We start from the raw sequence: 56,763 nt of genomic DNA on the forward strand, positions 1-56,763 counted from the left end.
CACGGATCAGGCTGAAGAGCCTGTACCCGCAACTTTAAGTGTTATGGGGTACTAGACGACATGGATTTTGACTATTGGGACTCGAAATTGGACGACGGACGAATCGAGGCTTTTGAACAAGCCTTGGGGGGTGTGCGCCTATTGGCCAACAAATACAGACTTGAAACCGGGTACTATCCCAAGTTTTTGGAGATTTCCCAAGCTGACTATGAAAGTGACGTGGCAAGCAACGGCAGGTTCTCGGCGGAGGTAGATTTTCTAATTCAACGGATTGAGATCGTGCCGTTACCTATGGAAACAGGGGCTCGGTACCGCCGGGGTTCAGATCACGCCGAAATTCTCAAGGTAACTCCTGACGGGACAATGATGTGGATCGAACTGAAGGAGTCCCGCCACAGGTTGGTGTCTAAACAACCACGAAAACGATGGTATGTCTTGCGCAATCGCTCTCGTGGGGAGGCGCTGCTAGGAGACGAAATGAGTTTCAATTCCTTCGGTGTGGCTCGTTTTGTCCTCCCCACGGTGAGCTTCAATCATTTGCGACTGAATTTCACTCTGCCCTTGCAGAATCCGTCATACGGTCCCGAATGGTTCGAGGGAGCAGACCTCGTGAGAATCGACATGACATATCTCGGCGTCGTTTCCAAATCGCTTCGATTGGAAAACTTCGTTATGAATCGCATATCTGGTCCGTAGGAAATTCCGGAGTTGGTTCCTATGAATCCTTCGGGAATTGTGGCCCCCATGGCCGTGGACTCAGACATTCACCCCTTGGTTGGAAACCGCCGGAATCACGGCGAGGAGGCGGGATGAATATGGTGGTGCACCTCATTCGCAAGGATCTTCGACATCTCCGCTTCTACCTGGCCGGATGGCTCGCTCTGGTGATCCTGCGCGCGGCCGTGATCGGTTATGGGCCGCTTGATCCCAGCATCTGGAACTTCAGTTCTTTCAACTATTACGAGATCTTGGCCTGGTTTCCCCAGATCTGTTTGCTGGCAATCATGATCGCGCGCCTGGTGCAGGGCGATTCCCTGGTCGGTAGCACCGCTTTCTGGTTGGACCGGCCGATTACCGGTGGACAGCTTTTGTTGGGCAAAATATCGTTTCTCGGCCTCGCCGTGATTCTTCCGCTCTTCGTGGTCGAACTCCTCCTCCTCGGCTTCCACGGAGTGACCCTGCCGGACGTCTTTCGCTCGATTCCGCAGATTCTGGCCGTTGAACTCTTTCTGATTTCGGTTCTGTTGATGCTTGCCGCCGTAACGCGGAAGTTGGTTCACGTGGCGCTAGTGGGGCTGCTTGGTCCGATCGTTTGGATGTTGTACTACAACTTTTCGCGCAATCTCTTCTTCGAACACGTTGACCTCAGTGACGCTTTCGGCATCTCGCTGGCGACATCACGGGAAATCGCATTCATGCTGAGCCATCTTGCCGTTGCTGGATTCGTGGTCGGCCATCAGTATCTGACTCGACGGACGGCGAGGAGCGCCACCTTGGCCTGTTCCGGATTCCTGGCCGTAGGTCTGTTCACAGTGATCTGGAGTTGGGATTTCGTGGCGTCGGCCCAACGATTGGACCGGAGGGTCGTCGATCCGGAAATGTTGACGATCCGGATCCAGGAGGAAAGCCTGCGTTTCTTTCGACGCGTTCGGTCCCAACCATTGAAACGAAGTATGGTTCTGAACGGAAACATTGCGCTGGAGGGCTTGCCGACGGGTATTTTGGCGGTTCCCGAGCTGGTCATCTCACAGGTTTCATTCGGGTCGGCGGAAGAGGCGTTTTCCAGCAGACACGGGCACCCATACGCATACGAAGGTGACGGTTTCTGGTGGCGATTCAATCATCCGCCCAGATTGCATGAAGAGAGGGCCAATATCCTCTCGGCTGCTTTGGGCGGTGTTGACTTTCTGGACGGCGGAAGAAGGCCGATTCTCGAATACCTGCCTGAGTTGTTCTCTATCGACGAGGAGTCCTACGATTCCTACGGTGCGACTCAGGCCGATCTAACGGTCAAGGTCGGCTTTCTGGTTCAAAGGAACGATATCGCGACCTTCCCGTTGGAGCATGGCGCCCGCTACGACAGGGGGTCGGACCACGTCGAGATCCTCGGTGTGACCACGAACAAGAACAGCCTGAGAATCGAACTGAAAGAGTCGCGTCACCGGCTGATCCAGGACCGGATGAAGAGTCGGTGGTACCTGCTCCGTAACCGGGATAAGCGGCAGGCGGTTCTGAGCGAAGGATCGATCGCCTACGCCATTCTGACCCCTCCTCTGGCGCCACTTTCCTTCCCCATGCTGGGAATCAGCCATTCGAGTCTGTATTTTCAGTTGCCTTCCACCGATCCTTCCGTGGACCCGGACTGGTTTGACGACGCCGAGCTCGTCCGGATCGAGACCAGGAACCTGGGCCGGTTCTCCAAGACGATCCGAATGGAGAGCCTCGTCCTGAAAGCCATCCCCGGTCCCTGACCGGATCGATTGTTGATTCCGGGGTATCCGGCTGCTATCAATCTCGCAAGGAGGGAGCGCCGATGAGACCCGGATCAAGCCAGCAGAATCCCAAGAACCAGTTGGACCGGCGCCGTTTTATCCAGGCCGGCGCCGTCTCCGCCGTGACCGCCGCCGCTTCCTGCGCCGGACCCGGCGGCGAGTCCGCGGGCCGTGAGACGGCAATCGAGCTGGAGAACCGCAAGCCGGGCACCCGGGAATGGCAATTGACCCGGGTCTGGGTCGACCGCGGAAAGTACCGCAGCGCCCGCATCGAGGGGTACTGTTCCCACCAGTCCATCGAGGCCGGCGACACCCTCTCCCTATTCGTCAGCACCGAACCCGCCAGCCCCTTCCGCGTGGACTTCTACCGGTTGGGCTACTACGGCGGCCACGGCGGACGCCTGATGAGTTCGGCGGGGCCGCTGGAGGGCACGCCCCAACCCCTCCCCGAGGTCGGTCCCAACCGCTTGCGCGAGTGCCGGTGGGAACCGAGCCTCGAGTTCACGATTCCCGAGGACTGGACCAGCGGAGTCTACCTGGGCAAGCTCACCACGCTCCCGGCGGGAAATGCGCCCTACTGGCAGAGCTACGTGATTTTCATCGTGCGGGACCGGCGGCCGGCGCACCTCCTCTTCCAGTGCTCGGACAACACCTGGCAGGCCTACAACCGCTGGCCCGACGACTACTCCCTCTACACCCACCCCGAGGGAGCCCATCATCCCGGCGTGGCGGGCAGCTTCGACCGGCCCTACGCCAAGTTTTCCATGTTCGCGGACTTCCCCCTGTCGGTAGGCACGGGGGAGTTCCTGCTATGGGAGTATCCCCTCTGCTACTGGCTGGAACGGGAGGGGCTGGACGTCACCTATTGCAGCAACGCTGACGTGCTGGACTCCTCGTTCGTGACCCGTTGCCGGGCCTTCGTCAGCGTCGGACACGACGAGTACTGGGATATTCGCCAGTACCGGGCCATCGAGTCAGCCATCGGAGAAGGGGTCAACGTCCTCTGGCTCAGCGCCAACGACGTCTACATGGTGAGTCCCTTCACGCCTTCCTCGACCGGCGTCCCCAACCGGATCATCACCCGGCTCCACAGCTACGGCCCGTTGCGTCCCGAAGAGATCGAGAGATACTCGGAGATCCTGGGCCCCTTCGAGGGGGCCGGCCCGGACGAGCGGAACATCATCGGAGCCCGCACCGTGGTGCCCTTCAACGGATCGGGCGACTGGATCTGCACGGCTCCCGATCACTGGATCTTCGAAGGGACCGGGATGGCGAAGGGGGACTTCATTCCCGGTCTGGTGGGCTGGGAATTTCACGGCGACCCCGACCTGGAGCGCGAGGGCCTGGAAGTCGTGGGCCAGGGGACCGTCTGGACCCATGGGGTGACTCCCGGCGAGTGGGCCGCAACCATCTTCCCCGGTCCCAAGGGGAACTTCGTCTTCAACGCCTCCACCATCTTCTGGGCCCAGGGTCTGGACTCTCCGCCCGGGCACACTGTGCCCTGGACCCACTTCACCCGGCCCCTCGGGCCCGACCCGAGGGTTCAGCGCATCACCCGCAACCTCATCGACAGAGCCGCCGCTCCCAATCGGGCCTGAGGGAACGACCCATCGCCATGAGCCTGACGTTGCTGGTGCTGGCTGCGGGGATGGGAAGCCGCTACGGGGGCCTCAAGCAGATCGACCCGGTGGGACCCGGCGGGGAGACGCTGTTGGACTATTCCGTCTACGACGCCGTCCGCGCCGGCTTCGATCGCGTGGTCTTCATCGTGCGCGGGGATATGGAGTCCGATTTCCGGTCTGCGGTGGGGAGCAAGATCGAGCAGCAGGTTCCGGTGGAATACTGCCGCCAGGAGTTGGAAATGGTTCCCGGGTGGTTCTCCATTCCGCCCGGGCGCCGCAAGCCCTGGGGCACAGGCCATGCCGTATGGGCGGCCCGGGACGCCATCGACGGGAACTTCGCCGCCGTCAACGCCGACGACTTCTACGGCGCCGGCTCCTACCGGGAACTGGCGGGCCACCTCCGGCAGGCGGCGGACGGCCGCCAGGGAGACTACGGCATGGTGGGGTTCCGCCTGCGCGAGACGCTCTCGGATCACGGCACGGTGGCCCGGGGGGTCTGCCGCAGCCGTCAGGGCCTTTTGAAGCAGGTCGTCGAGCTGACCCGTATCGCCAGGACCGGTGACGGAGCCGTTCATTCCGATCCGCAGGGACGGGCCCGGAACCTCTCCGGAGACGAGCTGGTCTCCATGAACATGTGGGGTTTCACTCCCGGCATCTTCGACCATCTTGAACGGGCCTTCGCCCGCTTCCTGCGAGAGCGGGGCGGGGAAGACGGGGCCGAGTTCATGATTCCCACCCTGGTCAACGACCTTGTCGCCGCTGGCCAGGCGAGGGTCCGCGTGCTCCGATCCGCCGATGCATGGTTCGGGGTCACCTACCGCGAGGACCGGGACCGGGTCACGAGTCAGATTCGGGAACTGGTGCGCCGTGGATCCTATCCGACTCCCCTTTGGCAATAATTTGTCTATTGATAGATAATTGCGAGTCAGATTTTATTATTTATAGTAAAACCGAGTGCTATTTTGGGGACGCGGCGGATGGCGATGCAGCGCCAGAACCGGTGCGTCGCTTGACACGGATTCGGCTTCAGGGGTACCTTCCTGTGATCAATCTACACCGGTGGTGATTCCATGCATCTACCTGAAAGCCCTCAACTTCCGGGGCCCAATTCCATTTCCCGGCGGCAACTTCTGGCCCGGTCCGGACTCGGTTTCGGCAGCATCGCCCTGGCCGGTCTCCTGGATTCCGAAAACCTCCTGGGAACTCCGGCGCTCGACAAGCCCGGGCGGCCCTACATGGACCTCAAGCCGCGGAAAGGTCACTTTCCGGGTCCGGCCAAGGCGGTGATTCAACTGGTCCAGAACGGCGGACCCAGCCAGATGGATCTCTTCGACCCCAAGCCTGAGCTCACCAGGAGAGCCGGCCAGCCCCATCCCGACGGCGTCGAGATCCACCAGCCCAACAACCTGAACATCCTCATGCCCTGCCCCTACGAGTTCAAAAAACACGGGCAGTCGGGCATGGAAATCGCGGAAGTGCTGCCCCAACTGAGCGGCGTGGCCGACGAACTCTGCATGGTCCGGTCCATGTACTCGGTGCACAACAACCATCCCGAGGGGCTCAACAACCTCCTCACCTCCCAGATCTTTCCGGGGCGTCCGGTGATGGGCTCCTGGATCAGCTACGCCCTGGGGACCGAAAACCAGAACCTTCCCGCCTACGTGGTGCTCCGGGCTCCGGAGGGGTACAGCGTCAGCGGAAAGATCCTCTGGTCCAGCGGCTGGCTGCCGGCCCTCTACCAGGGGGTCGAGTTCAGCTCCATCGGAACCCCCGTGCATCACCTTCAGCAGGAGGTGCCCCTGCCGCCGGGCGTGCAGCGGCAGAGCCTCGACCTGTTGGCCCGTCTCAACCAACGGCATCTCGTCCATCACCCGGAAACGTCGGAGTTGGAAGCCCGGATCCAGAACTACGAGCTGGCGGCGAGGATGCAGTTGGCGGCGGCCGACATTTTGGATCTCTCCCGGGAGTCGGAGGCCACCCGAAAGATGTACGGCCTGGACAACCCTCTGACCGCCCCCTACGCGACCCGCTGTCTCATGGCTCGGCGCCTGGTGGAATCGGGAGTCCGGTTCGTGCAGGTCTTCTCCGGCAAGGGCCAGCCCTGGGACAGCCACGACAACCTCAAGACCAATCTGGCCAAGATCTGCGCCAAGACGGACCAGCCGACGGCCGCACTGATCAAGGACCTCAAGAGCCGGGGCCTGCTCGAGAGCACCGTCATCATGTGGGCCGGCGAGTTCGGCCGGCTCCCCACGACGCAGAACTCCGACGGGCGGGACCACAACCGCAATGCCTTCACCATCCTGTTCGCCGGTGGGGGATTCAAGCCCGGTCTGACCTACGGCGCCACCGACGAGTTCGCTTACAAGGCGGTGGAGAACCGGGTGAGTTGCCCCGACATGCAGGCCACGCTCTATCGGCTGCTGGGGATCGACCACTCTCGCCTGACCTACCGCCACGGCGGCCGGGAGGAGACGCCCACCAACCTGGCCATCACTGGCGCCAAGGTGGTGGACGACCTCATCGAGCACCCCCTTCCCGGAGCCTGACCTCCATGAGATCCGGACCGGTCTTGCAAGGGGCGTTGCCGCTGCTTTTCTGCGGCGTTCTGGCCGCCGCTCCCGGGCCCACCTTCGAAAAGGACGTGCTCCCCATCTTCACGGCCCACTGCTTCGCCTGCCATGGGGGCACCTCCATGATCGGCCTGGACCTGCGCACGGCCCAGTCGGTCATGAAGGGATCTCACAACGGTCCGGTGTTGGTGCCGGGCGACTCTGCCGAAAGCCTGCTCTACCAAAAAATTTCTGCCCGGGAGATGCCGCCCAAGGCCTTCACCCTGGACCTGTCCGACGCTCAGATCGAAACCATCAAAGGCTGGATCGAGGCGGGTGCGCCTCATGAGAAGGTCCAACCTCTTCTGGCCGCGGATCAGGTGGAGCGGTTCAACCACCAGGCGCTGCCCATCTTCGAAGCCAAGTGCCTCGCCTGCCACGGTCAGGAACCCCCACCCGGAGGTCTGGATCTGAGGACGCTGGAGGCCACCCTCAAGGGGAGTGAAAACGGCCCCGTCGTCGTGGAGGGAGCGTCCGAGCTGAGCATACTGATCCGCATGGTCTCCGCCGGGAGCATGCCCCCGCCCGGAGTCGGATCTCCCCTCACCGAAGAGGAGATCGACGGTCTTCGGGCCTGGATCGATTCCTCCCGCTTCGGACCCGATCTCATCACCGAAGAGCGGGAGACCTTCAGTTTGGCGGAGGCGCCTCCCATCACCGGGGAAGATCGGAATTTCTGGGCTTACCGCAAGCCTGTGGCCGCTCCGGTGCCTCGAGTCAAGGACCGGAAGCAGGTCCGAACTCCCATCGACGCCTTCGTCCTGGCCAGGCTGGAAGCCAAGGGTCTGGGAATTTCCCCCGAGGAGTCGCGGCCGACACTGATGCGCCGCGCTTATTTCGATCTCATCGGTCTGCCCCCGACCCCGGAGGAGATGGAGAAGTTTCTTTCCGATTCCCGCTCGGACGCTTATGAACGCTTGGTGAACCGGCTGCTGGAGTCGCCCCACTACGGGGAGCGCTGGGGCCGCCACTGGCTGGACCTGATGGGCTATACCGACGTCACCGGATTCGACAACGATCTTCCCATCACCAACCTCTTCGAGGGAATCTGGCGGTACCGGGACTGGGTGGTGGAGGCCCTCAATCAGGACAAGCCGTATGACCGTTTCCTGACCGAACAACTGGCCGGTGACGAGCTGGTCGACTGGCGGTCCGCCCGGCAGTACACGCCGGAGACGGTCCGGCTCCTGACCGCCACCGGCTACATGCGCAGCAGCATGGACCGGACCGACTCGGACATCGTCAATCTGCCGGGCGAGAGATACTCGGTCATTTTCGACATGGTGGAGCGGGTCTCCACCGGCGTCATGGCCCTCACCGTCGGCTGCGCCCGTTGCCACTCCCACAAGTTCGATCCCATTCCCCAGCGCGACTACTACCGGCTGATGGCCGTCTTCACCCCCGCCTTCAATCCCATGCGTTGGAAGCAGCCCAAGGACCGTTTCCTTCCCGACGTCTCCCGCGCCGACCAGAAGGACATCGAGCGGCACAACGCCGAGATCGACGCGCCTCAGAAGAAGCTGAAGGAGAAGCTGACTGCTCTGCGCAAACCTTACGAGGAGATGCTTCTGGACAAGAAGCTGGAGCCGATCTCCCATGAGATCCGCTCCGATGTGAAGACGGCGTGGCAGATGCCCGAAGAGAAGCGCGACGAGATCCAGAAGTACCTGGCGGAGAAATTCGGGACCCTGTTGGAGGTGAAGCCGGAGGAGGTGGACCAGGCCCTCTCGGAGGAGCACAAGGCGGAGGCGGCAGGGTTTCGGAAGAAGATCGACACCCTCGAGGGGTATCGGCGGAGCTTCAACAGGATCGAGGCGCTGTTCGACGTGGGACCTCCCCCCGTGACCCGTCTGCTGCAGCGGGGAGACATCGAGTCTCCGGGACCCCGGGTCACGCCGGGGGGGTTGGCGGTCCTGAGCCCGCCCGGCGAGGAATCGATCCGGAGACCGGAAGAGACCCGGGGAGAAACCAGCGGCTACCGCCTGGGTCTGGCCAAGTGGCTGACCAGCCGCGACCATCCCTTGACGGCCCGGGTCATGGTCAACCGGGTGTGGCACCACCTCATGGGACGGGGGATCGTGGCCACTCCCGGCAACTTCGGCCGCAACGGTTCTCCGCCCACCCATCCCGAGCTGCTGGACTGGCTGGCGGTGGACTTCATGGAGAACGGCTGGTCCGTGAAGCGGCTGATCCGAACCATCATGACCTCCAGCGTCTACCGCCAAGCCCTGCGGCAGCCGGACGGCGCGCCCGGCGAGACGGTGGATCCCGAGAACCTGCTCCTCTGGCGCATGAACCTGAAGCGCCTGGAGGCGGAGACTCTTCGCGACGCCATCCTGGCGGCCAGCGGGAGATTGGACCGGAGTCTGGGCGGGACGCCGGCGTTGCTCGAGTTCGACGCCGCGGGCCTGCAGACCGTGGGGGGCGAAGAACCGGACACCCGGAACCCGTTGCGCCGCAGCCTCTACATTCTGGCCCGGAGGAACTACCCGCTCAATTTCCTGGAAGCCTTCGACTATCCCAAGGTCACGGTCAACTGCACCCGCAGGGTGAACTCGGTGACGCCGATCCAGTCGCTGACGCTCATGAACGATCCGTTCGTGGTGGAGGAGGCCGGCCACCTGGCGCGGAGGGTCCGGGATCTGGCCGGCGAGAGTCCCGAAGACAGAGTCCGCATGGCCTACCTCCTGACTCTTTCACGTCAACCCAAGCCGGAGGAGGTCCGGATCGGCCGGGATCATCTGCGGAAGCAGGAACGGAACTACCGTTTTGCCAATGCCACTCCGGAGAAGGCGTCCGAGGCGGCGTTGTCCAACCTCTGCCAGACGCTGTTTGCCACGAACGAATTTCTGTATCTGGAATAACGGGTGACCGCCCCGCCCGGCTGACCTGCAACCCCATCCTTCGGGTCCGTTGGAGAATGGCCCCGGCCGAGTCGAACCATCATGTCCCTGGAACTGCGAAACCGGATCTTCAAGCAATTGGACTCGATGTGGCTCATCGATCCCCACACCCACATCGACCCTCACCGGCCCGCCGCCGAAACGCTGGCCGACATCCTGGGATATCACTACTACACGGAGCTGGCGCACTCCGCCGGCATGCCCCGGGAGGAGATCGAAGAGCCGGGGGTCGGACCCCGGGAAAAGACCAGGCGGCTGATTGCCAACCTGGGGCCGGTGGAAAATACGGTCCAGTCCAGTTGGCTGGTGGAGATGGCCCGGTCGCTGCTCGGCTTCGAAGGCGACCGAATCACGCCCGACAACTGGGAGGCGCTCTACGATACCTCAGAGCGCCTCATGTCCTCGGCGACCTGGGAACAGGACGTGCTCCGGAGGAGCCGTCTCCGGCGCGTGTTCCTGACCAGCGACTTCGACGATCCCCTGGAGGGATTCGACACGGAGTTGTACATTCCCTGTCTCAGGGCCGACGATCTGGTGTTCGGCCTCGCCGATCCTGCCGTGCGCAGGCGCCTGGAAAAAGCGGCAGGCGTCTCCGTCCACGACCCCGCAGGCTTGCGGAGAGCCCTTGGCTCCCTCTTCCGGCATTTCGCCTCCCGCAACGCCCGAGCGGCCGCGATCTCGCTGCCGCCCGACTTCACTCCTGCGAAAATCTCCGAGCGAGAGGCGGCGGCCGCTCTGGACCGCATTCTGCCGGGTAGAGAAGACGGCGGCCTCCGCTCGCGGCGATCGTTGTCCCATTTCGTTTTCTGGACCCTGGCCGAGTTCTGTGCCGAGTTCCGCTTGCCCTTCGACCTGATGATCGGGGTCAACCGGGGCGTTTACGAGGCCGGGGTCTTCCAGGGGCAGGACCTGTACGACAGCCGCGTCTCCCTGATTCAGTACCGCGAACTGTTCAACGCCTTTCCCCAGGTGACTTTCCCCATCTCGGTGCTGGCCAGCGTCACGAATCAGGAACTGACCAGCTACGCCTGGATCTTCCCCAACGTGGTGACCCACGGGCATTGGTGGTACTCCAACGCCCCCGCCTTTCTGGAAGGGGATCTGGCGGCCCGGCTGGAGACCGTGCCGGCCACCAAGCAGATCGGGTACTACAGCGACATGTACAAGCTGGAGTTCGCGCTGCCCAAGTTCGCCATGTACAAGCGAACCTTGGCCAAGGTTCTGGCCGAGCGGTACGTCATCGATCGGGGCTGGCCGGAAGTTCGAGCCGTGGAACTGGGACGGCAGGTGTTGCGCGGCAACGTCGACGCCATCTTCGGGTTTTAGGAGGGGGGACTTTCCTGTCCCCCCTCTTCACCGCCGACTAGTAGCCCACAGCCTCCACCGGCTCCGGTTTCGGGATGTCCACCTTGGCCAGGTAAACGCTCGTCTTCTCCTCGTGCGTGGAGTAGTAGCTCATCCAGAGGAGCCCCTCGTGCCACACCATCCCCGCGTAGCTGGTGTCCCCGCCGGACGGGAGGCGGAGCAGCTCGGAGACGGTCCCGGCCTCGGGGTCCAGCGACCAGAGGAGGGTTCTTCTGTCTCCGTCGGGAAGATAGAGCCGGCCCGAGATCACATGGCGCCCGTCCGGCAGGACGATCAGGTTGGGGCCGCCGATGCGCTGACCCGTGTCCTTCCAGTTCCACAACGTGTAGGGCGGCTCGGAAACGCCGATCTGGGCCGAGTTGTCGGTCTTTCCGTCCCGCCGCAACAGGCAGACCGCCGTCCCGTCCTCATGGAAGACGATTTTCGACTCGTTGGGGTAGCCGCGGCTGAAGAAGACGTTCACGTGCGTCTCGTACCGGACCCCGTCTTCCGTCTTGTAGAGCCGGGCGAACTCCTGCTGGCTATTGCGATGGCTGTACGCTTCTCTTGTCGTGTAGCCGACCCCGTAGCCGGTTCCCTCATGCCAAGTCACCCTCCAGAGCCAGAAGTCCGGTTCGCCCACCGGCTCGCGGGGTGTCCACTCCTTTCCGTCCTTGGAAAAGGAGACCCAGGGATTGTAGTCCTCCTGTTCGCCGCCCAACGACTTCCGCTCCGCGGCCAGCAGCATCAGCCGGCCGTCGGGTGTGACGCCGAGCTTGGGATCCCTCAGATCGTTTCCCGGTTCAGGCTGCATGTGGACGACGGAAGACCAAACCTCCCCGTCGGCGGAGGTGATCACGCGGATGGAACCGTCATGGGAGGTGTGATCCTGGCCCTCGCGGAAGGTGCAGTACCACTGTTCCTGGAACCGGACCAGGTCGGTGAAGGCGCTGTGGGGAGCCTGGTCCCAGATCTTCTGGACCGAAACCAGCTTGGCGCCGGAAGGTCCGCACCCCGCCGCGGCGGCCAGCACCAGCAGCAATCGACAGCAACGGCTCCAACCTGACATTACGTCTCCCCTTCTTCGGTCCGAGTTGATCCAAGACCCCGCGGCCGCAGCAACCCACCTAAAACAATGGAGCCGGCGAAGGGAATTGAACCCCCAACCTACGCATTACGAATGCGCCGCTCTACCGTTGAGCTACGCCGGCTCCGAGTGGAGGAAAGGACACATTATAGGTACAAGTCCCCGGGACTGCCAACGAACCCGAGCCGAACCGGGAGTTCAGGACCGGGCTTGTTTGAGGGCGGCGGCCTGGGCCTTGGCGCCCATGTCCTCCGCTTCCTGGATCCAACCCTTCGCGTGGTAGAACATGGACAAGCTGGTGTAGGCCAACGGGTTGTCCGGTTCCACGTCCCGGTAGCGCAGGCCGTACCGGAGGGCCCGTTCCAGATCCTTGTTGTGGTAGCAGCACATGGCCGCGGCATGCAGGGCGTCGCCGTAGTCGGAGTCCTCTTCCAGCGCCCGGTCGAAGGCGGCGACCGCTTCGTCCATGCGGTCATCGGCGAAAAGGTCCATCCCCTTCAGGTAGTGGTCTTCTTTGGACATCGGCACCTCGAAAACATCGTCCTCCACGCCCGGCGTCCAGTCAAGGCACCGGACCGGCGACCCATGGTTCGTGAAATCCCGTCGTTCCGATTCGGCTACTCCAGCCGATTCCCGTCCGTGTCGTAGACCGACACGGGGCCAAAACGCGCCAGGTCCTTCTCGACCTGGGAACGGTCCGCCACCACCGTGATGACGGTCCGCCCGGAATCCAGATAGGTTCGAGCCGTATCCCGGATCGTCTCCGGAGTCACCTGCTGCAGCCGCTGGACGTAGTTCCGGTAGTGGTCTTCCGGGAGTCCGTCCAGGCGGCGGCTGACCTCAAGATCCGCCACCGAATCGGAAGTCTCCAGGACGCGGATGAATCGTCCGGTCAGCTCCGCCCGGCAACGGTTCAACTCCCGGGTACCGGGCGGCTCCCGCCTCAGGCGCTCCATCTCCTTCAGGCTCTCCTGCAACGACTCGGCCGCCACGTCGCTGCGCACGTCGGCGCCCATGAGGATGACCCCGTCGCGCCGGTACCATTTCATGACGCTGTAGGCCCCGTAGGTGTATCCCTTGTCCTCCCGCAGGTTCAGGAAGAGACGGGAGCTGGCGCTGCCCCCCAGGACCTGATTGGCCAGGAACAGGGGCGTCCCGTCCCGGTGGCCCCGGCGAAGCCCGCGCCCGGCCACGACGATCCGGGCCTGGACCGAATGAGGCCGGTGAACCAGCATCACCCGCCGTGATTCCGGGGCCGGCGGCAGCGGGACCCGGTCCTGCGGGGGCGCCTCGCCAGTCCAGCGTCCCAGGTAACGCTCGGCCAGGCGTGCGGCCCGGTCCGGTGTCACGGCTCCCGAGAAGGCAAGCAGAGCTCCGCGCGGCGACAATAGCCGCCCGTGCACTCCAAGCAACGCGTCGCGGTCCGCGTCCTCCACGTGCGACACGGGAAACGAGACTCGCGAATACGGGTGGCCGCGGTAGAGGGCGGCATGGCTCCGCTCCCGGGCCAGGAAGACCGGTTGGGATCGCTGCGACAGAAGGTGGCTTCTCCACCGGCTCCGGGCCTTCTCCAATTCCTCCTCGGGGAATGCCGGGCGCAGCACCAGGTCCGCCAACAGTTCCAGGGCCGGCTCCAGGTAGCGGACCAGCACCGTCAGGGTGAGCCGGCTCTGCTCCATTCGGACCTGGGTGCCGTAGTGAATGGCCAACTGGTCCATGAGGTCCGCGATCTGCCGGGAGTTCCGGGTCTCGGTCCCCTCTTCCAACAGCTCGACGGCCAGGCTCGTCAGGGCCAGGTTTCCGGTGGAATCGGAGGTGCGGCCGGTGGGCCAGGCCAGGCAGAGGGAAACCTTGGGAAGGGCGAATTCCTCCACCGTCAGAACCCGAAGCCCGTTCCCCAGGACGGCATCCGGAACCCTTGGATAGCCGGGTGTCGGCAACGCCGCTATCGGTGGGGGCCGATCCGTCTTCATGGCCTTTCCTTCACGCGTCTCCCCGGCCCGTCTCCCCGGCCGGCTTTGGGGCAAGTTCCCACTCAACCCTGTCCCGCCTGCCCCGGCTCCACCAGCAGCAGGGTGCGGTTCTCGGGGCGGAAGGTCTCGGCGGCCGCCCGGAGAATATCCTCGGAAGTCGTCTCGGCATACCGGGACCATTCCCGGTTGATTACCCCGGCGTCTCCGTAGAACACGGCGTGGTGGGCCAGGATCTCGCCCACGTCCGACACCTTCTCCAGCCGGCGGACGAAACGAAACGCCAACTGATTGCGCGCCTTCTCCAGCTCCTGCGGAGTCACCACCTCCCGGCACAGCCGGCCCAGCTCGGCCTCGACCAGGTCCAGGACCGGGTCGACCGGGACGCCGTCCTGAATCTGCAGGAAGATGTCGAACATGCCCGGGCCGCGGTACTGGTTGGGTCCGGCCGACAGTCCGGCGACCCAGTTCCGTTCGTAGACCAGTTGTCGGTAGAGGCGCGAGGAGGAGCCGTCCGTCAGCAGCAGGGCGAGGATGCTCAGGGCGTAGTACTCGGGACTGCCCACGGGCGGCATGTGGTAGCCGATGATGACCAGGGGCAGCACGGCCAGGGGGTCCCCGATCGTCTCCCGTTTCTCCTCCTGTTGAGACGGCTCCCGGAATACCGGCCGTCCGGATCGTGTCCGATCCGGAATCGGGCCGAAGTACCGATGGATCGATTCCAGGGCTGCGGCCTCCTCCAGGTCTCCCGACAGGACCAGCACGGCGTTTCCCGGTCCGTAGTGCGTCCGGTGAAACTCCCTGGCGTCGGCCAGGGTCGCCCGTTTCAGGTCTTCGACGGCGCCGATGATGGGATGGGCGTATTCCCAACTCTCGTAGGCCAGGTCGTCCAGCCTCAGAAAGGCTCGGCCGTAGGGCCGGTTGTCGTAACTCTGCTTCTTCTCTTCGATGACCGTCTGCCTCTGGTTCTCGAAATTCTCCGCCGTCACCTCCAGGGAATTCATCCGGTCCGCCTCCAGCCACAGCCCCAGGTCCAGGCAATTCGAAGGCAGCGTTTCGTGGTAGGCGGTGCGGTCCTTGCTGGTGGTGGCGTTCCAGCGTCCCCCCGCTTCGTCCACGTATCGGCCATGCTCATTTTTGGCCACGTTCCCGGATCCCTGGAACATCATGTGCTCGAAGAGGTGGGCGAGACCCGAAAGTCCCGGAACTTCGTAGGAGGAGCCGACCCGGTAGTGGAGGCTGATATGCACCAGGGGGACGCGGCGGTGGGGCCGCAAGATGACCTGGAGGCCGTTGGACAAGGTTTCCTGCCGGAACTGGACGTGTGGGATATCCAGACGTTCTCCTGCCGGGCCGGGATCCGTTTTCATGCGGGGATTCTACCGTTATCGGGCGTCGAACTCGAAGAAAACCAGAGGTTCCTTGGCCGAAAAATTGAAGACCTCGGGGAGATAAAAGCGGCTCTTGGAAAGGTTCCATCCTTCCCACGGGATTTTGTAGAAGACCACGCCGAAGTCCTTGGTGTAAGGCGCTATGAGCTTTTCGCCAAAGGATTTTTGCTCGAAGTCGGCGAGCATCTCCTCGCTGGCGACCTTTACTTTCCGGGACCCGCGGCGGCCGGGGCCCCGGGGCGGAAAATCCGAGATCGGGGGCCGCCGCTTGTTGTTCAGGTCCGCCAGCACGTCCAGGTAGTGCATCGGACGGTGCTGGGTCCCGGCGTCGTCGATCAGGAATATGGCCCGGCCGTCCAGGCTCACCACGAAATCGTTGTTGTTCTCCACCACCATGAGCACCGGGAGGATCCGCTTCTTGGCGAACTTGTCGGTGTCGAACAACTGCCGGGCCTTGTGCCGGGTGTCGCAGGGATAGGCGGCAATGATCAGATTCTGGGATTCCTGGTGGGCGGCGTACTTGCTGGCTTCTTTCGTACGGATCTCCACGGAGTCGTAGCCCGGAATCAGGGCGCCCGCCAGAAGTTGGGCGGCCAGAAGAACGTAAATTCCCGTCATTGCGCTTCGATACTCATTGTAAGCCGTGAGCATCGCATTGTGCCGGGCAGCGGCATCTTCCCGGTCAGACCTCCCCCGTTCGCGATGCCCGGTCCAGGATTCGGTCCAGGCGCCGGAGGATCTCGCCTTGCAGAACCGACCGGTTCTTCCGGGTCAGTTTGACCAGATGCACGTCCTCCCGGTCCCGAATTCGCTTCAGAACGCCGGCCCCGCGCAGCGAGATGGTGCCCAGGACCGGACAGGGCGAGTTCAGGAGATCGAGTATCGCCTCCCGCAAAGGCCGGGAGAGGAGTTCCATCTTGGCGATCTCGTCCACCACCATGAGGTCCGGCCGCTTCCGTTTCCAGTCCAGATGAGGCAGGACCAGGTTCTCCAGCATCCAGGGGTGGACGCCGTAAGGTCCCATCCGGTGTCGGGAGGTCGTTTGGTAATCCCGGTGCGCAAACACGCCTGAAGTCCCGTTCAGGGCCACCGCCCGGAATCCCGCGCGCCGCCCCCGGGTGCGGATCTCCTCGGTGTAGAAGCCGCTCATAGCCAGGTGTCCGAGGCGCTCGACAAGCTGTTTGACAAGAGTGGTCTTCCCGATTCCCGGATGTCCCGTGAGCAGCAGGTTCGTGGTCATTGCCCGCGCCCCAGGTGGCGATGCAGGTAACGGGTGATGTGCCATCCGTCCATGCAGATGAAGGGGAATCGGGCCGTCGTGTAGTGGCCGCAGGGGAGCTCGACCCGATCGAACGGGATTCCATGCTCCCGGTATCTCAGAAAGACCTGCTGCGAGAGTTCCGGGGTGAAGGTCAGATCGTAGCGGGCGGTGATCAGGAGATGGGGCCGCCGGGCCTCCCGGAGCCGGGGAATGAAGTACCAGGGACTGATGGGCGCCCAGCAGTGCTCCAGGTCGTCCCGGGCGATGTAGCCTTCCAGGCCCCACCGAACGTATCGCGTGGCCAGTCCCGTCCAGACGACCTGGGCGAAGGAGGAGGAGACGTGGTTGAACACGCCGGTCTCGATGAGTGGGTCATGGACGAAGGCCAGGAACGTGACGCAGGAGCCGATGCTGGTTCCCACGACCCCCACGTGTTCGTAGCCCTCGTCCCGGAGCCAGCGGGCGGCCTGCAGCACTTCCAGCACGGCTTGGCGCGTGGCCTGAAGAGTCCTGCCGATGTTGGGGCTGACCATGTGTTCGGCCCGGACTTCCCCCGGAGGCAGCCGGTCTTCGTGGTAGGGCAGGGACAGGCGCACGGCGGTGATGCCCAGGCGTGTCAAGAGCCGGCAAAGTCCCACGTGGCTGGTGGCGTCGGCGTTCCACTGGGGGACTACGACGACGGCCCGGCGCCGATCCGGACCCGGGAAAATCCGGGCATAGACCGTATTGTTCGCGGGATAGTCGCTCTCGACCGGGGTCTGAAAAGTGAGACGGTCGCCGGAGCGCCGGGGATTTTGCGGGGCCATGCTCTCGTAGAAGCGATGGTCCGCCAATGCCGTCCTGGCGTACCGCTTCACCTGGGAGAGGGGATCGCCGCGGCCCGCCCGGCCGAGGCACTCCAAGCCCCAGTCGAAGGGCAGGATCCGGCGGCTCGTATCCCGCAGCGTCAGGGTCCGTTCCCGGCGCTCGATCCAGCGGCCGTAGGTGTTCATTCGGACGGCCGATCGGTCGCGCGCTGTCCGAACTCGAGTTGGAAGAGCTCCAGGAACGACAGTCCGAGAGCCACTAATATGGGACCGAAGATGAGGCCCGGCAATCCCAGGTAGGAAACTCCTCCCATCAGGGAAAAGAAGACCAGCAGGCTGTGCATCTTCACTCTGCCCTCGATGAAGAAGGGCCGGACCACGTTGTCCAGAAGCCCGACCAGGAGGAAGAGGCCGATGAACACGAAGCCGCTGGCGCCCGAGACGGTGCCCAGAAGATAGATCGCCCAGGGAACCCAGACGATTGCCGTTCCCACGACGGGAACCAGGGAGAAGAAGGCCGTGAGCGTGCCCCAGAAAATGGCCTGGTCGATGCCCACGATCCAGAAGACCAGGCCTCCGGCGATCCCTTGGACCACCGCCGTGACCAGGCTCCCTACTACCGTAGCCGAGGCGACTTGGCGAAACGTGGACATGATCTGGCTCTGATACTCGTCCGAGAGGGGAGACAGATGCCTGAAATCCTGGGTCAGGCGGGCGCTGTCCCGGAAGAGGAAGAACATGGTGACCAGCATGATCAGGAAACTGGTGACGAAACTCAGCAGTCCGGTCACCAGTTCGGAGCTGTGTTCCAAGAGGAAGAGGCTGAGTTTCTCCAGAAGCGTGGCCAACCCCTCCCCCAGGTCGAGTTGACCCAGCCCGATCCGGTCCAGGTCGACGTACCGTTCAACGAATTGCCGCAGTCGATCCGGGATCATGTCGTCGCTCAATTGCCAGGTGGCGCCCTCCCACTCCCTTTGGTCCAGAGCGGCCTGGAACTTGTTGTAGATCTCCTGCGCCTGGGTCGTCACCTGGGTCAGAATCAGGGCGAAAGGCAGCAGGATGAGAGCCGTCATCCCCAGGCAGGTGACCAGCGCCGCCAGTCCGTTGCGGCCCTTCAGCCTCCCGCGGATCCAGTCGAAGGCGGGATAGCACAGGCTCACCAGCACCGCGGCCAACGCCACCGGCAGCAGAAACGGCCGGAAGATCTGCACCACGAAGTAGAAGACGGGCAGGGAAAAGAGGAGCAGAACCAGTCGCGCGTAGCGTCCCCGATACATCAGTCCGAATGATACACTGAAACCCGCTTCCGCAGTCCGCGGTGAGAGTCCCGCGAAATAGCGACAGCAGTGATCACCAGGTCATGGCGGCGTCCCTTCGTCCGGCATGCGGCTTTGGTCCGGTGGTGTGACGGATACGGTAACCAGCCAGGAAATCCCCATGGATCCCTGTCCCATCTGTCGAGGTCTTGGCTGGGATCACTTCTGCTCCGTTCCGGACCGGCTCCGAAAGATCACGGACCAGAGCTGGGAAATCTACCGTTGCCGCTCCTGCGGTTTTGGCCGGACCGAGCCCGCGCCGGGTGAGCAGGACCTCATGGCATTCTACCCTCCCGGGTACTGGGGAGACGTGGTCAAGACGGTGGAGCAGTTTCGGTCCGGACAACTCGTGTCGGCCCGTTCCTGGCGCCAGGAGGCCGAAAAGGTCCGCTTGCTGGAACGCTACTTGCGGGAAGGGTCCGTGCTGGATGTGGGTTGCGGGGACGGCAAGTTCCTCTGGGGTCTGGATTCCGGCCGCTGGCGGCGGACCGGGGTCGAACCCTCGCGGCGAGTGGTCCAACTGGTCCGCGAGCGGATTCCGGGCATCGATTTCGTAGTCGGGGACCTGTACTCGACTCGTCTGCCGCCGGGTTCCTTCGACGCCATCACGTTCTGGCACGTGCTGGAGCACATTCCGGAGCCGAGGCGAGTGATGCGCCGGGTCCGGGATCTGCTGCGGCCCGGGGGCTGGCTCATCGTCTCGCTGCCCAATCTGAGCAGCTTGCAGGCCCGAATTTTTCGCCGGCACTGGTATGCGTTCGATGACGTCCCCCGCCACCTGTTCCACTACTCTCCGCGCTCTCTGGCGCTGCTTTTGAAACAGGAGGGATTCGAGGTCAGGGATCAGCTCGGTTTTTCCAGGATCATCGGGTTTCACTGCCTGAAGCACAGCCTGGTCAACTGGTCGGAAAGCCTCTTCGGCTCCCGGGCGCCCTACTATTCGCTGAAGCCGATCCTGCCCCTGTGCGCTCTTCTGGAACGAGTGGTGCGGCGCTCCGGAATCATGACTCTGGTCGCCCGGACTCCTGGCCGTCCGCGGCCGGGGCCTTAATCCGCATTTCTCACCAGGCCGCTAAGACGTGAGGAAAAAGAACCTGTTTTTGAACATTTGCGCCAATTTTTCCAAAGTTCCTCTGGGACAGACTGCGCTGGGCGCGCGCTCGCTGGTCTTTTCGCCCTCAGCGCGCACATGCTCCCTCAAACGTAGTCACCACTACGCTCTCAGTCGCGAGCACGCGGGGATGATGAAGAGTCGGCGGCTAAAAGCCGCCGCTCCGGCGAAAATCCTGCGCGATCGTCACGCCCCCTGGTGAGAAATGCGGATGAAGTGAAACAGAGCCCACAACGGGACGTACTGTAGGTTGGAGGATGGAGAAGACCGATGCCGAGTTGGTCATCGCGAGCCTCGAGGGCGCGCCATATGCGTTCGAGCAGATCGTCCAGCGTTACGAGCGGCTGGTCTTCAGCATCATCTACCATCAATTGGGCCGGCGGCGGGAAGTGGAGGACGTGGCTCAGGATGTCTTCCTCAAGGTCTTCAACTCCCTGGGCCGATTTGATCGCCGCCGCCCCTTGAAGGCCTGGATCGCCAAGATCACGGTCAACCAATGCCGCGACGTATTGAGAAAGCGACGGAGTTCCAGGGTGGAGGCGTTTTCCAACTTCACCGAGGAAGAGGAGAGGAGAATCCAGTCCCTTCACGACGTTTCCGCCGGCACCGCCGCCATGACGGAGGCGGAATCCAGAGCCTGCCTCAAGCTCCTGGACCGGCTCGTGCGCCGCTTGTCTCACAAGGACCGGACTGCATTCCTGCTCAGGGAGGTGGAGGGATTCGGATATGATGAGGTCTCCAAGGCCCTGGGAAGCAGCCAGGTGGCGGCTCGAATCCGAGTCAGCCGCACGCGCAAGCGGCTGCTTGCGGCGCTTTCTCAAGTCCTTTCCGGCGGAGCAACCTTGAAACCATGAATCGGAAACACATTCGGTTTGAAAACCTGGAGCCGAACGGGGTCCTGGATGAGGAACATTTGAAGTCATGCAGGCGGTGCCGCCGGGAATTGCGCGCCTACCGCCTGTTTCGATTTCACCTGGAGCATTTGCCCCAAATCGAACCTCCGGCCCATTTTGCCCGGACCGTGGCCCGGCTGGCCGAGGAAAGGCGGGTGGTGCCGTTTGCCCTGTTCCTGGAACGGGCCGCCCGGCAATTGGCCCCCGGTTTGATCACTCTCATGGGAGCCGTCACCATCCTGCTCTATCTGTCTTCGCAGCCGGTCGCCGTGAGCTTGACTCCGTTGGAGAGCCTGCCCGAGGAGGCTTCCCTGGAATACACCGTCGATTCCTTGATGGCGTCCTCGGAAGGGGGTTGGATCATTGACGAATCGAACTAAGGCCGTCTTCTGGATCATCTTCGTATTCCTCTCGGGCAGTTTCGTCGGCGGCGTTTTGACTCACGTCCTGATCCGGCCGGCGCAATACCATGCCGGTGGCGGCCCGGATCGGCGGCCGCCGGCGCGAGAGCCGGGACAGCCCCGCCGCAACGGGTCGCGGTTCTTCCAACACTTGGATCGGGTTCTGGATCTGGACTCGGAGCAGGAAGTCCAGGTGCGCCGGATCTTGGAGACGACTCGGAAATCGTTCCGCGAAGCGGCTGAGGAAGCTGCCAAGATGCACCGGGAGATCCGCAGCCAGGCCGGGAATCAAATTCGGGTTCTCCTCCGGCCGGAGCAGGCGGAGAAATTCGACGAGATGACCCGGCGTATGGAACGAAAATTCCGCGAAGGAAAACGTCGCAGACTCGGGCCCGTCAAATAATTCAGTCTCGTCTTTCGAGGCGGTCCCCGCATCTTCCTGTAATAGAATGACGGCCTTTGCCCATCCGTGGCGAGAGGCGCCACAGGTTTCGACCGAACTTGTTTCCGGAAGGACGCCGGGGATATTCGTGAGAAAAATGAAATCTCCGGTCAGGTTGACACGACCGTCCCCTTCTCTTTCACTTCTCTTTTCTCACTCCTCTTTCCTCGGCATGTGTTGCCTCGCACTGGTCCTGGCGGGCGGCATCGCCCAGCCGGTCCGGGGCCAGGCTGCAGCCGATTCCGATCCCAGGAAATGGGAGTTCTCGTTCCTGGCCGGGACCGGGTTCCTGTCCGGCGGGACCTTTGGGGCGGCGGCCTCCGGGAATGGTTCCGCCTTGGTCAGGCTCGACTACGATGCCGGCTACTCGCTCGCATTCGGTGTGATCGAAAACCTGGCCGAGAAGTTCGGCGCCGAGATGCGCTACGGCATCGGCAGCCTTCCGGTCGCGGCCGGCAGCCCGGCGGAGGGATCCGCGGCGCCGAAGCAGGCCCATCATGTCCATGGGCTCGTCTACAGCCTGATCGTCTACCCTCAGGGCTGGCGGCGGGGCCGGTTCGTGCCGTATGCGTTGGCCGGACTCGGAGCATCGCTGTTCCAGCCGTCCGGCAATGCCGATGCGGCCTCCCAGGCCTTGGTCCCGAAGAACCGCTGGAAATTGGCGGGCGAAATGGGCGGTGGCGTCAAACTCTACCTGGATCCGCCGTGGAGCCTCCGTTTCGAGGTTCGCAACCGGATCACGGGAGTCCCCGATTACGGTCTTCCCCGAGTGGATTCCCAGGGGGAGGGCGCCGGTGCAGTGCCGCCGGCAAGCGGCCGCCTGCACCATTGGCAGTTCCAGGCCGGGTTCACCTACAACTTCGCCCCCTGATCGTCTTCCCGGAAATTTCCAACCGCGAGTGAGGCCGGGAGACCGGCGGGAGGATCCCTGCACCGCCCCTCTCACTCCGTCCCGTCTCTCCGGCGTCAGTGGGTCATGGCGTAAACGATGTAGTTGATTCCCAATTGGAAGGCCAGATTGGCGTATTTCCGAGGGTATTCTTCCACTTCGGCCCACTCCCACGCATCTCCGAGATCCACGTTGTGGTTGATCATCACCATGAGCCGGCCCCGCTCATCCATGACGCCCATGTAACGCGCGTCGTAGCCGCCCTTCTCCCAGGTTTTCCCATAGAACAGGTACTGGATTCCCGGAATCTGGATCAACTCGTCGATGTCGTAATAGCAATGGAAAACCGGGTGAGACAAAGGAAGGTCCACCGGCTCGTATTCCGGGAAGACCTTCTTGATCTGCTGGTAGAAGTTGTTCCACTCCCAGGGGCCGTGGAAGTCGTCGACCACGAGAAAACCGCCCCGCAAGAGGTATTCCCTCAGCTTCGACGCTTCCTGGTCGGAGAGATGCATCCTCCCGACCTCCACGGCGTAGAGAAAGGGATAGTCGAACACCTCCGAGTCCAGTATGGAGAGGGCCTTGTTGCCGGAAGAGACGAAGGTGAAGTCGCTCAATTTCTCCAGGCCGTACAGGAACTGGAGATCGGCTTTGGGATAGTCGGTCTGCCAACTCCAGTTCCACCCCCGGCGCGCCCAGCCGGGACCCGAGTAGACGAGGCGCAAAAAGGTGAACTCCGAGTCATGCCGGCCTTCCGCTTCGGGCCCATGGTGATCGCCTGCGGCAGCCAGGACCAACCAGGTCGCCGGCACCGCCGCGATCAGCAGCCACATCTTTCCGAATGCCGGTCTCCTGAACACGGCTAACGGCCTCGTTGCGGATAAACGGAAGCGTTCATATGAGATGCCGATTCACTGTAAGGGACCCGGGCTTCCGAGACAACTCACAAGATGTGGGATGAGGCGGGGGAGGCGGCGATCTTTCTGCTCCGTCCATCCGGCGAGACCTTCCCCACGCGGTTCGTCTCCTCGTCTTCGTTCCCACCCTCGTGTATACTCTTCCTCCCGTTGCAATAGTCCACGGGTTGCCTTTTTCTCCTTTCATCTGAAGCGTACTTGGTCGAGGAAATCTGATGCAGTGGATCACGCCGATCGGTCGTAGTGGACGAGGGAATGACGGGGTGACGGTGGTCTTTGCCAAGGGCAAGTTGGCGATTCTACTGCTTTCGGCGCTGGTGGTCGGCTACGGGCTGGTGGGCGGATCCATGGACCGGGTCGCGGCCAGAGATGCGTCATACGAGGAAATTGGCCTCTTCATGTCGGTCTTCAGGCGGGTCCGGGACGACTATGTCGAAGAACCTGTGATGAAGGACGCCCTGTTGGGGGCCCTCCACGGAATGGTCGAGGCGGTGGACCCCTACTCGAGCTACGTTCCCCAGGCCAGTTACGAGCAAGTTCAGGCGCGGACCGAAACCCAGGCCTCGCCCGGGATCTACATTTCCAAACGTTACGGGTACGCCTACGTAGTCGCAGTGGCGCGCGGCAGCCCGGCCGAGCGGGAAGGAGTGCGCACCGGTGATTGGATCGAGTCCATCGATGCCCGGAAAACGACGCAGATGAGCCGCTGGGAGGCGCAGTACATGCTCGAGGGAGCACCCGGCACCGAGGTGAAGCTCAGGTTGATCCGGGCACGCCGGCCGCCCACCGAAATCCGGTTGGTGCGGGAGGCCCCCGTCCCCGAGAAGGTCAAGGCGGAGGTTGTGGAGACGGGGCTGGGCCAACTCCGGATTCCGAGCCTTCAAAACGGCAGTTCCGGCCAGGTGCGCAAGGGATTGCGGATGCTGCGGTCCGCCGATGTGAAGGGACTCCTGCTGGACGTACGGGGTGTGGCCGAGGGGGAGGTGGCGGAGGCCGTCGAGATCGCGGGACTCCTGCTGCCCAAGGGGAGCAAGGTGCTTACCGTCAAGGATCGTCAGGGTCGTTCCGTGGTGCACGCCACGACCGCCGAGCCCTTGCTGGCCGGCGTTCCCGCGGTGGTATTGGCCGACGGGGGAACCAGCGGGGCGGCGGAGATACTTGTGGCGGCGTTGAAGGACCACAAGGCGGCCACGGTGGTGGGTTTGAAGACCGATGGCAGGGGATCAGGACAAGAGCTTTTCCACCTCGGAGACGGATCGGTCCTGTATCTCGCGACCAAAATCTACTATCGGCCCAACGGCAATGCGATTCAAGAGAAAAAGCTCAAGGATTCGGGAATTTCCCCCGATGTTCGAGCCCCGGACGAGGATTTCGTCTCCAGTTTTTACTTGGAGAACGTCTCGGACGACCCCGATGCGGAATTGGGAGTGGACTTTTACAAGGGTCTGGAAGAAGCTGTCCGCGAAAGGCAGTTCCAACAGGGGCTCGACAGACTGCGACGCCGCTTGGCCGAGAAAGCTGCATGAGGGTCGGGCTTGGAAGGATCATATGATCGATCGGCAAGAAAGGAGAACCGGGAATGAACAAGGCTGAGTTGATCGGATCAGTCGCCGGGAAGGCGAACCTCAGCAAGAGCGATGCCCGAGCCGCGGTGGAGGCCGTAGTGTCCACGATCCATGCGGCCATGAAAAACGGCGAAAAGGTGTCCCTCGTGGGGTTCGGCACCTTTTCGGCTCCCGTCCGCCCCGCCCGGTCAGGGCGAAACCCTCAGACCGGAGAAGCGATTCAGATTCCCGCCAGAAAAGTTCCCAAATTCACGCCCGGCAGGTCTTTGAGGGACTCGATTCAGTAGGGGTCGAGTCCGCCTTCGAGTCCAGGAAAATGTCGACGCACCTTCGTGGATCGGTCCCGCTGAGATTCGGGATTCGTGTGTTATGATCGCCTCGTAGGTGCGTAGCTCAGGGGGAGAGCACTTCCTTGACGCGGAAGGGGTCAGCGGTTCAAATCCGCTCGCACCTACCATTTTTTTATCTTGCGGTTGGCGTTGGACTCCGGGGTTCTATCGAAATGTCCGGACAGAGCATTATGAGGACCATCCATCGGGATGGGACCGTTCATGAGGTCTTCGATCCCGACGAAGCTCTGGAAACCCTGCGCCATTCCACGTCCCACCTGATGGCCCTGGCGGTCAGCCACCTCTTCCCGGAAGTGAGTCTGGGAATCGGTCCTCCCACTGGCGAAGGCTTCTACTACGATTTCCAGATGCCGCACCGGCTGACGGAGGACGATCTGCCCCGAATCGAAGCCAAGATGGAAGAGCTTAAGGCGGAGAATCTGGATTTCGAGCCGTCCATTCTGGAGCTGACCGAAGCGCTGGATTTCTTTCGCAGTCACGGCGAGGAGTTGAAGACCGAGTTGATCGAAGAGCGGAAGGGCGAGGTGCTCTCTTCCTATCGCCTGGGAGACCTGGTGGATTTCTGCACCGGGCCGCACGTGCTCTCCACGGCTCAGCTCGGCTCGTTCCGGCTGCTTTCCGTTGCCGGTTCCTATTGGAGGGGCGACGAACACCGGGAACAGTTGCAAAGGATTTACGGAACGGCGTTTTTCTCGTCCCGGGAACTGGATGACTATCTGCAGCGGCTGGAGGAAGCCAGGAACCGCGACCATCGGAAACTGGGCCGGGAACTGGATCTCTTTTCGGTTCCGGAGGGCGTCGCTCCGGGTCTCATTTTCTGGCATCCGAAGGGCGCCAAGGTTCGGGAAAAGATCGAAGAGTTCCTGCGCCAGGAGCATGAAGCGCGCGGTTACCAGTTCGTATACACGCCCCATATCGCCAAGTGCGACCTCTGGAAGACGTCCGGCCATTACCAGTTTTTCCGGGAGAACATGTACACGTTGCCCGTGGACGACGAAGAGTACGTGCTCAAGCCCATGAACTGTCCCGGCCATATCCTCATTTACAAGTCGAGGAAACGCAGTTACCGCGAACTGCCCATCCGTCTCGCCGAGTTCGGAACGGTCTATCGGTACGAGAAGTCGGGAACCCTCCATGGGATGCTTCGCGTTCGGGGATTCACCCAGGACGACGCGCATATTTTCTGCCGTCCGGACCAGGTTTTTTCGGAAGTGGTTGCCACCTTGGACCTTGCAGAGCATCTTCTCAGCACGTTCGGCTTTCAGGGCCATGAGATCATGTTGGCCACCTGGGACTCGGAACACACCGAGCACTACGCCGGAAAACGTGAAGATTGGGAGAGGGCCGAGTCGGTTCTGGTCCAGGCGTTGGAGGAAAAGGGTTGGCCGTACCGCCGCCAGCCAGGCGAGGCTGCTTTCTACGGTCCCAAGATCGACATCAGTCTGATCGATGCTCTGGGGCGAACCTGGCAGGTCACCACCTTGCAGTTCGATTTCAACCTGCCGGCCCGCTTCAACATTACCTATGCCGATTCCGATTCCCGCGAACAGCAGGTCATCATGTTGCATCGGGCTCTGCTCGGTTCCATGGAGCGGTTCATGGGGATTCTGATCGAACACTATGGAGGCGCGTTTCCGCCCTGGCTGTCGCCGGTGCAGGCATCGGTGGTCCCGGTGAGCGAACGGCACCACGAATACGCGGTGGAGGTCCGCGACCGGCTGCGGGGGACGGGCTTGCGTGTCGAGGCGGACTTGAGAAACGAGAAGTTGGGATACAAGATCAGGAGTGCCCAGATGAGCAAAGTGCCATACATGCTCGTCGTGGGCGATCGAGAGGTGCAGGGCCGTACCGTATCGGTGCGGGATCGCCGGCGGGGCAACCAGGGGGCATGCCCGTTGGACGATTTTTCCCGGATGCTTGGTCGACAGGTGGCGCAAAGAGCGCTGGACGTCTGACCATGCTTTGAGGCATTGTCATCATTTGTCCCCGGTGAGTTGAAATTGATTCGAAGAAGAAGAGGAGCCGATTCTATTCAGAGAGCACGAGTCAATCATCGGATAAGGGCCAGGGAAATTCGGGTCATCGACGAGAATGGGAGCCAGTTGGGCATCATGGCTCCGCCCGAGGCAAGGCGGCTGGCTCAGGAGAGGTCCCTCGACCTGGTCGAGGTCGCTCCCACCGCCAGGCCTCCGGTTTGTCGAATCATGGACTACGGGAAGTACCTGTACCAGCAACGAAAGAAGGCTCAGGAGGCGCGAAAGCACCAGAAAGTCATTCAGGTCAAGGAAGTCAAGTTCCGGCCCAAGATCGACCAGCATGACTATGAGTTCAAGAAGAAACACATTCTGCGTTTCTTGAAGGACGAAAACAGGGTCAAGGCCACCGTCATCTTCAGGGGTCGGGAGATCACCCACTCCGAGCTGGGGGAGGAGATCCTGAACCAGCTCCGTGGCGAGCTGACCGAGGTCGCGGACGTCGAGCGGCGGCCCCGGTTGGAAGGCCACACCATGACCATGATTCTGGTGCCCAGAAAACAGCCCTGAATTCACTCGGAATTCTGCTTCAGACCCGGTTCCTTCAACGGCCGGGCCCGGTATTCACCAAGCCGGGCATGAGCGATCCGGGTACACAGCGAGGAAAACGGCGATGCGATTGAAGACCAAGCGCGCGGCAGCCAAGCGATTCAAGGTCACGGGGTCGGGCAAGATCAGCCGGCGGCACAGCCATCACAGCCACATCCTGACCAAGAAGAGTCGCAAGCGGAAGCGGAATTTGAAGGATTGGGCCGGCCTGTCCTCTGCGGACAAGAAGCGGGTCCGGAAGATGCTGCATATTTAGCGGCCGCGGGATTTTCGCGGGTGCTGGAGGTTCCATCATGTCGAGGGTAAAGAGAGGGGTTAAGCGAAACCGGAGACGGAAGAAGATCCTGCGCTTGGCCAAGGGTTACTGGGGCGCCAAGGGCCGGCTTCACCGCGCAGCAAAGGAACAGGTAAACCGTTCTCTGGCCTACTCCTATCGGGACCGGCGGCAGAAGAAGCGGAACTTCCGGAGGCTCTGGATCATCCGGGTCAACGCGGCCGCGCGGCAGCACAGCCTTTCCTACAGTCAGTTCATGTACGGTCTGAAGAAGGCCGGTTTGGAGTTGAGCCGTAAGATGTTGGCAGATCTGGCCGTCAGGGATCCACAGGCCTTCGGCAAGATCGCCGACATGGCTCGCAATGCCTTGCGTTAGGTAGGCGTTCGCCCCGGATTCTCAACCTTCCTCCAAGTTCCATTCCCGGGTCCGAGTCGATGAAGCCGGTAGATCCGACTCACCTCTGGCAGAGCTTTCAGGCTGAACTGCAGGAGGTCTCGTCCAAGCCGGCTCTCACCCGGCTCCGCGACCGCTATCTCAGCCGTCAAAGGGGCCTGCTGACGCTCCAGTTGAGGGGTCTGGGACGACTCGCTCCCCAGGAACGGCCCCGGGCGGGCAAGAGCCTGAACCAGATCAAGGGCCGGATCGAATCGGCCCTGGCCGAGCGGGGGCGGGAGCTTGAGGCCGAGCAGCGCCGGTCCCAGCTCGAATCGGAACGCCTGGACATTACACTGCCGGGCTATCTTCCTCCTCAGGGCCGTTCTCATCCGCTGACACGGGTCCGGCGCGAGATGGAGGAGATCGCCGTGCGAATGGGATTCTCCGTCCTTTCGGGACCTGAACTGGAACTGGATCACTACAATTTCGAAGCGCTCAACATGCCCAAGGAGCATCCCGCCCGGGACACGCAGGATACGCTCTACATCACCGAGAACCTGCTGCTGAGGACCCATACCTCCCCCGTCCAGATCCGGACCATGGAGCGCCAGCAGCCCCCCGTCCGCATCGTGGTTCCCGGACGCGTCTATCGCCGGGACACCGTGGACGCCACCCACAGCCCCATGTTTCACCAGATGGAAGGCCTGGTCGTGGACGAGGGGATCACGTTCGGAGACCTGAAGGGAACTCTGGAGCTCTTCTTGCGGGAGCTCTTCTCCAGTGACCTGCGGGTGAGGTTCCGGCCCAGCTACTTCCCCTTCGTCGAGCCCGGAGCCGAGGTGGACATCGAGTGCATCTTCTGCTCGTTGCGAGGGTGCGGAGTCTGCAAGCGCACCGGATGGATCGAGATCATGGGCGCGGGCATGGTCCATCCCCGGGTGTTTTCCATGGTGGGATACGACGCCGAGCGCTACACGGGATTCGCTTGGGGAATGGGAATCGATCGGATCGCCATCCTCAAGTACCGCGTCAGCGACCTGCGGCTCTTTTTCGAAAATGACCTGAGATTTCTCCGGCAGTTCTGACCCGGCCGCGCCGTGTTGCGCCAGACAGTGACGTCATGAAGATCGGATGGAATTGGCTGCAGGACTACCTGGACCTCCAGGGAATGGATTCGGATCGGCTCTCGGTAGCTCTGGGCATGCTGGGTTTCCCCGTGGAGTCGGTGGATGAGACCGGGGACGGCCGGGTCCTGGAACTGGAAGTGACGACGAACCGGCCTGATTGCCTGAATCACCTGGGCATCGCCCGGGAGGTGTCGGCCAGATTCGGACTGGAACTCAGAGTTCCCGACCTTTCGGAGCCTCCGGGGAGAGTCGTCGCGAATCCCGGAGCACGGGTCTCCATTGAGGCGCCGGACCTGTGCCCAAGGTATGCGGCCCGGGTCATGTCGGGCGTCAGGATCGGCCCCTCCCCCGATTGGCTCAAGAGACGGATCGAGTCGGTGGGGCAAAGACCCATCAACAATGTCGTCGACGTCACCAACTTCGTCCTCTACGAGTTGGGCCAACCCCTGCACGGTTTCGACCTGGACCGATTGAGCGAGCGAAGGATCATCGTCCGCCGAGGGGCGGAAGGGGAGCGCCTGGCCACGTTGGACGGAGAGGACAGGCGCCTCGACCCGTCCATGCTGGTCATTGCCGACGCCACTCGAGCCGTGGCTCTCGCCGGCATCATGGGAGGGATGGAAACGGAGATTTCCGGCGCGACCACCGATCTTCTTCTGGAGAGCGCCTACTTCGAGCCGTTGTCCGTCCGCCGCACCGCCAAGCGGTTGGGAATGCGAACCGATGCCTCCTACCGTTTCGAGCGGGGCGCCGACCCGGATATGGCGACCAAGGCCTTGAACCGGGCCTGCCGCATGATCCGGGAAATCGCCGGCGGCTCCTGCCAGGGTCCGGTGATCGACGAGTTTCCCCGGCCCATTCCCGCCCGGGAGATCCGGCTTCGAAGCGGCCGTTTGACCCAGGTGCTGGGTGTCTCGGTGGATCCGGATTTCGTCGAAGAGGTGCTGGGCCGCCTGGGCTTCGAACCGGAGCCGCAGGATGAGAGCTCCTGGAGGATTCGTGTGCCCAGCTTCCGGGCGGACGTGGCCCTCGAGGACGACCTGGTCGAGGAGGTCGCACGCGAATATGGCTATGAGCGGCTTCCGACCACCTATCCCGCCGCCGCGGCGGTCGGAAAGTTCTCCGGGTCGGAAGGTCATAAGAGGCGGGTATCGTCCTCGCTGGAGTCCTGTGGATTCTATGAAGCAGTGAACTACGCCTTCACCAATCCGGGCAGGGAGGAGATCTTTCTTGGCCGGCGGACGCCGCTGGTTCCCATAGCCAACCCATTGTCCGAGGAACATACGCATCTGCGAAGCACGCTCCTTCCGGGACTGGCGGAATCGATTCGGCACAATCTGAATTTCGGCAACAGAAGTGTCCGTCTCTTCGAGACCGGGAAAGTCTTCTTTCGGAGAGGCGATGACCTCGAGCAAGCGCAGGAGGAGCCGTATCTGGGGCTGGCGGCAACCGGCTCGGTCCATGGTCCGTTCTGGAGCGGTGCTTCCGAGCCTTTCGGGTTTCATCACCTGAAGGGGGTCCTTCAAATGCTGTTCCGGAAATTCGGATTCGAGGTCGAATACCGCGCGGCCGCCGGGCTCCCGTTTCTTCATCCCGGTATCTCCGCTGAGATCCTGCGGGAGGGACGCCGCCTCGGCGTCTTGGGAAGACTTCACCCCCGGCTCCATGCCCACTACAAGTTCTCTCAGGACGTGCTGGTGGCGGAGCTCCGGTTGGACGAGTTGTACGGCCGGAACCTCGAGGACCCGGCGTATCAGGTGTTGACGCGGTTTCCGTCGGTGGAGCACGACTTTTCGTTTCTCGTTGACAAGAGTGTGAGTTTCGCTACACTGATAAACGCCATTCGGGGCTTGAGCATCCCGGAGCTTCGGGATATCAGGCTCATTGATCTCTATCGCGGCTCGAGTGTTCCCAAAGATAAGGTTGGCTTGACTCTGCGTCTGACCTTCGCCGATGCGGAGAGGACGCTGACTCTGCCTGAGGTCAAGCACCTTAGTGAACGGGTTTTTTCCTTTATGCGCCGGGAATTGGGCGTGGAAGGGCGTTAGCGGCGAGTTCTGGAGCCGGACACGTGGATGTCGACCGGGCTTGGCGGGACCTGGAAGTCTCAACCGACGAGGTGGTGAGACTCCTGGTGCGCCTGCGGAATGAGAACGCTTCGCTCCTGGAGAAAATCGAACAGCTAAACCGAGAATTGGAGGAGCTGGGTAGAGACAACCAGATCAGGAATGGGGCGGTCGAGCGTCTGCGCAGCGACGTGAAATCGCGAGTGGAAAGCATCATGGAAAAGGTGTCCACCTTGGAGCAGCATCACCCCTACGGGATGTAGGCAAGACCAGGCAGCCGTCATGGATCAGAGCGTCAGTGTCAAGATCTTTCACCGTACGTATCGTCTTCGGAGCCGAGGTGATGCCCAACATGTCCGGGACCTGGCAGACTACGTGGACCGCCACATGGTCCGGATCTCCGACCGGACGCCGACGGTAGACACGCTCAGGGTCGCCATTTTGGCCGCGTTGAGCATTGCCGACGAGTGCCTTTCCGCCCAAAGGCGGCTAGAAAGAGTTGAAGCGACGGTCTGCCGCAAGAGCGGAGAATTGAACGAGCTCTTGAGGTCCGCGCTGAGTCCTGAGGGTTCCGAACGGACCTGAGTGGACAGGAATGTAAGCCCGGCCCCTGCGATGCGCGTGATGGTTTGTGAGATTTGAGTCAACACTTATGAATCGGGAGCCTGAGTCCGGACGTCATGAGTTTCTCCGGGATCGGTGAAACCTGAGGCCGACGGCAGGGCACCCACCTGTTTTCAACAGGTTCAATCTCACGTTCCACACGGCAGAGCGGGGGTGATCCATCGCGTGCGCATCGTCCCTTCCCGCATCGGTTGCTCGCCCTGGCTCCAGCAGGAGCGCATGACATGGACCAGCTATCCGGAATCATTCTGGTTCTACTGGCCGTGGTCCCGGTGGCCGCGATCGGAGGGTGGTATCTCCTCAAGACTCGCGTGGTCGACCGGCGGCTGCGAGACGCGGAACGAAACGCCCGCAGGATCAAGGAGAATGCCGCCAGGGAAGGGGAACGGATCCGCAAGGAGAGTCTCCTCGAGGCCAAGGACCAGGTCTTCAAGTGGCGCACCGAGGCGGAGCGGGAGCTTCAGGAGCGCCGGCAGCAGCGCCAAGCGGTGGAACGCCGCCTGTCCCGGCGGGAAGAAGACCTGGAGCGGCGGGACCGGCAGTTGCGCCGTCGCAATCGGGATTTCGAACAGCGTATCCGGAAGCACCAGGGGCGCGAGAGCCGGCTGGAAGAGCAGCGGAAGAGAGTTGGCGAACTGGAGCAGGAGTGCCTCGATCGGCTGGAAGCAGCCGCGGGCATGAGCATCGAGGAGGCCAAGCAATCTCTGCTCACGTCGGTGGAATCCGAGGCCATGAAAGAGGCCGTCGTCCTGGTCAAAAACGTGGAAGACGAGGCTCGCCGGAAGGCGGATCAAGAGGCGAGGAAGATCATCACCCAAGCCATCCAGCGTTGTGCGGCCGAACACGTGGTCGCCACTACCGTATCCGCCGTGGACCTCCCCGCCGAGGACATGAAGGGCCGCATCATCGGAAGAGAGGGGCGGAACATACGAGCCTTGGAGCAGGCCACCGGGGTCGAGTTGATCGTCGACGATACGCCCGAGGCCGTTATCCTCTCGGCCTTCGATCCCTATCGCAGGGCGGTCGCCAAGATCGCCATCGAGCGGCTGATCCAGGACGGCCGTATCCACCCGGCCCGCATCGAGGAGGTGGTCGCCCAAGTCGAACGGGACATGGAAAAACACCTGCTCCACGAGGGGGAGCAGGTGGTCTTCGAGTTGGGAATCCACAACATGGATCCGGAGCTGGTTCAGTTGCTGGGACGGCTCAAGTACCGGACCAGCTACGGACAGAACGTGCTCAACCACAGCCGCGAGGTGGCCTATCTTGCCGGCATCATGGCCCGCGAGCTGGGAGCCGACGTCGAGGTCTGCAAGCGCGCCGGCTTGCTGCATGACGTTGGCAAGTCCATCGACCGGGACGTGGAACGAACTCACCTGCAGCTTGGCGTGGAGGTCGCCAAGAAGTGCGGAGAGAGTCCCGAAGTGGTCCACGCCATTGAGGCACATCATTTCGACGTCGAGTTCGGCACCCTGGAAGCCATGCTGGTGCAGGCTGCCGACGCCGTATCCGCGGCCCGGCCCGGGGCGCGCCGGGAGATGCTCGAGAACTACATCAAGCGGCTGGAAGACTTGGAGGCCATCGCCAATTCCTTCAAGGGCGTGTCCAAGGCCTATGCCCTGCAGGCCGGCAGGGAGGTCCGCATCATCGTCGAGAGCAGCGAAGTGTCCGACGAACAGACTTTCTGGCTCACCAAGGACATCGCTCGGCGGATCGAGGGTGAAGTCCAGTATCCGGGTCAGGTCAAGGTGACGGTCATCCGGGAGATGAGGGTGGTGGACTACGCCCGGTGAGTTCTTCTCCGTTCCCGGCATCGACTTTTCCGGAAAGCGAGTTTCCACATGAAGGTTCTTTTTGTGGGAGATATCGTGGGCAGGCGGGGCCGCAAGGTCGTTCGCCGCATGATCCCGGCTCTTCGCCGCAAGAACGACATCGACCTGATCATAGCCAACGTGGAGAACTCCGCCGGTGGATTCGGCATCACTCCGCGCGTCGCTCGCGAGATTTTGGCCATGGGCGTGGACGTCATGACTTCGGGCAACCATATTTGGGACAAGAAGGAAGTCCTGCAGTGCATTGATGACGAACCCCGGTTGCTGCGTCCGCACAACTATCCTCCCGGAGTCCCGGGACGCGGGGCCTATCAGGGCGTCACGGACCAGGGCGTTCGGTATGGGGTTCTGAACCTGCAGGGCCGGGTTTTCATGCCCAACATCGATTGTCCCTTCCGTTGCGCCGAGGAGCAGGTCTCTCGGCTCCGCAAGCGAACGCAGGTTCTGATCGTCGATTTTCACGCCGAGGCCACGTCTGAGAAGCTGGCCCTGGGATGGTCCTTGGACGGCAAGGTTTCGGCCGTCCTGGGGACTCACACCCACGTTCCCACGGCGGACACGCGGCTGCTCCCGAAGGGAACGGCCTATGTCTCCGACGTGGGAATGACCGGCTGCTACGACTCGGTCATCGGTGTGAGCGTGCAGACGGCATTGCCGCGGTTTCTGACGGCGATGCCCACGCGTTTCGCGGGGGCGACCGGATTGGCCAGCCTGGCTTCGGTCCTGCTGGACATCGACGAGGCGACCGGATTGGCCCGGTCCATCGAGAGGATCGGTCCCGACCTGCCCACACGTTGCTCCGGCGGCTAGGCGGAGAGGGATTCCGGCGGACGAGGACTTCGAATCAAGCCCGTTCCAGGGCCTGTCTCAGAAATCGCCCGGTATAGGATCCGTCGGTGCGGGCGATGGTCTCGGGGGTTCCCTCCGCCACCAGGTGCCCGCCCTTGTCCCCTCCCTCGGGACCGAGGTCGATGACCCAGTCGGCGCTGCGGATCACGTCCATGTTGTGCTCGATAATCACGACGGTGGCCTGTTTCGAGATCAACCGGTCCAGAGCTCGCAGGAGCTTCTGGATGTCGTCGAAGTGGAGTCCGGTGGTCGGCTCGTCCAGGATGAAGATCGAATCGGACCGGGTGGACTTGGCCAGGTAGGAAGCCAGCTTGATCCGTTGCGCCTCCCCTCCGGAGAGAGTGGTGGAGGGTTGGCCCAGTTTTACGTATCCGAGGCCCACGTCTTCCAGCACCTTGAGCTTTTTTGAAAGGCGGGGAAACGGCCGGAAAAACTCCAGAGCCTCAGTCACGGTCAGGCCGAGCACTTCGGCGATGTTCTTGCCCCGGTAGCCGATTTCCAGAATCGTGGACTTGTATCGCGTCCCGCGGCAGTCTTCACAGGTCAGCTCCACGTCGGCCAGGAACTGCATGTTCACCGTTGAGAAGCCCACTCCGTCACAGGTCTCGCAGCGGCCTCCCGGTATGTTGAAGGAGAAGTGGCCGGGACGGAGGTTCTGCCGCTGCGAAGCCCGCTGCGACGCGAAGATCTGGCGAATCTCGTCGAACGCCTTGAGATAGGTGACGGGGTTGGAGCGCGGCGATTTCCCGATGGGCGACTGGTCCACCAGGAGGATCTCCTCCACCAGTTCGGCGCCTTCGATGCGGTCGAACTTTCCCACCTCGCCCTTCCATTGAGACTTCTGTTTCTTGAGGCCGGCGTAGATCACGTCCCCCACCAGGGTCGATTTTCCGGACCCTGAGACTCCCGTGATGCAGACCATCAGTCCCAGGGGCAGGCGCACATCCAAATTTTTCAGATTGTGCTGGCGGGCTCCACGGACGGTCACGAACCGGTCGCCGCAGGAACGCCGGTAGAACGGTGTGGGGACCCGGCGCTCGCCGCGGAGGTACTGCGCCGTCAGGGAGTCGGCGGCGGTCCGCAGGGAGTCCACGCCGCCGCTGTAGACCACGTGTCCGCCATGCTCCCCCGGCCCCGGGCCCAGGTCCACCACCTGATCCGCCGATTCGATCATTTCCCGTTCGTGCTCGACCACCACGATGGTGTTGCCCAGATCCCGCAGATTTCTCAGGATGGAGATGAGGCGCCGCGTGTCTCTGGGATGGAGTCCCACGGAGGGTTCATCCAGCACGTAGAGGGTTCCGGTCAGGGACGAACCCAAGGCGGCGGCCAACTGGATCCGCTGCATTTCTCCTCCGCTCAGGGTGCTGGTGATGCGGTCCAGGGTCAGATAGTCGAGTCCCACCTTCATCAGAAAGTCGAGTCGTTGCCGGATCTCTCGGAGCAGGGAATCCGCCACTGCCCGCTGGCTCTCATTCAGGCGGAGCCGGCGAAAGAATTTCTGGATTTCCTGAATCGGCATGGAGGTGAGCCGGGAGATGCGGCGCCCTCCCAGTTGAACGTCCCTCGCCTCCTGGCAGAGGCGTTCTCCCGAACAGTCGGGGCACCGGGTGTATCCCCGGTATCGGCTGATCAGGATCCGGATGTGCATCTTGTACTTCTTCCGTTCCAGGTAGGCGAAAAACCCCTTGACTCCGGGAAAGCCGTCGCTTCCGTCCCAGATCCGGCGCCGAACCGTCTCGGACAGATCCTGGTAGGGGACGTCCAACGGGATGCCCTCTCGAAGCGCGTACTCCTGCAGCTTCCGGCCGAATCTTCGATAGCGCGGCTTGTTGAAGGGGTCTACGGGTCCCTCGGCCAGCGTCCTCGCCGGGTCCGGAATGATGAGGTCCGGATCCAGGGTGATGGTGCTCCCGAAGCCATGGCAGGTTGGACAGGCCCCATAGGGATTGTTGAAGGAGAAGAGCCGGGGTTCCGGAACCCGGTAGGAGATCCGGCAGTACTGGCACTCCAACCGTTGGGTGAACTCCAGTTCCCGGTCGGCGCTCCGGCCGTCATTGGAAAGGATCGAGATCCGGGCAGCCCCTCCACCCTGGTGAAAACAGGTCTCCAGGGAATCGCGCAATCGCTGGCGCGCAGTGTCCCGGACCACAACTCGATCGACCAGGACCCGGGCGTTCGAAAGATCTGTGGCCGGCAGTCCGTCCTGGACCTGGACCACCCGGAGGCGTCCCGCGTCTTCCAGCACGAGGCGATGAAACCCCTGCTTCATCAGGGGGCCGGCCAGTTCCGTCAAGGGCGCGCCCGGTTCCGGCTGCAGGATCGACCCGGACAAGGAAAAACAGAGAAACAGCCGGGTCCCTTCCGGTAGCCGAAGCAACTGGAGGACCACCTGTTCCACGGTGTCGCGTTTCACCTGGCGGCCGCATCCGCGGCAGACCAGAGTGCCGATCCGGGCATAGACGAGACGCAGATGGTCGTAGATCTCGGTGACGGTTCCCACCGTCGATCTGGGGTTTCGGGAGACCGTCTTCTGCCGTATGGCGATGGCGGGACTGAGCCCGTCGATCTTCCGGACCAAGGGTTTGCGGATCCGTTCCAGGAACTGGCGGGCGTACGCCGACAGAGACTCCACGTAGCGGCGCTGGCCTTCGGCATACAAGGTGTCGAATGCCAGCGAAGACTTGCCCGATCCGCTGACTCCGGTAATCACCGTGAGCCGGTTGATGGGGATCCGAAGATCGATGTTCTTCAGATTGTTCTGGCGCGCACCCGCAATTCGGATCCAGGCGCCGTCGTGGTCTTCGCCATTCATTGAAACACGCCAGTCTATCATCGAATGGGAACAGGATTTGCGACATGAAGATTCTGGTCCGCAAATTGAAATTCGGCCCCTTCGGCCCATGATATAGTGACCTCATGAGAATCACTTCGGTCTTTCCGGGGGCGGCTCTTCCGGCGGGAATCGTCCGGATCGAGCTCGATTCTTCGGACAACGTTCCGGCCCGTTCCGTCGACGTGGGCGGAGCGGATGCCTCCATCATGGGCGCTTCGCCCCGGGCGCTGACCGTCCGCATCCCCGAAACCGCCGGGCATGGGATCGCGGTTCACAATCACGCCGTGGCCCGGGCGGAGCTGAACGTGGGCCGCGCCATCGCCTCGGATCTGCAGCCGGTTTCCAATCCGGTGGTGGACACTTTCGGGAACGTTTACGTGACCTACAGCGGGACTCGCGGGGAGAAGGTTCCATTCAGCGTTTTCGTCGTCTACACCGACGGCAGCAAGCACCCCTTTCTGGCGGACATCGTCAATCCGACCGGTCTGGCCATCGGTCCCGACGACTACCTCTACATCAGCAGCCGGCATACCGGGTCCATCTATCGATCGACGTTCGACCGCCAGGTGGAAAAATTTGCCGAGGGGTTGGGGTTGGCGTCCGGGCTGGTCTTTTCCCCCGCCGGCGACCTCTATGTGGGCGACCGGAGTGGATTCATCTACAGGATCTCGCCGAATCGGGAAACCTCGGTGGTGTGTGAGTTGGAGCCGAGCGTCTCCGCCTACCACCTGGCGTGGGGTCCCGACGACCGGCTCTACGTCACCGGTCCGACTCTGGCCACACAGGACTGTGTGTACCGGGTCTCGACCGAGGGAGAAGTGGAGGTCTTCTTCAAGGGCGTGGGGAGACCCCAGGGTCTGGCGTTCGACGCCGCCGGCACCCTTCATATCGCCGCTTCGTACCGGGGCAGAAGGGGCCTCTTCTCGGTGGACCGGGAGGAAGCCCGCCTGGTCGTTTCCGGTCCCATGCTGGTGGGTCTCGCATACAGTGGCGACGGACGACTGCTCTACCTGGTGGACGGATCGCACCTGTACCAGATCGAGCTGAGTTGAGCCGGTCCCGTCCCTCTCTACAGAACTCTTTCCGGGTCGAGCGGAAGGACCCCTGCAGCCACGCCCGGTGCGGTGTGTTGGAGACCGCTCACGGCGCGGTCGAGACCCCGGTGTTCATGCCGGTGGGAACCGCGGCCACGGTCAAGGCCATGTCCCCGGATGTCCTGGAGGAGCTTGGGGCCGGGATCATCCTCGCCAATGCGTATCATCTTTACCTGCGTCCCGGCGAGGCCGTGGTCGGGAAGATGGCGGGTTTGCACCGCTACATGTCGTGGAATCGCGGCATTCTGACCGACAGCGGCGGGTACCAGGTCTTCAGCCACCGGAGGCTCAGAACCATTCGGGAGGATGGCGTCGAGTTCCGCTCCCACCTGGACGGAAGCCCCCATTTTCTGAGTCCGGAGGATGTGGTCCGGATCCAGGAGACTCTGGGTTCCGACATCGCCATGGTCCTGGACGAGTGCACGCCCTATCCCGTGGACCGGGAGCGGGCGCGGAGTTCCATGGACCGTTCGATGCGCTGGGCGCGCCGTTCGAAAGACAGGCACCGGGACCGCGGGCAGATGCTCTTCGGCATCGTGCAGGGAGGCATGTATCCCGACCTTCGCCGGGAGAGTCTCGAGCGGCTCGCGGAGATGGACTTTCAGGGGCTGGCGCTGGGAGGGTTCAGCGTCGGCGAACCGAAACCGCTCATGTATGACCTGGTCCAGGAGCTGGGCCCGCGCATGCCGGCGATCCTGCCGCGCTACCTGATGGGCGTGGGAACCCCTCTGGATCTTCTTTTTTGCGTCCGGCAGGGAATCGACATGTTCGATTGCGTGCTGCCGACGCGGAACGCCCGCAACGGTACACTCTTCACCTCCCGGGGACGGCTCAACATCAGGAACGCGGCCTACCGGACCCAGGAGGAGGCGTTGGACCCCGATTGCGCGTGCCGGGTCTGCCGGCGTTTCAGCCGAGCCTACCTGAGGCATCTGCACGTCGCCGGAGAGATCCTTTCCCTGGTCTTGAACACCTACCACAACCTCTACTTTTACCTTGACTTGATGCGCAAAATCCGCCAGAGTATCGCGTCCGGAACGCTCCTGGAATTGGAGAATCACTACCGGGTTCAGTACCGTGCGGCAAAGCGCGGGGATGGACCCTCTGAGGCAGACAAACAATCATGACGGAGTCACTCTTCCTGGCCCAGCAATCCGGTTCGTCCTTGACCGGATTCCTCCCGATCCTGCTGCTGGTGGCGATCTTCTACTTCATGCTCTATCGGCCGATGCGAAAGCGGCAGAAGAATCATGAGGAGATGATCTCGTCGCTCAAGACCGGCAGTAAGGTGATCACGAGCGGCGGCGTTCATGGAACCGTCGTGGCCGTCAAGGACAATACGGTCATGTTGAAAGTGGCCGATCAGGTCAAGATCGAGGTGACCAAGAGCGCCATATCCTCGCGGCAGGTCACCGACTAGTCCGTTTGACCCCGCGGTTTTCAAGCTGAAGCAAGATGAAGAGGAAACTTCAGTACAGATTGCTCTTCGCCCTGGCCGTCTTCGCGGTCAGCGTCTATTTCTTCTACCCCCCCTCCGAGAAGGTCAAGCTGGGCCTGGACCTCAAGGGCGGAATACACCTCGTGCTTCAGGTCATCATCGACGACGCTCTCAAGGCGGAGGCGCATCTCCTGAGAGATCGCCTGGCGCGGGCGCTCGAGGATGAGGAAGCCGCGTTCCAGGAAATCCGGGTCAATCCGGAACTGGAGATCGAGATCCTCGGTGTGCCCGAGGAATCGGCCGATGCCGTCGAGGATCAACTGGACGGGTATTCGGGGGGCTACAGCTACCGGACCCGGTACGATCAGGGCCGGCAGGACTTCACCCTCGGGATCAGTTCGGCATATCGCAAGGAGTTGGCGAACCTGACGGTCCGTCAGGCCCGGGAGACGATCCAAAACCGGGTGGACCAGTACGGCGTCGCCGAGCCCACCATCACCGTTTACGGAAGCGGCGAGGTCCAGGATCAGATCATCGTCGAATTGCCCGGAGTCGAAGATCCCGACCGGGTGATCAAACTCATCCGGAGCACGGCGAGGCTGGAACTGAAGCTGGTGCATCCGGCCCGGGGCGGCCCCTACGGGACTCGACAGGGGGCGGAAGACGCTTTCGACGGCTCGGTCCCGGACGAGTACGAGATTCTGCCCTATCGGAACCCCTCCGAAATCGGGAGCCAGACGCAGTACATGGTGGTCCGCAGGGCCGCGACCATCAGCGGCCAGCACATGAAGAACGCCCGGCGAACCCAGGACAGCTTCACGGGGCGCTGGAACGTCACCTTTTTTCTGAACTCGGAGGGGCGACAGTTGTTTGCGCCCGCCACCGAGCAGAACGTGGGCAATCCGCTGGCCATCGTTCTGGACGGCGAGATCCGGACCTTTCCCAATATCAGTGAGAAGATCGACACGGAATCGGCCCAGATCACCGGGAACTATACGCCCGAAGAGGCGGAGGATCTGGCGTTGGTGCTTCGGTCGGGAGCTCTCCCTGCCTCCATCCGGATCATCGAGAACCAGATCATCGGGCCCTCTCTGGGGATGGACTCGATTCGGAGCGGCCTGTCGGCGTCCGCACTGGGACTGCTCCTGGTGATCGTCACGGTCCTGTTCATCTATCGCTTTTCCGGCGTCAACGCCGTGGTCTGCCTGGTATTGAACCTGGTGATCCTGGTGGGGGTCCTGGCCTACTTCAGGGCGACGCTGACTCTGCCGGGAATTGCCGGGGTCATCCTCACCATCGGCATGGCCATCGACGCCAACATTCTCATTTTCGAGCGGATCAAGGAGGAGCTGCGCCTGGGGAAGACGGTCCGGTCGGGGGTCGAAGCGGCGTTCGGACGCGTCTTCATCACCATTTTGGACACCAATATCACGACCTTGATCGGAGCCCTCTTCCTGTTCCAGTTCGGTACCGGACCCATCCGTGGATTCGCGGTGACCCTTTCGGTGGGACTGGTGGCAAACATCTTCACCGCGACCTTCGTCTCCCGCACCCTGTTCGGGCTGATTCTCCAGGGTAAACCGCGAGAGTCGCTGTCGATCTGAGGGATCCATGGACATCGTCAAAGAGCCCAAGATCGACTGGCTGCGCAAGAGGTGGCTCTTTCTGGGCATGTCGCTGCTTCTGATCCTGGCCGGATTGGCTTCCATCGTCACGAAGGGCGGGCTCAAGATGGGCGTCGATTTCGTCGGCGGCACGCTGGTCTACGCCCGCTTCAAGGAGGAGCCTTCACTGGATCGGATCCGGGGAGCTCTGGCGGAGGGCGGGCTCCGGGCCGAGGGAGTGACCCGGTTCGACGATCTTTCCAAGAACGAAGTCCAGATCCGCCTCGCCCGCATCGAAAGTGAAGAGACCGCCGACCTGATCCTGGAAAGCGACAACATCGCTCAAGCCCTGCGCCAGGAATACGACTCGGATTCGCAAGGGAAGGGCCGGGTGGACCTCAACAACGTCCCCCGGTCGGAACTCTCCACGCGGCTCCAGGAATGGAACCCCGAAGGGTTGCAGGAGGATTCTTCGGCAACGGGCCTTTCCGCCCACTACCAGGACGTGGCTTCCAGGATCGTCGACCTCAGGACCAGCGTCGGACTGTTCGGAGACTACTCGGAATTGTCCGAGGCGGGTCTGGGACCGGATACGATCAAGGCGATCGAGGAGAATTCCTATCTCGGCAACTTCGTGGTGCTGAGCGTGGAAAGCGTGGGTCCCAAGGTCGGGCAGGAGATGCAGGAGAGGGCCTGGAACGCCGTCTTCTTCTCGCTGCTGGGCATTCTGGCCTACATCACGATCCGGTTCAAATTCGTGCATGGCCTCGCGGCCATCGCGGCGTTGTTTCACGACGTGCTGATTACCGTGGGCGCCCTGTCGCTGACGGATCGGGAATTGACATTGACGGTCGTGGCGGCGTTGCTGACCCTGGTCGGCTATTCCATCAACGACACCATCGTCGTATTCGACCGGCTGCGGGAGAACGAGGTTCGAATGAGGCGGTCGAGTTTCTACGATCGCATCAATGCCAGCATCAATCAGATCCTGAACCGTACCATCATGACCTCCGGATCGACGTTCGTGGCGCTGCTGGCCCTCTTCCTTTTGGGAGGACCGGTGCTCAACAGCTTCTCCTTCGCCCTGGTCATAGGTATAATCGTCGGGACATACTCGTCCATCGGCGTCGCCAGCCCCATCGTTTCGGGCTGGCACAAGTTCCGGGAGTCCCGGCGCAATTGAGAAAGCGTTTGGGTCGGATTAGACTCTTGACTCGCCAAAAGGTGGGTAGTAGTATCTCCGACGTGTTTTCCGGGGGGAGCTTACCTTAAGATCTTCGGGGCATAGAGAGGGCGGCTGACCATGTTTGATCAACTCATTGAATCTTCGACGACACGGGAGAGCCGAGGCAAGAGCCTCGTGTTCATGTCCCTGATGATCCATCTGGTCATCGTGGCAATCCTGATCGTGATTCCTCTGATCTACTACCAGGGGCTCCCGGAGCAGGAACTCCTGACCATGTTGGCCCCTCCGCCGCCGCCACCGCCGCCGCCGCCGCCACCGCCGCCGCCACCGGCGCCCATCAAGAGACAGCGAGTCCAGGTGGTCAAGTTGGATCCATCCCAGTTCGTAGCTCCGACCGAGGTTCCCAAGGAGATTCCCGTACCCATGGATGACATCCCCGAGGTGTCCTCTCTGAGCGGTATCACCGGAGGGATCCCGGGCGGTGTTCCGGGAGGCATCCCGGGTGGGATTCCGGGCGGCATGATCGGCGGAGTGATCGGTGCGCTTCCTTCAGAGGCGCCGCCACCGCCGCCACCGCCCAAGAAGAAGAAGGATCCGATCCGCGTGGGCGGCAACGTCCAGGCTTCAAGGCTGGTCCATCGGGTGGAGCCGGAGTATCCCGAGCTGGCCAAGCGGGCGCGGGTTTCCGGCATGGTCATTCTGCAGGTCATCGTCAGCGAGGGTGGCTCGGTCCAGGAAGTCAAGATCGTCCGGGGACATCCCTTGTTGAACGATGCCGCCACTCGTGCAGTGAGACAGTGGCGTTATTCGCCGTACCTGCTCAATGGCGAGCCAATTCCGGTCATCGCCACCGTCACGGTGAACTTCGTCCTCAGGTGAGGGCATTTTCTTGAGATCGCTTCGGCGCGAAATCGCAAGTTATTCAGGTCATTGGGGAGGATAGAAGGATGGAAGTAGGATTTGTCGAGCTTTGGGGCCATATGGGATTCCTGGCCAAGGCGGTCGTTGTCGTTCTGGGGATACAGTCCGTGTGGTCCATCGCCGTTATGGCCGAACGGTATCTCCTGTATCGGGCGGCCCGGAAACAGTCGCAGGAGTTTGCTCCGGCAGTCGCCGAGAGTCTTGCGAACGGAAATATCCAGGAAGCCATCGAACTGTCCGAGGAAAAGAAGAAGAGCCATCTGGCCAAGGTGGTCGCTGCCGGCTTGAACGAGTTCCAGGCGCATCAGGGCTCCACGGCTACTATTTCAGGTCAGACCATCGACGCGTCTCGCCGGGCGCTGCAGCGCGCGACGGCGGTCGGAGTCGAAGAGTTCAAGCGCGGCCTGGGCGGTCTCGCCACCATCGGCGCCACCGCGCCGTTCGTCGGACTGTTCGGAACGACGGTCGGCATCATCAATGCCTTCGCCGGCATGAGCCAAGCCGAAGACACGGGTCTGGCCGCGGTGGCCGGCGGCATCTCCGAAGCCTTGGTGGCGACGGCCATCGGTCTCTTCGTGGCGGTGCCCGCAGTCTGGATGTACAACTACTTCACGGGAAAGGTCGAATCGTTCGTGGTGGAGATGGACAACTCCTCCTCCGAGCTCATCGACTACTTCCTGAAGAGGAGTTCCGATGGCAGTTAGCGGAATGGGGCAGAGCGGCGTCAGCGCCGACATCAACGTGACTCCCATGGCCGACATCATGTTGGTCCTCCTGATCATCTTCATGATCACGACCCCGCTGCTGCAGGAGGGCGTCTTCGTCAACAAGGCGAAGGCCAAGAATGCGCAGGAAGCGGAAGGCGTGGAAGCGGAAGAGGCCACCACGGTGACGGTCACTCGTGATGAACTCATCTATATGAACAAGAGGCCGGTTCCGGATGAGAATCTGATCGAACAGTTGACGGAGCGGGCCGAGCTGGCCGGCGACAGGCCGCTGTTCATCAAGAGCGACGTGGGCACCTCCTATGGGCGGATTGTGCAAGTGATCAACAGCGCCCGCGATTCCGGTTTCCAGAAGATCGGCCTGTTGGTGGACCGGGAAAAGCAGCAGGAAAGGATATTCTGAGCCATGGCGATGCAATCCAGCGGCAAGGGCGCGATGGGCGACATCAACGTCACGCCGTATATTGACATCCTCCTGGTGCTCCTCATCATCTTCATGGTGATTCAGCCCACCACCCAGTACGATCTGGAGGCCAGGGTTCCTGAGAAGGCGCCCGAAGACATCCCGGAAGACGTCATCGTCAAATCGGACGCCATTGTCGTCTCAATCGATTCCCAGGGACTGTTGCGCATCAACCAGGATCCGGTGACTCTGGACCAGTTGCCCAATCGATTGTTCGACATCTACAGCGCGCGGGCCAACAAGAACATGTTCATCCAGGGGGACCCGGATCTTTCCTTCGGAGATGTGGTTCGCATCATCGACATTGCAAAAGGGTCTGGAGTCGGAGATATCGGCCTGATGACGCCGGAGTGATCGCGCTCCCTCCGGAGCCGGCATCAGGCGGACTCCACGAAACCTGAAAGAGGCAAGGGCAGGTTTGAGATGAGTCAGATGAGTAGATTCGGATGTGCATTTTTGGCTTTGGGCCTGGCTGCGAGTTCGCTGGGCTGCAACCTTTTCACGCTCCTGGACAAACTCAGCGCCCGGGACGAACTCAACAAGGGTGTGAAAGCCTATTCCGGTCAAAAATTCGAAGAGGCGGTGACGCACCTCCAGAATGCTGTTGACCTGGACCCGGAGTTGATCGACGCCGAGTTGTATCTGGCCACGACCTACCGGGTGCAGTACCAGCCCGGCGGTCAGAGCATGGACAATCTGCAGATGGCCCAGAAGGCCATCCAGATCTTCGAGAGAGTGCTGGCGAAAGATCCGGGCAATGAGAGTTCCATCGCGAACATTTCCGGTATCTACAACAGCATGGGCGACTACGACATGGCCAAGGAGTGGTACCGGAAGCAGATGGAAGTCAATCCAAGCAATCCGGAGCCGCTTTACGGAATCGGCACCATCGACTGGCAGCTTTCCTACGACCGGACCGGAATGACCGGCGAAAACGTGGAGAATCTGACCGACGAGGAAAAGGCCGAAGTCAACGCCACCGTCGATGAGGGCGTGGAGGCCCTGAGGAAGGCCCTGGAAATCAACCCGCAGTACACGGATGCCATGCAGTATCTGAACCTTCTCTACCGGGAGAAGGGCAAGTTGGCTACTGACGAAGAAGAGAAAGCCAACTGGGAGCTGGAAGCCGACAAGCTGGCCCTGGAGTCTCTCGAGATGAAGAGACTGCAGGAAGAAGAGGCCGAGCGGGCCAAGCGCACATTTACCGGCGCCACCGAGGCCGAATAAGGGATCCTGCTCAAAGAACTGCTTTCCGGAGATTCCCCGACCGCGATTCCTGCAACGACCACTGATCGTGTGCCCGTCGGCGCCGTTCCATCCTGGCGGCGTCCGGCACCGGCTGAACCCTCCTTGAACCGGTCCCAACCGGCATCCTCGCCTCAGCCGATCGCCTCCGGCGCAGGAGATGCCTCTGCGCAGCTTCCTCCTCCGTTCCACATCCGTGCTTGCCGGAACCCGGGAGCGCCGCGTTCGTGGGTCCGTATACGGCGTGCCAAGGTGTTACAATACTGGGCACAGGCGCCATGATCCGTTACGAGGACTTGGAGGAGAAGGTCCTCAACCACTATCCCAGCGCAGACCTGGAGAGTCTTCGGAAGGCGTACGTCTTCTCTGCCCGGGAGCACAAAGACCAGGTCCGCCAGTCCGGAGAACCCTATCTTTCCCATCCCCTCGAGGTGGCCAACATCCTGGCCGAGATGCGCCTCGATGAAGCCTGTGTCAGCGTCGGCCTGCTCCATGACGTCGTCGAGGACACTCTCACCCCCATTGAGATGATCCATGACTATTTCGGCGAAGAGATCAGTCATCTGGTGGACGGCGTCACCAAAATCAGCCGGATTCAATTTTCTTCGCGGGAACAGCGTCAGGCCGAGAACTTCCGGAAACTGCTTCTGGCCATGGTGGATGACGTCCGGGTCATCCTGGTCAAGCTGGCCGACCGGCTCCACAACATGCGGACGCTGCAGTATCTGGCTCCGAACAAGCGGCGCGACATCGCCCAGGAAACGCTCGACATCTACGCTCCGATCGCCCACCGTCTCGGCATGGCCAAGATCCGGGAAGAGTTGGAGGATCTGGCGTTCGCCAATCTGGACCAGTCCGCCTATCAGGACCTGACCGCCCAGATCGAGCAGAAGAAGATCGACAGCCGGGAGTTCATTCGGGACCTTTCGGCCCGGCTGGTGAAACAACTGGCGGAGCAGGGCATCAAGGCTCGGATCGAGAGTCGAACCAAGCGCATCTACAGCACCTATCAGAAGATGATGCGCCAGAAGATTCCCCTGGATCAGGTCTACGACTTCATTGCCATTCGGGTCCTCGTGGATACGGTCCGCGATTGTTACTCCGTCTTGGGCCTGGTCAACAATCTCTGGCGTCCGGTGCCGAACCGCATCAAGGACTTCATCGCCATGCCCAGGGGCAACATGTACCAGTCTCTTCATACCAGCGTCGTGGGGTCCAACGGGCAGCCGTTCGAAGTCCAGATCCGGACCTACGAAATGCATCACATAGCGGAAGAGGGAATCGCCGCTCATTGGAAATACAAGGAGGGCAGGCTTAACAACGACGACGAAGACAAACGCTTTACCTGGTTGCGCCAGCTATTGGAGACCTACCGGGAAGGCGACGATCCCAACCAGTTCCTGAGCAACCTCAAGATCGACCTCTACCCGGAAGAGGTCTACATCTTCACACCCAAGGGGGAGGTGGTGACTCTTCCCCGCAGGGCGACGCCGGTGGACTTCGCCTACTACATTCACACCGAGGTGGGAAATCGATGCGTCGGGGCCAAAGTGAGCGGACGCATCGTTCCCCTGAAGTACGAGCTCAGGAACGGAGAGATGGTGGAGATCTCGACCTCGGGAGAGGGGCGCCCCAGCCGGGACTGGCTCACCTTCGTCAGGACCTCCCGCGCCCGTAACGCGATCCGGCGATGGCTGAATCAGCGTCAGAAGGAGGAGGCGCTGGAGCTGGGCCGCAAGCTGTTGGAGAAGGAATCCCGGAGGCTCGGGCTCAGCCTCAAGAATCTTACGTCCCGTTTGGAGAGAGTGTTCGAGGAATTCAAGGCCCCGGACGTCGAGAACCTTCTGATCAGTGTCGGGTACGGCAAGATTCGTGCCCGCCAGGTCGTCCGCCGGCTCGAGCCGGAAAAGGTTCCTCGGCAGAAGCCGGCCGACGGCATTCCGTTTGGGGGCATCACCCAAAGATCGCCGTCATCCGATTCCGATTCGACCATCCGGGTCAAGGGACACGATGACCTGCTGGTTTTCCGGGCTCGATGCTGCAATCCCATCCAGGGGGAGCCGATTGTGGGTTACATCACGCTGGGGCGGGGTATTTCGGTGCATTCCCGGAATTGTCCCAACGTGGAGAACCTGCTCCTCAATCCGGAACGGACGCTCGACGTCCAATGGAGTGACGGCGCCGGAGAGACTCGCTATCCCGTTCGTATTTCCATCTCCACCGAGGATCGTCCGGGGGTGCTGGCCGACATCACGTCCGCCGTGTCCGAATTGAAGACCAACATCGTCGACGCTCAGGCTCGCACCGTGGAAAGTCAGTTCGGTGAGATCGAAATCACCGTGGAAGTGCGAGACATGGGCCACTTGAACAAGATACTCCACTTTCTCAAGGGCATCTCCGGCGTGCACGCGGTTGACCGCACCCGGAGTGGGTCCGGGAGTTAGAACTCCGGATGCCTGGGGGATCGCGTCAGCGGATGGCGGGCTTCAGAACAAGGCCGTTTTTCAGGCACTTGGCGCAGACGTAGACTCGGCGGGTGGTCCCGTTGATATTGGCGCGGACCCTCTGCAGATTGAGGCTCCACTTGCGACGGGACCGATTGTGGGCATGGGAAACCTTGTTCCCGAATTGAGGCCTTTTATCGCAGAACTGACAAACTTTCGCCATCGCTGAATCCGCTCGCGAGGAAGAGTTTTACCACTCTGGTCCGAAGGGTGTCAAGCCGCTCCTCCGGTCGAAGAACCGTCACCAGCGACCGGTAGAATGGCCCGATCCAGGTCAGTCGGTTCGGCGACTCTCCCACTCCGGAGCCAGGTGGCGCCATCCGCCGGTCTTCGTGTCACGGTGATTTGCTCGTGGATCCGTTGTGGAGTTCGTTGTAGAGGTTGGAGTCCGAGATGAAGATCGCTGTCATCGGGGCGGGGACCATGGGGCGTGGAATTGCGCATGTCTGTGCGGGCCACGGCCACCAGGTCGCTCTCCAGGATGTCGATTCGGAGATCCTCGGAAACTCCATGGAATTGATCCGGCGTGGTCTGGAGAAGTCGCTGGAACGGGACTCCGGTGAAATGGGACCCGTCGCGGCGGTGCTGGATCGGATTCGGCCGACGACCGGTTGGGAGAGTACGGCCGGATCGGAGATGGTCATCGAGGCCGTCGTGGAGAAATTCGAGCTGAAGCGGGAGGTCTTTCGCAAGCTGGGCGATCTGTGCGATTCCGGAGCCATTCTGGCCAGCAACACCTCTTCCATCCCCATTACGCGTCTGGCGGCCGTGACGAAGCGTCCGGAGCGCGTCATCGGCATGCATTTCATGAATCCGGTCCCCAGGATGAAGCTGGTGGAAGTGATCCGGGGACTGCAGACGGACCAGGAGACGGTGGATTCCACCGTCGCGCTGGCCAAGCAACTGGACAAGGTCCCGGTGGAGGTCCGGGACTTCCCCGGGTTCGTGACCAATCGGATTCTCATGCCCATGATCAATGAGGCGGTCACGGCATTGATGGAAGGGGTGGCCGAGGCGGAAGGCATCGATCGGATCATGCATTTGGGCATGAATCATCCCATGGGACCCTTGCGGCTGGCCGACCTCATCGGTCTGGACGTCTGCCTGCACGTCATGGAGGTCCTGTTCGATGGTTTCAAGGATCCCAAGTATCGACCTTGCCCGCTGTTGAGGCAGATGGTGGACGCCGGATGGTTGGGCCGAAAGACCGGACGGGGTTTCTATACATACCCGGGTCTTGGTGAAAGACCCTGAAAGGAAGGGTGATGAAAGGAAGAGTGATGAAGGGAAAGAGGATGGGCGGTCGAGTGATGGACCAGAAACAGAGGCAAAGGGCGATCGACATGGCGTTGACCCAGATCGAACGGCAGTTCGGGAAGGGTTCGATCATGAAGCTGGGAGACCGGTCCAGGATGGACATCCCGGTGATCTCTTCCGGGTCCATATCCCTGGACTCGGCGCTGGGTATCGGCGGCTTTCCCCGAGGGCGGGTGATCGAGATCTACGGACCCGAGTCCAGCGGCAAGACCACCATCGCTCTTCACGTGATCGCAGAGGCCCAGAAGGCAGGCGGGACGGCGGCATTCATCGACGCGGAACATGCCATGGATCCCAGGTACGCCTCGAATCTGGGCGTGAAGGTGGACGACCTCCTGGTCTCCCAGCCCGACTTTGGAGAACAGGCCCTGGAAATTGCCGAGGTCCTGGTGAGAAGCGGGGCTCTGGACGTGGTCGTAGTCGATTCGGTCGCGGCGCTGGTGCCCCGGGCGGAGTTGGAGGGTGAAATGGGCGATCCTCACATGGGCTTGCAGGCCAGGCTCATGTCCCAGGCGCTCCGGAAGCTCACCGCCATCGTCTCCAAGTCCCGGACCAGCCTGGTTTTCATCAATCAGGTGCGACAGAAAATCGGCGTCATGTTCGGCAACCCCGAGACCACCACGGGGGGGCGGGCCCTCAAGTTCTACTCCTCGATCCGCCTGGAAATCCGCCGGATCGCCGCCATCAAGGAAGGGGATCAGAACGTCGGGAACCGGACCCGGGCCAAAGTCGTGAAGAACAAGTTGGCGCCCCCGTTCCGGCAAGCCGAGTTCGACATCGCTTTCGGTTTGGGAATCTCCAAGGAAGGGGAGCTTCTGGACCTCGCCGTGGCCCAGGGGGTCGCCCAGAAGAGCGGCGCCTGGTTCTCCTACGGACCGGAACGTCTCGGCCAAGGCCGCGAGAACGCCAAGCGGTATCTCAGAGACAACCAGGAGGCTTTTCGCGAAATCGAGCACAAGGTCAAGATCAAGCTGGGCATCATCAAACCCCTGAAAAAGGTGGAATCCGCCGGAAAATAGGAGCGGAGACTTTCCTGTCCCCTCCCTCTTCATCCGGGACGGTGGACATTCTCCGCTCCCTGTTCATCAACGCCCACCCCAGACCGAAACCCTTGGCGGCTGAAGGCGGTGGCTGCTAAGATCATTCGGTCCCGGTTCGGGGGTCGTCCAATTGGTAGGACAGCGGCCTTTGGAGCCGCCGATCCAGGTTCGAGTCCTGGCCCCCGAGCCATGTCTTCTTCTTGCAGATCAGGCAACGCTTCCGTTACCCGCGGCGGTTCAGACTGAGGACCGGTCAGATGCACGCCGCGCAGCGACCAAAGAGAATCAGCTCGTGGCCGTCGACCTCGAAACCCTCCGGTGCCAGCTCCTCGACTTTGTCCGGACACCTGTCGACGTCGAACACCAGATCGCAAACTCGGCAGAGGAAGTGGTGGTGATGCGGACGCTCGGCCAGTTCATACCGGAGCCCGGCGCCCGGAAGCTCCACTTCCGACAACCACCCCTCGCCCGTGAGGATCTTCACGTACCGGTAGACGGTGGCCAGCCCGAGTGACGGCATCATCTGTTGGCCGTGCTTGAGGACCTCTCCGGCCGTGAGGGGGCGCCCGGCATTCATGAAAACCCGGCGGATTACTCGGCGCTGTCGGGTGTCTCGTTGCATCGAGGTTGGCGTTATCGATGGAATCGTTTCGTGACAAACGATATCGACAGGGGCCGAGCGACCCACCGCTGACGATCGTCGTCACTCTCAGCGATCTGCTTGCTCCTCGTCGGCGCATACTGCGCACGCGTCCGCCTGGCAGACACGGGCACTCTGCAACAGGGCGGCTGCCAGGATCAGACTGCCGGAAGCCGACGTGACGGTTTCCGGCAGCGGCTCGAGCCAACCGGCGAGGGAGGCTGCCCAGAGTGCTGCCCCTCCAAGGAAGGTGAGGACCACGGCAGCGTTCCGGCAAGCCGAGCCCAGCGCGAGCATGACCCCGCCGAGAAAGACCGTCCCGAACCACACGGCTCGTTCGACACCTTCGGAGAGCGCAAGTGCGGGTGTCGCCGCGACCAGGAACGGCGTGAGTGCGCAGTGCAGGCCACACCAAGCCGCAGCACACGCCGTGAGTCGCGAGCCGGTCGCCAGATGCGTGTTCGACGGGACTGTTACGAGACTGTTCCTCATGGTTTCGCGTCGGAGTTAGCGGCGGAAAAGCAACATGTGAATGCCTGAGTCGTAATGATAATTCATTCTCATCTATTTGTCACGAGTGCGGACCGCGGCGCTTCAGGTCCGCTGCGCGTGATTCCAGCACGGCACGAGTTGAGGACGAGGCTCATGGGTTCAACAAGCTTGAGTTGATCGAAGATGCCTGATTGATGGCTATGAGGCGCTATGGCTGGGTTTAACCGTGGTGGCCCTTGAGCGAGATCTCTCCGACGAAGCCTCTGACGCCCCGTTTCAGCAGCGAATACGTGTAGAGGCCCGCCAGCAGGATCAGGCAAAGAAGTTCCAGGTTGGCGGGAGCGCCGGCTGCGGGACCCTCCAGCGCCGTGGCCGGGATCTCGGGCAGGATCGCGTTGGTCAGATATCCCATCGCCACCGCAAGCAGGATGATGGTGACACTGAAACAGAGGGCGATCCTGCGGCCGTGGAGTTGTGCCAGGACACCGAAGGTGGTCACGTTTGTGGCGGGTCCGGTCAGGAGAAAAGCCAGCGCCGCGCCTGGGGAGACTCCCTTGAAAAGGAGGACCGCGACGAACGGGGTGGCGCTGGAGGCGCAGACGTAAGTGGGAAGCCCGAGTATGGCGAACGCCGGGATCTCCAACGCCGCGGGCAATCGCTGGAGCCAGCTCGTCGGCAGGAACGCCTCCACCACAGCCGCCAAAACCAGGCCGAAGACGATCCAGGGTGCGGTGTGATCGACGGCATCCCCGAATCCGTTCGAGAGGCCCTGCCGAATTTTCTGACCCAGGGGTAGCGAAGCCGGGCTTCCACAATATTCCGCCGACTCGGTTTGGCTGCCAAGACGCGGCACCAGGCGTCCCACGATCCATCCCACGAGCAGGGCCACCAAGGCAGCGGCGGCGACGCGAACGATGGTCATTTTTCCCCCCAAGAGGGGGATGGAGAGAAGGACCGCATCGAGTCCCAACTCCGGTGTCGAGATGAGAAATGCCATGGCCGCCGTAGCGGGAGCACCGCTCCGGACCAGGGTCCGATACAGGGGGACCACACCACAGGAGCAGATCGGGAAGGGCAGGCCGACGGCCATTCCCCGCATCGCCTGGTTCCACTGCCGGCCGCGGCGCATCCAGGCGATGGAGGATCGGGTCAGGAAGGAGTTCATGAATCCCGCAACCAGGTAGGCGATCAGCAGTGCGGGAGCTCCCTTCAGAGCCAGTTGGAAGAAGGTCGAGACGATTCGCTCCCCGGCGGCCGCGTGAGGCATATGCTCGATCTGAAACAGGGCCGTCAGCAGAACCACTCCCAGCAACGAGCCCGCGCCCGAGACCCATCTCTGCATCCCGGATCCGGCAGGGACGAGGTCACCGATCCTGGACCGTGTCAGTTGCAGGGTCGCATGGAGCAGGAATCCCGCCGTGAGCGCCTGGAACCAATCCGCGCTCTGTCCGTACGGGTCGGCGAGGACTCCAGGTCCCCAAAAGAAGCCCAAGCCGGTGCCGAGCAGGATGGGCGCCAAAGCGCCAGCCGCTACCCAGGAGCCGTACCGCGGCCGCAACAGCCACCAGACAGTGAGACCCACTGGGAAAAGGGGCGAGACGACAACCGAAGGGAGAAGATTCCAGCCGGATTCGCCACCGTAGTCGTGTGCGCTGATGACGCCACCGTCCATCGCCGAGTGCAAACAGAGGCCCAGCAAGCCGAGAGCCAAGGCCGTCAGGTGAGCGCGAACAGTCCTCTCAGGATAGAACCGCTTGGCCAGGCCGGGAGCCAATATCCCTGCCAGAAAGAAGAAAACGGCCTCCCAGTGGCCTCGGACGAGGATCGGCAGCAGGATGCTCAGGAACAACACACCGGGCATGGTCACGAAGATGAACCCATCCAGGAGGATCTGCATCCTCCCGTGGGCTCGCGCCAAATGGCAGATGAACGGTCCCAGGCAGAGACTCAGCAAGCTGGCCAGCAGCAGTTGACTCTCGCCGGTGCTCAAAATTCCCGTCCAGTTCGTGGAAACGACCGATGTTTACCTATCGTCCTGTTGTCAGGAATGTGGATTATATCTGGTTGGAGACGGGATACCCACTGGTCCGGGACCAATCTCAGGGTTCCTGCGGCAGGATCGGTAGAGCAGGAATCGAAACTCAATCCAGAAACCGGAACGTTTCTCGAACCGGAAGAATTCATCGCCCAAAGCTGGTAGTTTCCATCCAGGAGAGCGAAAACGATGCGGCCGCCGTCTCTGTTTCCCACCACTGTCGTCGGCAGCCTTCCCCGGCCCCAATGGGTCATGGACCTCTTCGCCCAGGAGATTTCGGGACAGGTCGTTCCGGAGACCTTCCAGTCCCGCCTGGACAGTGCGGTCCTCTACGCCATCCAGCTCCAGGAAATGGCCGGGGTCGACATCATCAGCGATGGCGAATACCGGCGCGAGAGCTACGTCAAGATCTTCGCGCAAAGCGTGGGGGGATTCGAGAGGGACCTGCTGGACGGCTCGGCGATTCTGGATGACGGCCAGTTCTACGACAGCCGGGCCCGCCGGGTGGTGGCGCCCTCCCAGGCCGAGTCTCCGCTTCGCTATCCGGCGGTGGTCCGCCCTGTCGAGGCCGGCCGTCCGGTGGTCCTGGACGAAGCCAGGTTCCTGCTGAGCCACACCTCGCTGCCGGTCAAGGTGACCCTGCCCTCGCCCTACATTCTGGCCCGGCGCCTCTGGCATCCCGATTATTCCCGCGACGCCTATCCGACCCGGCAGGATTTTCTGAATGACATCATCCCGGTTCTGCGCCGGGAAGTGCGTGAGCTGGAGGCCCTGGGGGTCTATTTCATCCAGTTGGACGATCCGTGGCTCTCGCTCTTTGTGGACGAAGGCTACCGGAGCCATTTCGAAGCCGTGGAGCGGGAGATCCAAACCAGCATCGACTGCATCAACCAGGTCGTTTCGGACACCCGGCAGGCCAAGACCGGAGTCCACTTCTGCCGGGCCCATTACAATCGCAGTACCGGGTTCAGAGGAGACTATTCCTATCTCCTCCCCTACCTGAAGGACCTTCGAGTCGACCAGTTGGTCATGGAATTCGCTCTGCCCAACGCCGGATCTCTGGAGGTTCTGGAGGCGTTTCCGGAACATCTGGAATTGGGACTGGGTTGCGTCGACGTCCGGGCCGAGGAAATTCCCCCGCCCGCCCGGATCGTGGAGATGGTGCGCCAGGCGGTCCGCTACGTGGGGCGCGAGAGGATCACTCTGAATCCCGATTGCGGCTTCGCTCCCTCCAACACCAACCCGATTCCCGTGGACGAAGCGTACCGCAAGCTCAAGGCCATGGCCGAGGCGGCCCGCCGGCTGAGAGAGGAGTAATGGAGTTGCCACGGGGTGAAGAGGAGGCCTGTAGCAGGTGATGGAGAAACAACCCCTTCAAACCGGGTCCGGCGCCGGTCGTGGACATCCGGATCGAAGCGTCGTCATCCACAGTCACCTCCTGGCGGACGGCGTTTCCGGCAGTTCCCGGAGGGGCCGGGCGTTGCTGGTGCGTGAGGGCCGCATCCAAGCCGTAGGCGCCAGGGAAGAAATCCTGAAGTCGGCGCCACCGGAGACGTCCGTCATCGACCTGGGACGCGCGTGCCTGGCTCCCGGGCTGATCGACAGCCACACGCATCTGAGCCTGGCGGGCGACGGCCGCCACTATGCGGATATGTTCTCCGACTCCGACGAGATGATGGTGCTCACAGGCGCCATGAACATGAAAAAGCACCTGGACGCGGGAATCACCACCATCCGGGAGCACGGCGCCCGAAACCGGGTCGGATTCACTCTCAAGTCGGGACTCGCGCGCGGCTATATCCCGGGTCCCAGGATGCTGGTCAGCGGGCGCCCCATCACCTGCACCGGCGGTCATTTCCACATGTGCAACGAGGTGGCCGACGGAGAGGCGGAGATCCGCAGGTCGGTCCGCCGGTTGGTCCACGAGGGCGCGGACTACATCAAGATCATGGCCTCCGGCGGCGGGACGGTGGGAACCATTCCGGGAGTGGCCACCTATACCGTCGAGGAACTCCACGCCGCTGCCCACGAGGCCCACCATTTCCATCGGCTGACGGCGGCCCACTGCCGGGCCAAGGAGTCCATGCGCCGGGCCGTGGAGGCGGGCATCGACCTGATGGA

53 protein-coding genes, 3 tRNA genes and 1 other RNA gene (1 of these 57 only partly in view) are annotated in these 56,763 nt (G+C 62.1%); 42 read left to right on the plus strand and 15 right to left on the minus strand.

Annotation, left to right across the window (positions count from 1 at the left end; all coding sequences use genetic code 11):
* Window positions 1–60 precede the first annotated feature (60 nt).
* The 7 genes from OXT71_17265 to OXT71_17295 all read left to right on the plus strand — a co-directional run bounded on the left by OXT71_17265 (window position 61) and on the right by OXT71_17295 (window position 10,955).
* Window positions 61–696 (plus strand): hypothetical protein, encoded by a 636-nt coding sequence (locus OXT71_17265; GenBank protein ID MDE2928144.1) that lies wholly within the window; start codon window positions 61–63, stop codon window positions 694–696.
* A gap of 113 nt (window positions 697–809) precedes the next feature.
* Window positions 810–2,471: a hypothetical protein gene (locus OXT71_17270; GenBank protein MDE2928145.1), complete on the plus strand. Its 1,662-nt coding sequence runs from the start codon at window positions 810–812 to the stop codon at window positions 2,469–2,471.
* Window positions 2,472–2,533: 62 nt separating this feature from the next.
* Window positions 2,534–4,090, plus strand: a complete 1,557-nt coding sequence (locus tag OXT71_17275) for a hypothetical protein (GenBank protein ID MDE2928146.1) — start codon at window positions 2,534–2,536, stop codon at window positions 4,088–4,090.
* Between the two features lie 17 nt (window positions 4,091–4,107).
* Window positions 4,108–5,013 (plus strand): NTP transferase domain-containing protein, encoded by a 906-nt coding sequence (locus OXT71_17280; GenBank protein MDE2928147.1) that lies wholly within the window; start codon window positions 4,108–4,110, stop codon window positions 5,011–5,013.
* 171 nt (window positions 5,014–5,184) lie between these two features.
* The gene (locus OXT71_17285) at window positions 5,185–6,663 is read left to right on the plus strand and encodes a DUF1501 domain-containing protein (GenBank protein ID MDE2928148.1); all 1,479 of its coding nucleotides are present in this window, start codon (window positions 5,185–5,187) and stop codon (window positions 6,661–6,663) included.
* A 5-nt stretch (window positions 6,664–6,668) separates the two neighbouring features.
* Window positions 6,669–9,590, plus strand: a complete 2,922-nt coding sequence (locus tag OXT71_17290; GenBank protein ID MDE2928149.1) for a PSD1 and planctomycete cytochrome C domain-containing protein — start codon at window positions 6,669–6,671, stop codon at window positions 9,588–9,590.
* A gap of 81 nt (window positions 9,591–9,671) precedes the next feature.
* The gene (locus OXT71_17295; GenBank protein ID MDE2928150.1) at window positions 9,672–10,955 is read left to right on the plus strand and encodes an amidohydrolase; all 1,284 of its coding nucleotides are present in this window, start codon (window positions 9,672–9,674) and stop codon (window positions 10,953–10,955) included.
* Between the two features lie 37 nt (window positions 10,956–10,992).
* Here the strand turns inward: OXT71_17295 and OXT71_17300 are convergent, their stop codons facing one another.
* The 9 genes from OXT71_17300 to OXT71_17340 form a co-directional block, all read right to left on the minus strand.
* On the minus strand, window positions 10,993–12,042 hold the full coding sequence (locus OXT71_17300; protein MDE2928151.1) for a sialidase family protein: 1,050 nt from the start codon (window positions 12,040–12,042) through the stop codon (window positions 10,993–10,995).
* 67 nt (window positions 12,043–12,109) lie between these two features.
* Window positions 12,110–12,184 (minus strand) — tRNA-Thr (locus OXT71_17305).
* A gap of 74 nt (window positions 12,185–12,258) precedes the next feature.
* A complete protein-coding gene (locus tag OXT71_17310; GenBank protein MDE2928152.1) occupies window positions 12,259–12,582 on the minus strand; it encodes a tetratricopeptide repeat protein in 324 nt (107 codons plus the stop codon).
* 95 nt (window positions 12,583–12,677) lie between these two features.
* Window positions 12,678–14,033, minus strand: a complete 1,356-nt coding sequence (locus OXT71_17315) for a pitrilysin family protein (GenBank protein MDE2928153.1) — start codon at window positions 14,031–14,033, stop codon at window positions 12,678–12,680.
* A gap of 62 nt (window positions 14,034–14,095) precedes the next feature.
* Entirely contained in the window at window positions 14,096–15,400 is a 1,305-nt protein-coding gene (locus OXT71_17320; protein ID MDE2928154.1) for a pitrilysin family protein, read from the minus strand.
* 15 nt (window positions 15,401–15,415) lie between these two features.
* The gene (locus OXT71_17325) at window positions 15,416–16,039 is read right to left on the minus strand and encodes a hypothetical protein (protein ID MDE2928155.1); all 624 of its coding nucleotides are present in this window, start codon (window positions 16,037–16,039) and stop codon (window positions 15,416–15,418) included.
* A gap of 64 nt (window positions 16,040–16,103) precedes the next feature.
* Window positions 16,104–16,661: a hypothetical protein gene (locus tag OXT71_17330; protein ID MDE2928156.1), complete on the minus strand. Its 558-nt coding sequence runs from the start codon at window positions 16,659–16,661 to the stop codon at window positions 16,104–16,106.
* On the minus strand, window positions 16,658–17,674 hold the full coding sequence (locus OXT71_17335; GenBank protein ID MDE2928157.1) for a hypothetical protein: 1,017 nt from the start codon (window positions 17,672–17,674) through the stop codon (window positions 16,658–16,660). Before OXT71_17335 ends, OXT71_17330 begins: the two co-directional genes overlap by 4 nt.
* On the minus strand, window positions 17,671–18,765 hold the full coding sequence (locus OXT71_17340; protein MDE2928158.1) for an AI-2E family transporter: 1,095 nt from the start codon (window positions 18,763–18,765) through the stop codon (window positions 17,671–17,673). Before OXT71_17340 ends, OXT71_17335 begins: the two co-directional genes overlap by 4 nt.
* Window positions 18,766–18,925: 160 nt before the next feature.
* Between OXT71_17340 and OXT71_17345 the strand changes: the two genes are divergently transcribed.
* The 5 genes from OXT71_17345 (at window position 18,926) to OXT71_17365 (ending at window position 22,522) form a co-directional block, all read left to right on the plus strand.
* Window positions 18,926–19,855, plus strand: a complete 930-nt coding sequence (locus tag OXT71_17345; GenBank protein ID MDE2928159.1) for a class I SAM-dependent methyltransferase — start codon at window positions 18,926–18,928, stop codon at window positions 19,853–19,855.
* A gap of 317 nt (window positions 19,856–20,172) precedes the next feature.
* Window positions 20,173–20,769 (plus strand): RNA polymerase sigma factor, encoded by a 597-nt coding sequence (locus tag OXT71_17350; protein MDE2928160.1) that lies wholly within the window; start codon window positions 20,173–20,175, stop codon window positions 20,767–20,769.
* Window positions 20,766–21,188 (plus strand): hypothetical protein, encoded by a 423-nt coding sequence (locus tag OXT71_17355; GenBank protein MDE2928161.1) that lies wholly within the window; start codon window positions 20,766–20,768, stop codon window positions 21,186–21,188. The genes OXT71_17350 and OXT71_17355 overlap by 4 nt, the downstream gene beginning before the upstream one ends.
* Complete coding sequence (locus OXT71_17360; GenBank protein MDE2928162.1) at window positions 21,172–21,612, plus strand: hypothetical protein; 441 nt, start codon at window positions 21,172–21,174, stop codon at window positions 21,610–21,612. The genes OXT71_17355 and OXT71_17360 overlap by 17 nt, the downstream gene beginning before the upstream one ends.
* A 211-nt stretch (window positions 21,613–21,823) precedes the next feature.
* A complete protein-coding gene (locus OXT71_17365; GenBank protein ID MDE2928163.1) occupies window positions 21,824–22,522 on the plus strand; it encodes a hypothetical protein in 699 nt (232 codons plus the stop codon).
* Between the two features lie 95 nt (window positions 22,523–22,617).
* Here OXT71_17365 and OXT71_17370 read toward each other — a convergent pair whose 3' ends face one another.
* The gene (locus OXT71_17370; GenBank protein MDE2928164.1) at window positions 22,618–23,373 is read right to left on the minus strand and encodes a DUF4159 domain-containing protein; all 756 of its coding nucleotides are present in this window, start codon (window positions 23,371–23,373) and stop codon (window positions 22,618–22,620) included.
* A 299-nt stretch (window positions 23,374–23,672) separates the two neighbouring features.
* Here OXT71_17370 and OXT71_17375 point away from each other — a divergent pair, with 299 nt between their 5' ends.
* The 14 genes from OXT71_17375 to OXT71_17440 all read left to right on the plus strand — a co-directional run bounded on the left by OXT71_17375 (window position 23,673) and on the right by OXT71_17440 (window position 35,063).
* On the plus strand, window positions 23,673–24,983 hold the full coding sequence (locus OXT71_17375; GenBank protein MDE2928165.1) for a S41 family peptidase: 1,311 nt from the start codon (window positions 23,673–23,675) through the stop codon (window positions 24,981–24,983).
* A gap of 53 nt (window positions 24,984–25,036) precedes the next feature.
* The gene (locus OXT71_17380) at window positions 25,037–25,309 is read left to right on the plus strand and encodes an HU family DNA-binding protein (protein ID MDE2928166.1); all 273 of its coding nucleotides are present in this window, start codon (window positions 25,037–25,039) and stop codon (window positions 25,307–25,309) included.
* Window positions 25,310–25,404: 95 nt separating this feature from the next.
* Window positions 25,405–25,479: transfer RNA gene (locus OXT71_17385), tRNA-Val, on the plus strand.
* A 63-nt stretch (window positions 25,480–25,542) separates the two neighbouring features.
* Window positions 25,543–27,327: a threonine--tRNA ligase gene (gene thrS / locus OXT71_17390; protein ID MDE2928167.1), complete on the plus strand. Its 1,785-nt coding sequence runs from the start codon at window positions 25,543–25,545 to the stop codon at window positions 27,325–27,327.
* 45 nt (window positions 27,328–27,372) lie between these two features.
* Complete coding sequence (infC, locus tag OXT71_17395) at window positions 27,373–27,915, plus strand: translation initiation factor IF-3 (protein MDE2928168.1); 543 nt, start codon at window positions 27,373–27,375, stop codon at window positions 27,913–27,915.
* A 103-nt stretch (window positions 27,916–28,018) separates the two neighbouring features.
* Complete coding sequence (gene rpmI, locus OXT71_17400; protein ID MDE2928169.1) at window positions 28,019–28,210, plus strand: 50S ribosomal protein L35; 192 nt, start codon at window positions 28,019–28,021, stop codon at window positions 28,208–28,210.
* Window positions 28,211–28,247: 37 nt separating this feature from the next.
* Window positions 28,248–28,604 carry a 50S ribosomal protein L20 gene (gene rplT / locus OXT71_17405; GenBank protein ID MDE2928170.1) on the plus strand — a complete coding sequence of 119 codons (357 nt, stop codon included), beginning with the start codon at window positions 28,248–28,250 and terminating at the stop codon, window positions 28,602–28,604.
* A 59-nt stretch (window positions 28,605–28,663) separates the two neighbouring features.
* Window positions 28,664–29,689, plus strand: a complete 1,026-nt coding sequence (pheS, locus tag OXT71_17410; protein ID MDE2928171.1) for a phenylalanine--tRNA ligase subunit alpha — start codon at window positions 28,664–28,666, stop codon at window positions 29,687–29,689.
* Between the two features lie 35 nt (window positions 29,690–29,724).
* Window positions 29,725–31,779 carry a phenylalanine--tRNA ligase subunit beta gene (gene pheT / locus OXT71_17415; GenBank protein ID MDE2928172.1) on the plus strand — a complete coding sequence of 685 codons (2,055 nt, stop codon included), beginning with the start codon at window positions 29,725–29,727 and terminating at the stop codon, window positions 31,777–31,779.
* A 23-nt stretch (window positions 31,780–31,802) separates the two neighbouring features.
* On the plus strand, window positions 31,803–32,060 hold the full coding sequence (locus OXT71_17420) for a hypothetical protein (protein ID MDE2928173.1): 258 nt from the start codon (window positions 31,803–31,805) through the stop codon (window positions 32,058–32,060).
* Between the two features lie 19 nt (window positions 32,061–32,079).
* Complete coding sequence (locus OXT71_17425; GenBank protein ID MDE2928174.1) at window positions 32,080–32,382, plus strand: cell division protein ZapA; 303 nt, start codon at window positions 32,080–32,082, stop codon at window positions 32,380–32,382.
* 19 nt (window positions 32,383–32,401) lie between these two features.
* A non-coding RNA gene (ssrS, locus tag OXT71_17430) (6S RNA) lies at window positions 32,402–32,579 on the plus strand.
* A 66-nt stretch (window positions 32,580–32,645) separates the two neighbouring features.
* Window positions 32,646–34,214 (plus strand): ribonuclease Y, encoded by a 1,569-nt coding sequence (gene rny, locus OXT71_17435; protein ID MDE2928175.1) that lies wholly within the window; start codon window positions 32,646–32,648, stop codon window positions 34,212–34,214.
* A gap of 48 nt (window positions 34,215–34,262) precedes the next feature.
* On the plus strand, window positions 34,263–35,063 hold the full coding sequence (locus OXT71_17440; protein MDE2928176.1) for a TIGR00282 family metallophosphoesterase: 801 nt from the start codon (window positions 34,263–34,265) through the stop codon (window positions 35,061–35,063).
* 34 nt (window positions 35,064–35,097) lie between these two features.
* Here the strand turns inward: OXT71_17440 and uvrA are convergent, their stop codons facing one another.
* Entirely contained in the window at window positions 35,098–37,917 is a 2,820-nt protein-coding gene (uvrA, locus tag OXT71_17445; protein ID MDE2928177.1) for an excinuclease ABC subunit UvrA, read from the minus strand.
* 104 nt (window positions 37,918–38,021) lie between these two features.
* Here uvrA and OXT71_17450 point away from each other — a divergent pair, with 104 nt between their 5' ends.
* The 11 genes from OXT71_17450 to OXT71_17500 all read left to right on the plus strand — a co-directional run bounded on the left by OXT71_17450 (window position 38,022) and on the right by OXT71_17500 (window position 49,058).
* Window positions 38,022–38,990 (plus strand): gluconolaconase, encoded by a 969-nt coding sequence (locus tag OXT71_17450; GenBank protein ID MDE2928178.1) that lies wholly within the window; start codon window positions 38,022–38,024, stop codon window positions 38,988–38,990.
* Window positions 38,987–40,159, plus strand: a complete 1,173-nt coding sequence (gene tgt / locus OXT71_17455) for a tRNA guanosine(34) transglycosylase Tgt (GenBank protein MDE2928179.1) — start codon at window positions 38,987–38,989, stop codon at window positions 40,157–40,159. Before OXT71_17450 ends, tgt begins: the two co-directional genes overlap by 4 nt.
* On the plus strand, window positions 40,156–40,452 hold the full coding sequence (yajC, locus tag OXT71_17460; protein MDE2928180.1) for a preprotein translocase subunit YajC: 297 nt from the start codon (window positions 40,156–40,158) through the stop codon (window positions 40,450–40,452). The genes tgt and yajC overlap by 4 nt, the downstream gene beginning before the upstream one ends.
* A gap of 35 nt (window positions 40,453–40,487) precedes the next feature.
* Window positions 40,488–42,074, plus strand: coding sequence for a protein translocase subunit SecD (gene secD, locus OXT71_17465; GenBank protein MDE2928181.1), 1,587 nt, complete (start codon window positions 40,488–40,490; stop codon window positions 42,072–42,074).
* A gap of 7 nt (window positions 42,075–42,081) precedes the next feature.
* Window positions 42,082–43,257, plus strand: coding sequence for a protein translocase subunit SecF (gene secF, locus OXT71_17470; GenBank protein ID MDE2928182.1), 1,176 nt, complete (start codon window positions 42,082–42,084; stop codon window positions 43,255–43,257).
* Window positions 43,258–43,377: 120 nt separating this feature from the next.
* On the plus strand, window positions 43,378–44,139 hold the full coding sequence (locus tag OXT71_17475; protein ID MDE2928183.1) for a TonB family protein: 762 nt from the start codon (window positions 43,378–43,380) through the stop codon (window positions 44,137–44,139).
* A 68-nt stretch (window positions 44,140–44,207) separates the two neighbouring features.
* Complete coding sequence (locus OXT71_17480; GenBank protein ID MDE2928184.1) at window positions 44,208–44,885, plus strand: MotA/TolQ/ExbB proton channel family protein; 678 nt, start codon at window positions 44,208–44,210, stop codon at window positions 44,883–44,885.
* Entirely contained in the window at window positions 44,875–45,309 is a 435-nt protein-coding gene (locus OXT71_17485; protein MDE2928185.1) for a biopolymer transporter ExbD, read from the plus strand. The genes OXT71_17480 and OXT71_17485 overlap by 11 nt, the downstream gene beginning before the upstream one ends.
* Before the next feature lie 3 nt (window positions 45,310–45,312).
* Complete coding sequence (locus OXT71_17490) at window positions 45,313–45,723, plus strand: biopolymer transporter ExbD (GenBank protein MDE2928186.1); 411 nt, start codon at window positions 45,313–45,315, stop codon at window positions 45,721–45,723.
* 78 nt (window positions 45,724–45,801) lie between these two features.
* Window positions 45,802–46,596, plus strand: coding sequence for a hypothetical protein (locus OXT71_17495; GenBank protein ID MDE2928187.1), 795 nt, complete (start codon window positions 45,802–45,804; stop codon window positions 46,594–46,596).
* Window positions 46,597–46,892: 296 nt separating this feature from the next.
* Complete coding sequence (locus tag OXT71_17500) at window positions 46,893–49,058, plus strand: bifunctional (p)ppGpp synthetase/guanosine-3',5'-bis(diphosphate) 3'-pyrophosphohydrolase (protein ID MDE2928188.1); 2,166 nt, start codon at window positions 46,893–46,895, stop codon at window positions 49,056–49,058.
* 25 nt (window positions 49,059–49,083) lie between these two features.
* On the opposite strand, the gene rpmB is transcribed toward OXT71_17500, so the two are convergent.
* Window positions 49,084–49,281: a 50S ribosomal protein L28 gene (gene rpmB / locus OXT71_17505; protein MDE2928189.1), complete on the minus strand. Its 198-nt coding sequence runs from the start codon at window positions 49,279–49,281 to the stop codon at window positions 49,084–49,086.
* Between the two features lie 230 nt (window positions 49,282–49,511).
* On the opposite strand from rpmB, the gene OXT71_17510 reads away from it, so the two are divergent.
* The 3 genes from OXT71_17510 to OXT71_17520 all read left to right on the plus strand — a co-directional run bounded on the left by OXT71_17510 (window position 49,512) and on the right by OXT71_17520 (window position 51,665).
* Complete coding sequence (locus OXT71_17510; protein ID MDE2928190.1) at window positions 49,512–50,372, plus strand: 3-hydroxybutyryl-CoA dehydrogenase; 861 nt, start codon at window positions 49,512–49,514, stop codon at window positions 50,370–50,372.
* A gap of 56 nt (window positions 50,373–50,428) precedes the next feature.
* Window positions 50,429–51,454: a recombinase RecA gene (recA, locus tag OXT71_17515; GenBank protein MDE2928191.1), complete on the plus strand. Its 1,026-nt coding sequence runs from the start codon at window positions 50,429–50,431 to the stop codon at window positions 51,452–51,454.
* A gap of 136 nt (window positions 51,455–51,590) precedes the next feature.
* Window positions 51,591–51,665 (plus strand) — tRNA-Gln (locus tag OXT71_17520).
* A gap of 63 nt (window positions 51,666–51,728) precedes the next feature.
* Here the strand turns inward: OXT71_17520 and OXT71_17525 are convergent.
* From OXT71_17525 to OXT71_17535, 3 genes are all read right to left on the minus strand, one after another.
* A complete protein-coding gene (locus OXT71_17525; GenBank protein MDE2928192.1) occupies window positions 51,729–52,097 on the minus strand; it encodes a transcriptional repressor in 369 nt (122 codons plus the stop codon).
* A gap of 87 nt (window positions 52,098–52,184) precedes the next feature.
* The gene (locus OXT71_17530) at window positions 52,185–52,607 is read right to left on the minus strand and encodes a MerC domain-containing protein (protein MDE2928193.1); all 423 of its coding nucleotides are present in this window, start codon (window positions 52,605–52,607) and stop codon (window positions 52,185–52,187) included.
* 220 nt (window positions 52,608–52,827) lie between these two features.
* Window positions 52,828–54,597, minus strand: a complete 1,770-nt coding sequence (locus OXT71_17535) for a permease (protein MDE2928194.1) — start codon at window positions 54,595–54,597, stop codon at window positions 52,828–52,830.
* Between the two features lie 234 nt (window positions 54,598–54,831).
* Between OXT71_17535 and OXT71_17540 the strand changes: the two genes are divergently transcribed.
* The gene (locus OXT71_17540) at window positions 54,832–55,959 is read left to right on the plus strand and encodes a cobalamin-independent methionine synthase II family protein (protein ID MDE2928195.1); all 1,128 of its coding nucleotides are present in this window, start codon (window positions 54,832–54,834) and stop codon (window positions 55,957–55,959) included.
* A 40-nt stretch (window positions 55,960–55,999) separates the two neighbouring features.
* Window positions 56,000–56,763 carry the 5' portion of an amidohydrolase family protein gene (locus tag OXT71_17545; GenBank protein ID MDE2928196.1) on the plus strand. The gene runs 562 nt beyond the window's last position, so the window shows 764 of its 1,326 coding nt (coding positions 1–764); it begins with the start codon at window positions 56,000–56,002; the stop codon falls past the right edge of the window.

This window comes from Acidobacteriota bacterium (genome assembly GCA_028874215.1).
Classification (GTDB): Bacteria; Acidobacteriota; UBA6911; order RPQK01; family JAJDTT01; genus JAJDTT01.

Bases quoted from the DNA above. Each gene is read 5' to 3' on its own strand.
- OXT71_17265 (MDE2928144.1), top strand. From the start codon at position 61: ATGGATTTTGACTATTGGGACTCGAAATTGGACGACGGACGAATCGAG.
- OXT71_17270 (MDE2928145.1), top strand. From the start codon at position 810: ATGAATATGGTGGTGCACCTCATTCGCAAGGATCTTCGACATCTCCGC.
- OXT71_17275 (MDE2928146.1), top strand. From the start codon at position 2,534: ATGAGACCCGGATCAAGCCAGCAGAATCCCAAGAACCAGTTGGACCGG.
- OXT71_17280 (MDE2928147.1), top strand. From the start codon at position 4,108: ATGAGCCTGACGTTGCTGGTGCTGGCTGCGGGGATGGGAAGCCGCTAC.
- OXT71_17285 (MDE2928148.1), top strand. From the start codon at position 5,185: ATGCATCTACCTGAAAGCCCTCAACTTCCGGGGCCCAATTCCATTTCC.
- OXT71_17290 (MDE2928149.1), top strand. From the start codon at position 6,669: ATGAGATCCGGACCGGTCTTGCAAGGGGCGTTGCCGCTGCTTTTCTGC.
- OXT71_17295 (MDE2928150.1), top strand. From the start codon at position 9,672: ATGTCCCTGGAACTGCGAAACCGGATCTTCAAGCAATTGGACTCGATG.
- OXT71_17300 (MDE2928151.1), bottom strand. From the start codon at position 12,042: ATGTCAGGTTGGAGCCGTTGCTGTCGATTGCTGCTGGTGCTGGCCGCC.
- OXT71_17310 (MDE2928152.1), bottom strand. From the start codon at position 12,582: ATGTCCAAAGAAGACCACTACCTGAAGGGGATGGACCTTTTCGCCGAT.
- OXT71_17315 (MDE2928153.1), bottom strand. From the start codon at position 14,033: ATGAAGACGGATCGGCCCCCACCGATAGCGGCGTTGCCGACACCCGGC.
- OXT71_17320 (MDE2928154.1), bottom strand. From the start codon at position 15,400: ATGAAAACGGATCCCGGCCCGGCAGGAGAACGTCTGGATATCCCACAC.
- OXT71_17325 (MDE2928155.1), bottom strand. From the start codon at position 16,039: ATGACGGGAATTTACGTTCTTCTGGCCGCCCAACTTCTGGCGGGCGCC.
- OXT71_17330 (MDE2928156.1), bottom strand. From the start codon at position 16,661: ATGACCACGAACCTGCTGCTCACGGGACATCCGGGAATCGGGAAGACC.
- OXT71_17335 (MDE2928157.1), bottom strand. From the start codon at position 17,674: ATGAACACCTACGGCCGCTGGATCGAGCGCCGGGAACGGACCCTGACG.
- OXT71_17340 (MDE2928158.1), bottom strand. From the start codon at position 18,765: ATGTATCGGGGACGCTACGCGCGACTGGTTCTGCTCCTCTTTTCCCTG.
- OXT71_17345 (MDE2928159.1), top strand. From the start codon at position 18,926: ATGGATCCCTGTCCCATCTGTCGAGGTCTTGGCTGGGATCACTTCTGC.
- OXT71_17350 (MDE2928160.1), top strand. From the start codon at position 20,173: ATGGAGAAGACCGATGCCGAGTTGGTCATCGCGAGCCTCGAGGGCGCG.
- OXT71_17355 (MDE2928161.1), top strand. From the start codon at position 20,766: ATGAATCGGAAACACATTCGGTTTGAAAACCTGGAGCCGAACGGGGTC.
- OXT71_17365 (MDE2928163.1), top strand. From the start codon at position 21,824: ATGTGTTGCCTCGCACTGGTCCTGGCGGGCGGCATCGCCCAGCCGGTC.
- OXT71_17370 (MDE2928164.1), bottom strand. From the start codon at position 23,373: ATGTGGCTGCTGATCGCGGCGGTGCCGGCGACCTGGTTGGTCCTGGCT.
- OXT71_17375 (MDE2928165.1), top strand. From the start codon at position 23,673: ATGCAGTGGATCACGCCGATCGGTCGTAGTGGACGAGGGAATGACGGG.
- OXT71_17380 (MDE2928166.1), top strand. From the start codon at position 25,037: ATGAACAAGGCTGAGTTGATCGGATCAGTCGCCGGGAAGGCGAACCTC.
- thrS (MDE2928167.1), top strand. From the start codon at position 25,543: ATGAGGACCATCCATCGGGATGGGACCGTTCATGAGGTCTTCGATCCC.
- rpmI (MDE2928169.1), top strand. From the start codon at position 28,019: ATGCGATTGAAGACCAAGCGCGCGGCAGCCAAGCGATTCAAGGTCACG.
- rplT (MDE2928170.1), top strand. From the start codon at position 28,248: ATGTCGAGGGTAAAGAGAGGGGTTAAGCGAAACCGGAGACGGAAGAAG.
- pheS (MDE2928171.1), top strand. From the start codon at position 28,664: ATGAAGCCGGTAGATCCGACTCACCTCTGGCAGAGCTTTCAGGCTGAA.
- pheT (MDE2928172.1), top strand. From the start codon at position 29,725: ATGAAGATCGGATGGAATTGGCTGCAGGACTACCTGGACCTCCAGGGA.
- OXT71_17425 (MDE2928174.1), top strand. From the start codon at position 32,080: ATGGATCAGAGCGTCAGTGTCAAGATCTTTCACCGTACGTATCGTCTT.
- rny (MDE2928175.1), top strand. From the start codon at position 32,646: ATGGACCAGCTATCCGGAATCATTCTGGTTCTACTGGCCGTGGTCCCG.
- OXT71_17440 (MDE2928176.1), top strand. From the start codon at position 34,263: ATGAAGGTTCTTTTTGTGGGAGATATCGTGGGCAGGCGGGGCCGCAAG.
- uvrA (MDE2928177.1), bottom strand. From the start codon at position 37,917: ATGAATGGCGAAGACCACGACGGCGCCTGGATCCGAATTGCGGGTGCG.
- OXT71_17450 (MDE2928178.1), top strand. From the start codon at position 38,022: ATGAGAATCACTTCGGTCTTTCCGGGGGCGGCTCTTCCGGCGGGAATC.
- yajC (MDE2928180.1), top strand. From the start codon at position 40,156: ATGACGGAGTCACTCTTCCTGGCCCAGCAATCCGGTTCGTCCTTGACC.
- secD (MDE2928181.1), top strand. From the start codon at position 40,488: ATGAAGAGGAAACTTCAGTACAGATTGCTCTTCGCCCTGGCCGTCTTC.
- secF (MDE2928182.1), top strand. From the start codon at position 42,082: ATGGACATCGTCAAAGAGCCCAAGATCGACTGGCTGCGCAAGAGGTGG.
- OXT71_17475 (MDE2928183.1), top strand. From the start codon at position 43,378: ATGTTTGATCAACTCATTGAATCTTCGACGACACGGGAGAGCCGAGGC.
- OXT71_17480 (MDE2928184.1), top strand. From the start codon at position 44,208: ATGGAAGTAGGATTTGTCGAGCTTTGGGGCCATATGGGATTCCTGGCC.
- OXT71_17485 (MDE2928185.1), top strand. From the start codon at position 44,875: ATGGCAGTTAGCGGAATGGGGCAGAGCGGCGTCAGCGCCGACATCAAC.
- OXT71_17490 (MDE2928186.1), top strand. From the start codon at position 45,313: ATGGCGATGCAATCCAGCGGCAAGGGCGCGATGGGCGACATCAACGTC.
- OXT71_17495 (MDE2928187.1), top strand. From the start codon at position 45,802: ATGAGTAGATTCGGATGTGCATTTTTGGCTTTGGGCCTGGCTGCGAGT.
- OXT71_17500 (MDE2928188.1), top strand. From the start codon at position 46,893: ATGATCCGTTACGAGGACTTGGAGGAGAAGGTCCTCAACCACTATCCC.
- rpmB (MDE2928189.1), bottom strand. From the start codon at position 49,281: ATGGCGAAAGTTTGTCAGTTCTGCGATAAAAGGCCTCAATTCGGGAAC.
- OXT71_17510 (MDE2928190.1), top strand. From the start codon at position 49,512: ATGAAGATCGCTGTCATCGGGGCGGGGACCATGGGGCGTGGAATTGCG.
- recA (MDE2928191.1), top strand. From the start codon at position 50,429: ATGGACCAGAAACAGAGGCAAAGGGCGATCGACATGGCGTTGACCCAG.
- OXT71_17525 (MDE2928192.1), bottom strand. From the start codon at position 52,097: ATGCAACGAGACACCCGACAGCGCCGAGTAATCCGCCGGGTTTTCATG.
- OXT71_17530 (MDE2928193.1), bottom strand. From the start codon at position 52,607: ATGAGGAACAGTCTCGTAACAGTCCCGTCGAACACGCATCTGGCGACC.
- OXT71_17540 (MDE2928195.1), top strand. From the start codon at position 54,832: ATGCGGCCGCCGTCTCTGTTTCCCACCACTGTCGTCGGCAGCCTTCCC.